This is a genomic window from Amycolatopsis sp. NPDC059021 (genome assembly GCF_042739895.1).
Lineage (GTDB): Bacteria > Actinomycetota > Actinomycetes > Mycobacteriales > Pseudonocardiaceae > Amycolatopsis.
In genome coordinates this window covers 566-57,237 of record NZ_JBHYIQ010000028.1, presented here as the reverse complement: position 1 = coordinate 57,237, position 56,672 = coordinate 566, and the positions used below count along the sequence as shown (strand labels likewise).

The following is a 56,672-nucleotide window of genomic DNA, read 5'->3' as shown; positions in this document are numbered from 1 at the left end:
CTCTTGACACAGAGTGGCCCTGTGTCAAGCTGGACACTGTGGGCGAGATCACCAGCTTCACCGACCGCGTCAAGGCGTCGCTGCGGGAAGCGCTGCTCGAAGCGGCCACCGAGCTGCTCGCGGAGCGCGGATACGCCGGGTTGCGGATGGCCGACGTCGCCGCTCGGTCCGGAGTGAGCAGGCAGACCGTCTACAACGAGTTCGGGAACAAGGCGGCATTGGTCCAGGCCGTCGCGCTACGCACGGCGTCGGAGTTCCTCGACGGCATCCGCCAGCGCGTCGAAGTGGCGGAGGACCTCCTCACGGCAATCCATCGCGCCGTCGTCTACACGATCGAGCACGCCAGGGAGAACCGCCTCGTCGCCGCGGCGCTCGGCACCGAAGCCGGCGAGGATCTGCTGCCGCTGCTCACCACCAAGGGCGAGCCGATCCTCACGGCGGCCGCGGAGCTGGCCGCCGGGCAGTACCTCGAATTCGAGCCGGAGCTGTCTCCCGCGTCGGCGGCGTTGCTCGCCGAGACGGTCGTGCGGCTCTCGTTGTCCCACCTGACGTTGTCCACGCATTCGGCGGCCGAAGCCGCGGACGCCGTCGTCGCCGTGCTCGAACCCGCCATCGCCCGGTTCACCGCCCAGGATTCCCATCCGTCCACAATGGAGTGACACGAAGGGGCCGTCATGACCGACACACTCGCCGAGCTTCGCACCGGATTCTCCTCGCTGCGCAAGGGCGGGCTGAACTGGGATTCGTTCCCGCTACGGCTGTTCGTCAAGGGGAACAAGAAGTTCTGGAATCCTGCCGACATCGATTTCGGCAGGGAACGGGAGGGCTGGGAATCCCTCAACGACGAGCAGCGCCGGTCGACGACCTATCTCGTCGCGCAGTTCATCGCCGGGGAAGAGGCCGTCACCGAGGACATCCAGCCGTTCATGCGGGCCATGTCCGCCACCGGCCGGTTCGGCGACGAGATGTACCTGACGCAATTCTGCTTCGAGGAAGCCAAACACACCGAGGTGTTCCGGCGCTGGATGGACGCGGTCGGGCTGACGCAGGATCTCCACCCGTACGTCGCGGAGAACCCGCACTACCGCAAGCTTTTCTACGAGGAGCTGCCGCAGTCGCTGCGGGCACTGGAGGAGGATCCGAGTCCTCTCAACCAGATCCGCGCGAGCGTCACGTACAACCACGTCATCGAGGGCAGCCTCGCGCTGACCGGGTACTACTCGTGGCAGCTGATCTGCACGCAGTACGACATCCTGCCGGGTATGCAGGAACTGGTGCGCCGCATCGGCGACGACGAGCGCCGCCACATGGCGTGGGGTACCTTCACCTGCCGCCGGCACGTCGCCGCCGACGATTCACTGTGGGACGCCGTGCAGCAGCGAATGGGCGAACTGCTGCCCCACGCGCTGAACATGATCCAATGGGTGCAGGACCAGTTCGAGGAAATCCCCTTCGACAATGATCCCGAGGAACTGATCCAGTACGCCGCCGACCGTGCGCAACGGCGGCTGGGCGCGATCGAGTCGGCGCGTGGAATGCCGGTCGAACAGATCGACGTCGACTATTCGCCCGAGCACCTGGAAGACACTTTCGGCGAGGAGGACGCGAAAGCCTTTGCCGAGGCGGCCGCGAACGCCGGCTGACGTGAGCTGAAGGGGACTTTCGTCGCATCCGACGCGAGGAAAGTCCCCTTCAGCTCCGTCCGTCCAGGTGAATTCTCCTCACCCGAAAGTGAAGACCGCCAGGAAAAGGGTGACCGTTCGGCGCTGCCACCCGGTCGTGGACTTACGCCGCGGGCACGGCCGTAGCAGCGTCGAAAAGCACACTGTTCATGCCTTGCCTAACGCGGACGGGGATACGGATGTCGGCATTGAGGACGATGGGCACGTTGGCGGCGGCGCTGCTCGCCGGTGCGGCGATCACGGCGGCACCGGCCACGGCGGACACCGACATAGTAGGCGGGCGGGTGGCCACGAAGGGCGAGTTCCCGTACCAGCTCAGTCTCCGCGATTCCTTCAGCGGCGACCATTTCTGCGGAGCGTCCATTCTGGACAAACACACCGCGCTCACCGCCGCGCACTGCGTGGCGGATTTCCATGGCGACGCGAGCAAGCTGTACGTCGTCGCGGGCAGCAACCAGCTCGACCGCGGCGGCGTCAAGTCCAGGGTCAAGAAGATCGTCACGCACAAGCAGTACGATCCGCAGCGGATCGTCAACGACATCGCGATCCTCAAGCTCTCGTCCGGCCTGCCGTTCGGTCCTGCCGTCGGCGCGGTGCCGCCGGCGACCTCGGATCCCTCGGCGGGCAGCCAGGTCACGCTGAGCGGCTGGGGCCTGACGAGTTTCCCCGGCACCATCCCGAACGCGCTGCAGACACTCAACATGCGCGTTCTCGGTCATTCGGCCTGCGCCCAGCAGAACCCGACCGACCTCCCGATCTCCGCGGGCAACGTGTGCACCATCAGCCCGAAGGGCAAGGGAGCGTGCAAGGGCGACTCCGGCGGGCCGTTGGTGGCGGGCGGCAAGCAGGTCGGCGTCGTGTCCTGGGGAGTTCCCTGCGCCAAAGGCTACCCCGACGTCTTCACCAGCGTGAGCGCCTACGGAAAGTGGATCCAGCAGAACCGCTGAACCCGGTCAACCCCACCGAAAACGTCCTGAACAGCGCGAATCGCGCTGTTCAGGGCCGTTGTCTTCGAGGCGACGTCGGGTACCCTCGGGCCGCGGATGGGTGGTGATCATGACCAGGGTGACGAACCGCGATCGGCTGCTGTGGTGCGCCGGAATCGCCGTACTGACCGCGCTCACCGCGTGGACGGTCGTCCGCGTATCGACGGAGCCCGCTCCGAGCACGAGCGCGGCGCCGATCGCCCCGGCCGCAGCGCCCGGTGGTGGCGCCGCGGCGCCGGGCCGGGTTTCTCCATCCCAGGAACCGGTTTCGGCCGTGGTGGTCAACAAATGTCCGGCGTCCGCGACGGCGTGTGTGGACGAAGGACTCCGGATCAGCTGGCTGCAGAAGGACGGCAAGATCACCTACGGTCCAGTGCCGGTGATGCCCGGCACGGACGGCCCGGACGATTCCGTGGCCACACCGAAGGGCGTCTTCCATGTCGAGTGGAAGGACGCCCACCACGTCAGCAACGAATTCCCCGAAGCCATGCCGAACGCGGTGTTCTTCGCTCCCGGCGGCATCGCTTTCCACGAGGGCAGCCTGATCGCCGCGTCGCACGGTTGCGTGCACCTGAGCCCGGAGGCCGCCGGCCGGTACTTCGACGCGCTCCCGGTCGGCGCCGAAGTGACTGTTTTCTAGGCGTGCTTGGTCTTCGCGACGTCTTCCAGGCCGAGAATGGAGACGGCCTGGCTGCGCATTTCGACCTTGCGGACCTTGCCGGTGACGGTCATCGGGAACTCGTCGACGACGTGCACGTACCGCGGGATCTTGTAATGCGCCAGCTTTCCCGCGCAGAACTCCCGCAGGCTCTCCGCCGTCAACGGCGCCGCACCCTCACGCATCCGTACCCACGCCATCAGTTCTTCGCCGTACTTGGCGTCCGGCACACCGATCACCTGCGCGTCCAGAACATCCGGATGCGTGTACAGGAATTCCTCGATCTCCCGCGGATACAAGTTTTCACCACCCCGGATCACCATGTCCTTGATCCGCCCCGTGATATTCACATAACCGTCATCATCCATCACGGCCAAATCCCCGGTATGCATCCACCGCGCCGCGTCGATCGCCTCCGCCGTCTTATCCGGCTGCTCCCAATACCCCAGCATCACCGAATACCCCCGCGTGCACAACTCACCCGGCTCGCCCCGCGGCACGGTCAACCCCGACTCCGGATCGACGACCTTGACCTCCAGATGCGGCCCCACCCGCCCCACCGTCGACACCCGGCGCTCGACCGAATCATCCGCCCGCGTCTGCGTCGACACCGGTGACGTCTCCGTCATCCCGTAACAAATCGACACCTCCGCCATGCCCATCCGCTCGATGACCTGCTTCATGACTTCGACCGGGCACGGCGACCCCGCCATGATCCCCGTCCGCAACGACGACAAATCGAAACTCTCGAAATCGGGGTCGGCGAGTTCCGCGATGAACATCGTCGGAACACCGTAAAGCGAGGTGCACTTTTCCGCCGACACGGCCGCCAGCGTGGCCTTCGGTTCGAACGCCGGGGCCGGAATCACCATGCACGCCCCGTGCGAGGTACACGCCAGATTCCCCATCACCATCCCGAAACAGTGATAAAAGGGAACAGGAATGCACACCCGGTCACGCTCGGTGTAACCACAGAGTTCGCCGACGAAGAAGCCGTTGTTCAAAATGTTGTGGTGACTCAGCGTCGCGCCCTTCGGGAACCCGGTCGTCCCCGACGTGTACTGGATGTTGATCGGATCATCCGCCGAAAGCCCGGCCTGCAACTCGGCCAGCCGAGCCGGATCACCCCGCCGCCCGGCGTCCATCAGCGACGTCCACTCGTCGCCACCGAGCAACACGACGTGGTCCAGCGCCGCGCACTTCGGCCGCACCTCGGCGATCATCGCGGCGTAGTCCGAGGTCTTGAACGACGCCGCGGCCACCAGCAGCCTCACCCCGGCCTGGTTCAGCACGAACTCCAGCTCGTGCGACCGGTACGCCGGGTTGATGTTCACCAGGATCGCGCCGATCTTGGCGGTGGCGTACTGGACACACGTCCACTCCCACCGGTTCGGCGACCAGATCCCCACCCGGTCGCCCTTGCCGATGCCGAGCGCCACCAGCCCGAGCGCGAGCGTGTCGACCTCGCCGGCCAGCTCCCGGTACGTCCACCGCCGCCCCGCCGCGCGGTCGACCAGCGCGTCCCGGTCGCCGAACGCCGCCACCGTACGATCGAAGTCTCCGCCGATCGTGTCCCCCAGCAACGGCACGTCGGAGACCCCCGAGGCATAGCTAGGCAAGGTGGCGGGCATGGGGACCTCCCAGACGTCGGCGGCTGCGGACCGCAGTCTAAGAACCCGGCGGTACCACTGCCAGCGGACCGGACTCCACCGGTAGCGAGTCCGCTACCCTCGGCTTGGGTCGACGTGGTGGAGGGATCGGTTCGTGCCGGAGGAATTCTCGCTGGGCATGTTCGAGGTGGACGTCGCCGTCCGCCGGGCCGGACTGCCTGCCAGCTGGGCGCCGTTCGACGTCCGTGGCGCCGTCCAGGCGGCCGGCGACGACGCCATCGCCACCTATGAGCGGTTGAACGCGGAGGCATGGGACGCGCTGCGTGCCCGTCGGCTCGCCGACCGGGACAAACTGGACGTCGACGTCGCCCACACGCTCCGCGCCTGGACACGGCCCGACGTGCTGATCATCGTGCGGGCGACCGAACTCGCCGACCGCCGCCGCGTCTACTACCGCGCGACCATCGCCGAAGGGCTCGGCGTCCTCTCCGAACAGGTCGGCGACAGCATCACCTTCCTGCAGATCCGCCCGGACCGTCTGGTCGACGCGATGGTCGGCACGCTTCCGCCCTACCGCCCCGTTCCGGTTCGCCCGCTGACCATCACGCGCCGCACGCGGCCCGCGTCGCGGAGCGAACGGGACTTCAGCGCCGAGGACTTCACCACCGAGCCCAACCGGGCAGAGCAGGAGGCATTGACCTCGTTCAGCCAATGGCCGCCGCATCGGCTCGGCAGCGTCGAGCTCCACGTGCGCAGCAGCCACTCGGTGCTCCACAACCAAGGCGCGGTCACGTTCTTCGACTCCGAGGGCGGCCGCTTCCTCGTTTTCACCGAACCGCTTTCCGGCGGCGAAACCCGGCTCAGATACGTCCCGTCCGACGGCTCGCACCTACGGCGCTGGCTGCACGACACCATCACCGAGGTCGCTCGCTAGCCCGCCATCGTTCGATGGTGCCGCCGAGATCAGGACGGTCCCGGCAAGCCCTCCGAACCACCCTCGTCCCCTGACCGGGGTAGTCCCTGCTCACGAAACCGCAGACGGCCCCGGCTGGTCACTAGTACAGTGCCAGTAGGCCACGCACGGTGGTCACGGAGGGTGCGGGAGGGGCACTATGGCCGGGATAACCTTCGGCGAGGAGGGCTCGGTACCGGGCACGAGCCAGGCCGCCGGCGACGCGGGCCAAAACCTTCTCAAGGGCATACTGAGCGCGCCGACGGACGCCGATGCTGCCAAGCGGATCTCGACCGGCGGGGCCGAGTTGAAGAAGATGGCCGAGAAGGGCAGCTTCGCGATCAACGAAGCCGGGCTCCAGGCCTACCTCAAAGCCTGCGACAAGTTCCTCGGCGGTTTCGACTACTGGCGAGGACAGCTCCAGCGCCTTACCCAGCCGGCCAAGATGGGCGGTAGCGAGTACGCGAAGAAGGTCGCGGATTTCAACGCGAAGGTCGCGGGCGGCGATGACCAGGCGCTACTGCCGAACCTCCAGCTCATGTACAAGGGCATCGAGGACGCCAAGGCGGCATTGCAGATCGCGCGGAAGAACTACCGCGAAACCGAGGAAGCCCACAACATCACCTTCGCCAAGATCACCAAGGAACTCGATCAGCAGTGAGCCGACGCGCCCTCACCAGCATCACGGCCCTGGCCGTCACAGTCGTCACGCTCACCGCGTGTTCCAGCCAGGTCGGTGGGCAAGCCAGCCCTTCGGCATCGTCGCCCGCCGCGACCAGGTCGACTCCCACCACAGCAGATCCGAATAATCCGTTCGCCGGTATGAACCCGTGCACGATGCTGGACCAGTTGCTGTCCGGGCAAGGGTTTCCCTCATCCGCTCCGTCGCTGGCGGACAAGAAACACGCGTGTGACACCACCAGGCCGGTCAGTGACCCCAAGGGGAGCGCATCGATCGGCCTGGGGCTTTACCCAGGCCAGAAGGTCAACGAGAACATCAACAATCCGGCAAAGGCCAAGCCGGGAACGATCAATACCAGCGGCCGGCCTGTGGTGCTCCAGCCGGAGCCACTCAACTCGCAGGGGCAGTGCCAGATCAACCTCCAGGTCGCCACCGATTCACGGATGGATGTTCTGGTGACGTCGGGTTTGGACACCGAACGTGCGTGCAAGATGGCCGGTGACCTCGCCGAGAAGGTCGATCCGTTGTTGCCGAAGGCGTGAGGGGAGCTCCGTCATGAACCAGCCGCACCGGGCGCAGCATCAGCAGTCGGCGGGCGATTTCTACGCCGAGACCCAGCGGAAATTGGCGGGAAACGCACGCCATCTGGGGTCCGAGGACTGGGACGAAGCGCAGGACGGGGTCGGGCAGCAGACCCAGGACATGGCCTCCGTGTATTCGGTCACCCAGGGGCACGCGCTGCTGCAGGGCCAGACAACGCGGGCGGATTATCCGACGCCCGAGCAGCACTACCCGGGCATGTCGCACGAGCAGTTGTACGGCATGGTCCATGAGAACCTGAACCTGGAACAGATCAACGAGTACAGCAATACCACCAACGAGTTCGGCAACTGGCTGGCCGATGTGTCCAACGCGTTCGCCGACGCGGGCAGCGGGGCGCAGACCCAGTGGCAGGGAGACGCCGCGTCGGGCGCGCACGGGTTCTTCCAGTCCACCGCGAGCCACGCCGAGCAGGCGAGCAACGCGGTACAGCTGACGTCGAACCGGTACTCCCAGCAGTCCTCGGCCGCGCACTACGCCAAGACGAACATGCCGGAGCCGACCGGGTTCAACCAGGACGCCGAGATGAACAAGGCGGTCCAGCAGTTCGTCACCGGTGACCACGCCGCGGCGACCGAGACGATGAGCGGGATCACCGCCAAGCAGCAGCAGGCCGACGAGGCGCACGGCCGGGCGGTGCAGGTCATGCAGAACCTGGACACGACCTACCACGAGACGGCCTCGACCCAGCCGACCTACACTCCGCCGCCGCAGCCGGGCAACGACAGCACGACAGCGAGCAGCGCGCACGCCACCGGATTCGGCGGCACGGGCACCACGAGTGGTGCCGGTCCGGCGACGGGCACACCCGGTGGGGGTCAGTTCACCGGTTCCTCGACGCCGTACACCCCCGGCGGTGGCGGCAGCAGCTACAGCCCGCCGCCGGGACTCACCACGGGCACGGGCAACCCCAACCTGCCGCCGGTCGGCGGGCCCGGCACCAGGCCCCCGGTGACCATGCCCCCCGGCACACGCCCCGGCGACTTCGGGCTCGCCGGTGCCCCGCCCGTCAACCCCGGCGGCAAAGGCGGGGACATCACGCGAAGCAAGCCGGGAACGGGATCCGGACGCGCGGGGAGCAACTTCGCGGGTTCCCGGGTGTCCGGCGGTGGTTACACCCCCGGCAAGGGAGCGCCGGGCGAGCAGGCCGCGGGCAAGGGCAGCGGAACCGGCTCGGGCAAGCCCGCCGGGGAACGTCTCGAGCGTGGCGCGACCGCCGCGGCCAACGCCGGCAAAGCGGGCAAGGCCGGAGCGCCGGGGGCCGCGGGCGCGCAAGGCGCCGGCAAGAAGAAGGAAGAGGACAAGGAACACAAGAACAAGATGCCGCTGCAGGACGACGAGGTGTTCGAGGTGAAGCCGGATCGCGGGCCCGACGGCGAGAAGATCGTCCCGCCGGTCATCGGCGGCTGACCCTTAGGGGGTTGCGCCGCTGGGGACCTCCTCACAGCGGCTCCGCCGGGCCTGCTGCCTCGATATCGTGGAAGACATGCGCTTCTACCTGGTCGACGCCTTCACCGACCGTGCCTTCGCGGGTAACCCCGCCGGGGTGGTCCTGCTCGACGCGCCCGCCGACCCCGCCTGGATGCAGACGGTGGCCGCGGAAATGAAGCACTCCGAGACGGCGTTCGTCGTCACAACCGGCGACGGGCCGAAGTCGCTGCGCTGGTTCACGCCGGCCGCCGAAGTCGATCTCTGCGGCCACGCCACCATCGCGGTGACGCACGTGCTCGGGGGCGAGCAGGTCTACGCGACCCGCGGCGGCGAGTTGCGCTGCCGGGCCGAGGACGGCTGGGTGAAGCTGGACTTCCCCGCCGACCCACCGCGGCCTGCCGGCGACGACCTGAGCGCGATCCTGCCCGGTGCCGAGATCGAGGAGACCGGGCGCGGGGCCGAGAACCTGTTCGCGGTGGTCAAGGACGCCGACGTCGTCCGCGACCTCACGCCGGACCTCACCGCGTTGAAGGCGACCTGGACCGGCAGGTTGCTGGTGACCGCGCCGGGCGACACCGAAGGCGCCGACTTCGTCAGCCGGTTCTTCGGGCCCGGTGTCGGGGTCGACGAGGATCCGGTCACCGGCTCGGCACACTGCATCCTGGCGCCGTACTGGTCGCGGCGGCTCGGCCGCGCCGAGCTGACCGGGCACCAGCTGTCCGAACGCGGCGGGGTCGTGCGGACGAAGCTCGACGGCGACCGCGTCGAGCTGGCCGGTCAGGCCGTCACCATCGTGAGCGGGGAGCTGCACGTCTGATGCGATTCATCCTCAACATCATCTGGGTCGTGCTCTGCGGCTTCTGGATGGCGCTCGGCTACCTCGTCGCCGGGGTCATCTGCTGCGTCCTGATCATCACGATCCCGTTCGGGCTCGCGTCGTTCCGGATCGCGCACTACGCGCTGTGGCCCTTCGGCCGGACCGTCGTCGATCGCCGCGACGCCGGTGCCGCGTCGTGCCTCGGCAACGTCATCTGGTTCGTCTTCGCCGGGTTGTGGCTGGCCATCGGGCACGTCCTCACCGGGATCGCGCTGTGCGTCACGATCATCGGCATCCCGCTGGGCATCGCGAACTTCAAGATGATCCCGGTTTCGCTGACCCCGCTGGGCAAGGAGATCGTGGACCTGCCCTAGTCCTCCGGCTCGAACGGCAGCTCGACGACCAGGCACGGCCCGCCGACGAACAATCCGCCGTCGACGCCGAGCGCCTTGCCGCCCGCGTAGAGGTACGGCCCGTCGATCTGGGCCGGGTGGATTCCCAGCTGGTCGGCGATCACGCTGTGCCCGTGCACGACCCGCTCCCCGCCGAGCTGGTCGAGCAGGCGCTGCGCGGCCTCCTCGCCGTCCGGGCCGCGGAAGGCGTAGCGCGTGGTCATCCGCCGCCACACGTCCCACCAGGCCTCCAGGTCACGGCCTTCGAGGATCTCGCGGACGCCGGCGTTGATGCCCTCGAGGTCCTCGCCCCATTCGAGGTACTCGAGCGTGTCCGAATGCAGCAGCAGGTGCTCACCGGCGAGTGCCCCCGCCGGACGGCTGGTCAGCCATGCGATGTGCTCGCCGGTGAGCCTGTCCTGGTCGTCGGCCAGCCCGCCGTTGATCTCCCAGCTGCGCGCGAAGCTGCGCGGCCCGAAGTCCGACGGCACCGGCTCGTCGCCGAAGTGGTACATCCCCAGCAGCAGGATCTCGTGGTTGCCCAGCAGCGTCTGGACAAGGCCACCCGCCTCGGCGGCCTCGGTTTCCAGGCGCATCACCAGGTCGATCGCGCCGACGCCGTCGGGGCCGCGATCGACGAAGTCGCCGAGGAACCACAGGTGGTCCTCCCCGCCCGCCCAGTTCTCGTCGTCGTCGAGGAGCCCTTCGGCTCTGAGGGCATCGGCCAGCGCGTCACGGTGGCCGTGCACGTCGCCCACCACATACGTGGACCGGTCCTTGCTCATCTCCCGACGATAAGCCCTGCTACCGGCAGCCGACGATCAGCCTTCGCCGAACGGGTCACGGGTCCGCCCGATCAGGTCGGCGACCGAGTCGATCACCAGGGTGGGCCGATACGGATAGCGTTCGGCCGACTCGTGGGTGGAGATGCCGGTGAGCACGAGGATGGTCTGCAGGCCGGCCTCGATCCCGGAATGCACGTCGGTGTCCATCCGGTCGCCGATCATCAGCGTCGACTCCGAATGCGCGCCGAGCCTGCGCAGGGCACTGCGCATCATCAGCGGGTTCGGCTTGCCGACATAGTACGGCGAGCGCCCGGTGGCCCTCTCGATCAGCGCGGCGACCGACCCGGTGGCGGGCATCGAACCCTCCAGGCTCGGGCCGGTGGCGTCCGGGTTGGTGGCGATGAACCGCGCTCCCCCCTCGATCAGCCGGATCGCGCGGGTGATCGCGCTGAAGCTGTACGTCCGGGTCTCGCCGAGCACAACGTAGTCCGGGTCACGCTCGGTGAGCACGTAGCCGACCTCGTGCAGCGCGGTGGTCAGCCCGGCCTCGCCGATCACGAACGCCGACCCGTTCGGGCGCTGCGCGGAAAGGAACTTCGCGGTGGCCAGCGCGGAGGTCCAGATAGACTCCTCCGGGATGTCCAGACCAGTGCGCAGCAGCCGGGCCCGCAGGTCACGCGGGGTGTAGATGGAGTTGTTGGTCAGCACGAGGAAGTCGATCCCGTTCGACCGGAGCTCCGCGAGGAACTCGTCGGCGCCGGGGACGAGGTGTTCCTCCCTGACCAGGACGCCGTCCATGTCGCTCAGGTAAGTCCACTGCCGATCGTTCATGCCCCGGATCCTACGGGCAAACCGGGGAGCCCTCCGGGCAATCCGCTCACGACGCGTGTGCGCCGTGCCGCCGAACGGGCTACAGTGGAAATAGCCGCCGAGTGCGAGGGGAGTCGCAGGATCGGCGAGCACAACGGGGGTTTGGGGGAGTACTAAAAGTCACGAACATCGTTTTCGTGCGAGCGGGGGAATCACATGTCTCTCAGCGCAATTCACCCTGCCCTTGGCATTGATGCACACAGGAGGGTGGGGACAAGTCATGACGGAAACAATCGACCGTCAGGCACAAACCGGGGAATTGGCGGGCCCGAACTGGGGGCTGACCAAATTCCTTGATCCACTGCGGATTCCGCCGGTGATCCGGCCGCATTCGTGGTGGCACCATGAAATGATCACCATTCCGATGGTCACCAAGACGCAGCGGCTGCATTCGCAGCTGCCGCCGTCGAAACTGTGGACCTACGCGGGCGAATTCCCGGGCCCGACAATCGAAGTGCGCAGCGGCAAGCGACTGCGGATTTCGTGGAACAACGACATCGAGGGAAAGATTCCGCTCGTCGCGGTACAGGGTCCGGCGGGCACCAATCCGTCGGACAGGCCGGGCCGGGAACTCGACCGCAAGGACTACAAGATCATCGACGGGGTCGCCGACCTGCCCGCGTGGACCGTGGTGCACCTGCACGGCGCCCGCACCAACGCGGGCAACGACGGCTGGGCGCACAACGCCAACCTCGCGGGCACTTCGCAACTGACCGAGCACGACAACGTCCAGCAGGCGATGCCGCTGTGGTATCACGACCACGCGATGGCCATCACCCGCTTCAATGTCCACACCGGACTCGCGGGCATGTACCTGGTCCGGGACGACGAGGAGGACGCGCTCGGCCTCCCGGGCGGCGATCACGAGATCCCGCTGATCATCGCCGACCGCAACCTCGATCGCGACCCGGCGACGGGCGCGCTCACCGGCCAGCTGCTGTACAAGGTGGGGGACGTGGGCGGCGGAATCCTGCTCCCGTTCACCGGCCCGTTCACGACGGTCAACGGCGTGATCTGGCCGCATCTGGACGTGGACGCCCGGTGGTACCGGTTCCGGCTGCTGAACGCGTCGAACGCGCGGTTCTACACGCTGAACCTGGTGGACGAGAAGGGCGTGCCGCAGAACGACGCGGTCCGCCTGATCGGAACCGATGGCGGGCTGCTGCCCGCACCGGCGCCGCTGCCCGCCAGGACCGGCCAGTACCCCGGTGGCCTCACCGTCGCCCCGGCCGAGCGGTTCGACCTGCTGATCGACTTCAGCAGGTTCAAGGGGCAGAAGCTCCGGCTGACCAACCTCGACCCGGACCTGGGCACCGTCGAACCGGACCTGATGGAGTTCCGGGTGGAGAACCGGAACCGGCACGATTCGTTCAGGCTGCCGGAAAAGGTGTCGAAGTCCTATGTCCGGCTGAAGCACGGCTCGACGCTGCCCGAGAAGCACGACCACGTGTGGATCGCGCTGCTGCTGAACAAGGACGGGCACCCGGAGATGTGGGATCTGGAGGAGCTGTCCACACCGGACCCCGGCGGGGACGGGATCATCCAGCTCCAGGACCCGACGGCCAGCCCGCCGAAGCTGCGGACGTTCCGCCGGATCGGGAAGCTGTTCGACGACACCACGGGCATCTTCCTCGAGCACGACGGCTGGGCGGTGTGGAACATCCTGCACGTGGCGGACGGCGGCCCGGCGCACCCGATCCACATTCACCTGACGGAGTTCCAGGCGCTGTTCCGGAAGCACTTCACCACGACGTTCTCCTCGCGCGACGAGCGGACGACCCGGCCGATCGGCAGCGTGAATCCGCAGACCGGGAAGCCCGACCCGATCGACGACCTCCCGCTGGAGAAGTACGAGGAAGGCTGGAAGGACACCTTCATCGTCAAGCCGGGTGAGTGGGTGAGCGTCGCGGGCGGCTTCGGTGGCGGTACCGGGGAGTTCATGTACCACTGCCACATCCTCGACCACGAGGACGAGGGCATGATGCGGCCGTTCGTGGTGCACCCGAAGGAGGTGGCGAAGTTCCACCACCACGGTGGCCACCACCACGGCTGAGGATCGCTCCGTGGGGGCCTCCCGGAGGGACCTCAAGTCCTTCAAGGAGGCCCCCACGGACCGCGGCGTCAGGTCCCGGCGGCCGGGTGGACGGCGACCGTGGCCGCCTTGACCGACAACGTGACCGGGGATCCCGGTTCGAGCGCGAGTTCCGCGACGGCGGCCGGGGTGAGGTCGGCGGTCAGGCCGTGCGCCCAGCCGTCGCCGCGGGCCCGCAGCCGCACCACCGGCCCGTGCGGCTCCAGCGCGGCGACCACGGCGTCGACGGTGTTGCGCGGGCTGCCGTGGTGCTCGCCGTCGTGCGGGTAGACCGCGACGGCGCTGGGCGCGAACACCGCGACCGCGGCCTCGCCTTCGACCGCGTCGCCGGCCGGTATGCCGGTGACGACGTGACCTTCCGGGGTCCGCAGCCCGTCCGCGACCGCGGTGCCGGCGACCAGGTTGAGCCCGGCGATCCGGGCGGTGAACGCCGAACGTGGCGCGGCCAGCACCTCGCGGGTCGGCCCGCGTTCGACGATCCGCCCGCCCGCGAGCACGGCGACGTGGTCGGCCAGCGCGAGCGCGTCCAGCGGGTCGTGCGTCACCAGCACCGTCGTCGGGCCGGTCCGCAGTACCCGGCGCAGCAGGCCGCGGATGGCGGGCGCCGAATCGACGTCGAGCGCGGCGAACGGCTCGTCGAGCAGCAGCAGATCCGGCTCGGCTGCCAGCGCCCGCGCGATCGCGACCCGCTGGGCCTGCCCGCCGGAAAGCTGTGCGGGCTTCCGGTCCGCGAGTTCCGCGGCGTCCACTTCGGACAGCCAGTTTCGCGCGATCTCTCGGGACCGCTGCTTTCCCACGCCCGCCGAACGCGGCGCGAAGGCGACATTGTCCAAAGCGGACAGATGAGGGAACAGCAACGCGTCCTGCGCGAGCAGGCCGATCTTCCGCCGGTGTGGTGCCAGGCTCACGTGGTCGCCGGCGAGCACCCGCCCGGCGAGGGTGATCCTCGCGCGCCGCGGGGTGATCAGCCCGGCGAGGCTGCCGAGCACGGTCGACTTGCCCGAGCCGTTCGGGCCGAGCAGGGCGAGCACATGGCCCTCGGGCACGGTGAAGTCCACGGCCAGCGCGAACTCGCCCCTCGTGAGCTCGAGCCCGGCCTCCAGCGTCATGACCGCACCCCTTCCAGCGCACGAGGCCGGGCGAGGGCGATGACGACGATCGCGACCACGATCAGCAGCAGGGCGAGCGCGACGGCGCTGTCGACGTCGACCTCGGCCTGCTGGTACACCTCCAGTGGCAGCGTGCGCGTGACGTCCTCGAGGCTGCCCGCGAACGTGATGGTCGCGCCGAACTCGCCCAGCGCCCTGGCGAAACTGAGCACGACGCCGGAGCCGAGCGCGGGCAGCAGCAACGGCAGGGTGACCCGGCGGAACACCGTCCACGGCCGGGCCCCGAGCGTCGCGGCGATCCGTTCGTAGCGGTCACCGGCGCCCCGCAGCGCGCCCTCCAGGCTGACCACCAGGAACGGCATCGCCACGAACGTCTGCGCGATGACGACCGCGGCGGTGGTGAACGGCACCTGCGCACCGGTCACCCAGCCGATCAGCTCGCCGAGAAAGCCCTTTCTGCCCAGCAGGTACAGCAAGGCCAGCCCGCCGACCACAGGCGGGAGCACCAGCGGCAGCAGCACGACCGAACGCAGGAACCGGATCCCCGGCACCCGCGAGCGCGCCAGCACCACGGCCAGCGGGACGCCGAGCAGCACACAGGCCACTGTGGACAGTGCGGCGGTGACCAGCGACAGCCGCAGCGCGTTCAGTGACGAGGGCTGGACCAGCAGCGACGGCAGCCGGGTCAGATCCGACCGCGTCAGCAGCCCCACCACCGGCAACACCACCAGCGCGAGCGCCACCACCGCCGGTACCCACAGCACCCCAGGGACCCGCGACACCGTTAAGGCCACCTTGCGGGCGTCCGACGCCCGTAAGGTGGCCTTAACGGCACGTCGGTCACGGAGCGCCAAAGCCGACCTTGCCCAGCTCGGCCTTCCCCTCCGGCCCGCGTACGAACTCGGCGAACTCCTTGGCCAGCGCGGCCTGCGGCGCGCCCTTGACGACGCCGATCGGATAGTTGTTGATCGCCCCGGCGGCCTCGGGGAAGTCGACCTTGTCCACCTTCGCCGCCGCCGACGTCGCGTCGGTGACGTAGACGAGCCCGGCGTCGGCGTCACCGGAGGACACCTTCGCCAGCACCTGTTTGACGTCCTGCTCCTCGCTCGCGGGCTTGAGCGCGACGCCGGTGCTCTGCTCGATCTTCTTCGTGGCCGCGCCACACGGCACCTGCGGAGCGCACACGACGACGGTCGTGCCGCCCTTGGCGAGATCGGCGAACGCCTTGATCCCCTTCGGATCGCCCTTGCCCACGGCGATGGTCAGCTTGTTCGTGGCGAACACCGCGGGCGAGCCGTCGATCACCCGCGCCTGGGTGGCCTTGTCCATATTGGCCTGGTCGGCGGAGGCGAAGACGTCGGCCTTCGCGCCGTTGGTGAGCTTCTGGACCAGCGCGGACGAACCCTCGAAGTCGAACTTCACGGTCACGCCGGGGTGCTTGGCCTCGAACTGCTTGCCGAGCACGCCGAAGGACTCGGTCAGCGAGGCCGCCGCGAACACCGTGAGCGTGCCGCCCGGCGCGGGTGCCGGGGCCTGGCTCCCGGGGTCGGAGCTGGCCTTGTCGGAACTGCTGCACGCGGTGGCGGCCAGTGCGACGACGACGGCGACCGCGACAACGGTGGGGGCGCCGGTGAGCTTCATCGGTTTCCTTCCGGGGTTTCGACCACGACGGTGGTGGCCTTGACGACGGCGACCGCGAGCACACCCGGGCGCAGCCCCAGCTCGCGGACGGCCTCGGTGCTCATCAGCGACACCACGCGATGCGCGCCGCACTGCAGTTCCACCTGCGACATCACCTTGTCGACGATGACCTCGGTGACCAGCCCGACGAAGCGGTTGCGCGCCGAGCGGCCGACGTCGGAGGGATCGTCGGGCCCGGACGCCTGAGCGCGCGCGAAGGCGGCGAGCTGGGCGCCGTCGACGACCTTCCGCCCGGCGGCGTCGTCGGTGGCGGTCAGCTGGCCGGCGCGTACCCAGCGGCGGACGGTGTCGTCGCTGACGCCGAGGAGTTTGGCTGCCTCGGACAGCCGGAATTGCGGCATGGCAGGGACATTAACGCCGCATCTGCGGAATAGCCATGGCGGGTGGGGAATTACGCGGGACGGGAATTGTCCAGGATGTCGGCACGTACCTCGTCGAGCATCGCGTTCTGAAAGCGTTCCACCACTTTCCGTTCCTCGGGTGAGAACCCGGCCAGGACCCGCTCCATCGCGTCCGCCGCCGACTCGAACAGCGGCGCGAACTTGGCCATGGCGTTCGGCACCACCTCGACGAGGACCTTGCGGCGGTCCTCCCGGTCCCGCACGCGCCGGACCAGCCCCGCCTTCTCCAGCCGGTCGATGACGCCGGTGACCGCACCGGTGGAAAGCCCGGTGAGCTCGGCGATCCGGCCGGCGGTCAGCGGGCCTTCGGCCTGGCTGACCAGGTCGAGCGCCTTGTGATCGCTGGACGCCAGGCCCATCTGGTCGGCGATCCTGGCGTGCCGGATGACGGCCAGCGTGCTGCCCTCCCGGCCCAGCTGCGCGAACCTGGCGAGTTCGTCGGCGGTGACGGGATACGTCTTTCCTGTGGTGCTCGACATCACGCAACCCTTTCACCGCTGTGCCGCGGGTCGTTCGGCCACTGAGCGGCTCACTTCATGAAACAGTCTAACGAGTCGGACTCGTCACAGACCCGAGTTAGGCTGGAGCCAATGACAGCAGTGGATCTCGGGTTTCCTCGCGTCCCCAGTACACGAGGTGCGTCCGGCGCGCCCACGAAACCCCGTCCCGACACGCCGGAACTCATCGACACGTTCGGCCGCGTCGCCACCGATCTCCGGGTGTCGCTGACCGACCGGTGCAATCTGCGCTGCACCTACTGCATGCCCGCCGAGGGGCTCGACTGGATGCCCGGCGAGCAGGTGCTGACCGACGACGAACTGCTGCGCCTGCTGCGGGTCGCCGTCGAGCGGCTCGGCGTCACCGACATCCGGCTCACCGGCGGGGAACCGCTGCTGCGGCCCGGCCTGGAAGACCTCGTCGCGCGAATCGCCGCCCTCGAGCCGCGGCCGCGATTGTCCATGACCACCAACGGAATCGGCCTCGCGAAGCGGGCCGCCGCGCTCGCCGCGTCCGGTTTGGACCGGATCAACGTCTCGCTCGACAGCGTCGACCCCGAGACGTTCGTCCGGATCACCCGGCGCGACCGGCTTTCCCACGTATTGGACGGTCTCGCCGCCGCCCGCGACGCCGGCCTGTCGCCGGTCAAGATCAACGCGGTGCTGATGCGCGGGCTCAATGAGCACGAAGCGGTGCCGCTGCTGCGGTTCAGCCTCGCCGAGGGCTATCACCTCCGGTTCATCGAGCAGATGCCGCTGGACGCCCAGCACGGCTGGAACCGGGGCGACATGATCACCGCCGAGGAGATCCTCGGCATGCTCCGCGCGGAGTTCGAGCTCTCGCCGTTCCCCACCGCGCGCGGCGGTGCCCCCGCCGAACGCTGGCTGGTCGACGGCGGCCCCGGCGACGTCGGGGTGATCGCGTCGGTCACCCGGCCATTCTGCTCCGCCTGCGAGCGCACCCGGCTGACCGCGGACGGCCAGGTCCGGTCCTGCCTGTTCAGCAACGACGAGACCGACCTACGCGCGCTCGTGCGCGCGGGCGCGCGCGACGAAGAGGTGGCCGACGCCTGGCGGCGCACGATGTGGGGCAAGCTCGCCGGGCACGAAATCAACGAGGCCGGGTTCGCGCAGCCGATCCGGCCGATGAGCGCGATCGGCGGTTGAGATGACTGAGACGACGGCTGAGGGCTCGCCGGTGTCGGTGCTCGTGCGCTACTTCGCCTCGGCGAGGGCCGCGGCGGGCGTGGAAGAGGAGAAGGTGCGGCTGCCCGGTGGCGCCACCGTGGCCGACGCCGTCCGGCAGTTGCGCGAACTGCACCCCGGCGCGCTCGGCCGCATCCTCGACGCGGCGAGCCTCCTGCTGAACGAGGTCGCCGTCCGGGACACGGGCCGCACCCTGTGTGACAGTGACCGGCTCGATGTACTCCCCCCGTTCGCGGGTGGCTGACACGCTTGTCATTCAGTGGACTGGCCTAGCGACCCCAAGATCGATAAGGTGCGCGGCTATTTCGTTCGCCACGCGCACGAATGGGCCAATCGCTCCGCGAAACACGTGATGCAGACCTCACGATCTGTGTTTTATCTCGACTAGGAAACGGGCAGATAACGGTGGCCTGAACAGGGAAAACAGCCGAATCGCACTGGGTTCCGTGCTGTTACTGTGACGTAGGTCACACCCCGAATAATTTCCGATCACGGCTCTCGTTACGTACCGTCGCTTTTCGGTTGGCCCCGACCGACCACGCAAGACCGGGAATCCGTAGCGCCTAGCCCTGTCCGACGGATCCCCGGACCCATACCCCGAGCGAAAGCATTCCGGACAGGGACGAGGGGACCGAGACGACGCGTCGTGCGGAGTCGAGGTCAGCCGGCCGGCAACGGACGGACAGGCCGAACCCAGGCCTGACCCTCAGCTCAGTCTCGTAGGCGCAGGAAACGAGAAGTACTCAAATGTCTTACCGAGGCAAGCACCGCAAGATGTCCGCCGCTACCCGCCACATCGCCCGCGTCGCTGTCGCGGGCATCGCGGTCGGCGCCCCCATCGCGATCGCCGCGACCCCCGCGTCGGCGACCAACTGGGACGCCATCGCGCAGTGCGAGAGCGGTGGCAACTGGAGCACCAACACCGGCAACGGCTTCTCCGGCGGTCTGCAGTTCACCCCGAGCACCTGGAAGGCCTACGGCGGCACCGGCAGCCCGCAGAACGCTTCGCGTGAGCAGCAGATCGCCGTGGCCGAGCGCGTCCTGCAGGGCCAGGGCATCGGCGCCTGGCCGGTCTGTGGCGCCAAGGGTGCCGGCGGCACGACCGCCAAGTCCGTGACCCCCAAGCAGAGCACCCCGCAGAAGGTCACCCCGAAGAAGAGCACCCCGGCGCCGGTCCAGTCCGCCGCCCCGGTGACCCAGGTGGCCAGCTCGAACCCGGCCGGTGACTACACCGTCGCCGCGGGCGACACGCTCTCCAAGATCGCCCAGCAGTTCAACGTCCAGGGCGGCTACCAGAAGCTGCAGGAACTGAACAAGCAGTACGTGCCGAACCCCGACTTCATCGTGGTCGGCCAGAAGCTCGCCACCAAGTGACCCGAGCCTGCTTGAAGGCTTGAGTCCGGCGGCTTCGCCGTACTTTGCCCAGGACCCCACCGCGAATTCCCCCGGCGGTGGGGTCCTGGCTGTTCCCGCGCGGTGCCCGCGGCCTTCTTCCGGCCGCGGGCACCTTCGCGTATCCACCTCCGGCACCGATGGCGCCGCGCCGAATCAAAAGCGCTTGGTGTTACATCCGAGGTTGTTGTGACTCAAGTGGCCATTGATGTCCTTGAGCCTTTCCGGCGTCCGGTCCGAGCGATAGCAAAGGTCCCTTGCTCCCCCGCGACGCCCCAGGAACGGCACAAAGCCGTCAAGGCCACCTCGCGGGCGTCGGAAGCCCATGAGGTGGCCTTGCCGGCGGACAGCGCCGCTCAGGGCGAATTGACCCACTCGTCGGTGCCGTCGGTGAAATGCTGGTGCTTCCAGATCGGCAACCGGGCCTTGAGCTCGTCCACCAGCGCCGAGCACGCGGCGAACGCCTGCCCCCGGTGTTCGGCCGCCACCGCGCACGCCAGCGCGACGTCGCCGATCGTCAGCGGCCCGACGCGATGGCTCACCGCCACCGCCCGCACCCCCGTCCAGCCCGCCGCGAGTTCCGCGACGACCGAGGCGAGGACGTCCGAGGCGCTCGGGTGGCCCTCGTAGACCAGATCCCGCACCGAACGGCCGCCGTCGTGGTCCCGGACCACCCCGCCGAAGGTCACCACGGCTCCCGCGGCGTCGTCCTCGACGAGCCGGGCGTGTTCCTCGACGGAAAGCGGCGTCTCGGTCACGATCGCCCGAGCCACCCGGACGGCGACGGTGCCCTTCGGCGCCGCGCGCGGGTGATCACCGCCTGCCAGCTGGTCCACGGCGTGGTCAAGGACGCCGTCGAGCACGCCGAGACCGTCCTTCACGCCGCCGCTGGACCCCGGCAGGTTCACCACCAGCGTCCGCCCCGCGACCCCGGCGACGCCGCGCGAAAGCACCGCGGTCGGCACCTTCGGCAGTCCGGCGGCCCGGATCGCGTCCGCGACGCCCGGCAGCTCGTAGTCCAGGACCCCTCGGGTCACGTCCGGGGTGCGGTCGGTCGGCGAGATCCCGGTGCCGCCCGTCGAGATGACGACCGCGACGCCGTCCGCCACGGCAGCCCGCAGCGCGACCCCGACCGGCTCGCCGTCCTCGACCACCACCGGCGCCGGAACGTCGTAGCCGCGATCGGTGAGCCAGCGGGCGATGACGGGGCCCGTCTTGTCCTCGTAGATCCCCTTCGCGGCGCGGTTCGAGGCCACGATGACGCGAGCAGTGCGAGAAGACGTCATGGCCGCTCCCAGATCCCGGTCTTGCCGCCGTCCTTGCGCAGCAACCGGACGTCGTCGAGCGTCGCGGCCGGGTCGACGGCCTTGATCATGTCGTGCAGGGTGAGCCCGGCGACGGCGACCGCGGTCAGCGCCTCCATCTCGACGCCGGTGCGGTCGGTGGTCTTCGCGGTCGCGCTGATGTGCACGGCGGCCTCGGCCAGCTCGAACTCCACCTTGACCCCGGACAACGCGATCTGGTGGCACAACGGGATCAGGTCGGGCACCTTCTTAGCGCCCATGATCCCGGCGATCCGCGCGGTCGCCAGCGCGTCGCCCTTGGGCAGGCCGTTCGAGGCCAGCAGGCCCAGCACCTCGGCCGTCGTGCGCACGGTCCCGGCGGCGAGCGCGGTGCGCGCCGTGGCCGTCTTGCCGGAGACGTCGACCATCCGGGCGGCTCCGGTCTCGTCGACATGGCTCAGTTCACTCACCTGCAGGAGGCTAGCGCCTCGCACTGACAGGGCCCGCGCAGCCAACCTGGATACCCCACTGTATCAGAGGGTCATTATCTGATAATCTGATTCCATGCGAGAGCTCACCGCCTCCGAGGCCTCCAGGTCGTTCTCCTCTGTACTCGACGACGCGGAGAACGGCGAAACGATCGTGGTCACGCGCAATGGACGCCGAGTGGCGCTCATCGTCCCCGCACCGCGCGCGAACGGTGCCGCGGTGTGCGCGGTGTTCCACCGCTGGGGTGGCAAGCTGAGCACGGACGACACCTTCGCGGACAACGTCGCCAAGGTTCGCGAAACGGCGTCCGCCGAGGGGGACAGCGACCCGTGGCACGATTGATTCTCGACACGGGCGTGCTCATCGAGGCAGCCCGGCAACGGCTGCCGTCCGATGCCATCGGTAGTGAGGACGACGTCGCCGTACCCGCTGTGGCGATCGCGGAGTACCGCGTCGGCCTGCTGCTCGACCCGAATCCGGCCCGCCGCGCGGCACACACGGCCTACCTGGACGAGATCCTGGCTGTCACACCGACCGTCGAGTACACCATCGAGATCGTTGATCACCACGCCGAACTCGTCGCGCACCTCCAACGCACCGGACAAAGCCGAGGTGCTCACGATCTGATGATCGCCGCGACGGCGCGCGCCACCGGCAGGGTGCTGGTGACCACCGACGCCCGCGCACGCTTCGACGAACTCCCCGATGTCGAGGTGCGGCTGCTCGAGCGCAGCCGGTGAATCCCGCGCAAGCCCAGGATTCACCGGCTGGGCACGACCTCAGGCGACCGGCAGTGCCCGCCGCTCGTCCAGCACCTGCTCACGCTGGCGCTGCTGCTCGGGTGACAGCTCGCTGAACGCGTTCCCGGTGTCGGCACCGCAGGCGGTGTCATGCGCCGGACGCTGCCCGTCCACCAGGAACCGGTTGACGGCGTTGTTGCCGCAGGCGTTCGGCGCGAATACGTACACGCCGTGCCCGCCCTGGTCGACGGTCACCATCCGGGCCCGGTCGCCCAGCGCGCGGCGGGTCTCCCGCGCCCCGACGAGCGGAGTCGCCGGATCACGCAGGTTCTGCACGACCAGGATGTTCGACGGACCGCGGTCGCCGATCTTCACCGGCGGTTCGAGCGGCTGCGACGGCCAGAACGCGCACGCCCAGATGTTGGCCGCCGCCGCGCCGAACATCGGGTACCGCTCCCGGTCGACGGCGACGTTGTGCTGATAGGTCTCCACCGAGCGCGGCCAGGCGTTGTCGTTGCAGGCCACGTGCAACTGCGCGGAAAGCACGTTCTCGAGGACCTCCGGCGGCGGCGCCGCGGCCTCGGCGGCCGGCGTGGCCCCGCGGGCCAGCGCCTGCCACTGCTGCGCCAGCTTCGGGAACGACGTGGTGTCGTACAGCGCGCCGAGCACCCCGGCGCGGAACGCGGAACCGTCGATGGCACCCACCGGAGTCTTGTCGAGCCGCTCGGCCAGCGCGAAGTAGTTCGCGGTCACCTGCTGCGGCGTCTTGCCGAGCCCGTAGCTGTCGTTGCGCGCGGCGGCCCATTTCGCGAAGTCCGGGAAGCGGTCCTGGAAACCCTGGCCGAACCGGCGCGAGCCGGTCACATCGAGGCCGCCGGGGCCGACGACGCTGTCGAGCACGATCCGGTCGGTCCGCTGCGGGAACAGCGTCGAAAACACCGAACCGAGGTAGCTGCCGTAGGAAATGCCGTAGTACGAGATCTTCTTCTCACCCAGCGCGGCCCGGATGGCGTCCATGTCGCGGGCGGTGTTCGCCGTGGTGATGTAGGGCAGGATCGACGCCGTCTTCGAGGTGGCGCACTTCTTCGCGACGCCCTCCACCGCCGTGGCGCGCTTCGCGACGTCGGCCGCGTCACGCGCATACGGCGGCACGTTGCTCTGCAGCGTCTTCAGGTCGCAGGTCACCGGCGTGCTGTGGCCGACACCCCGCGGATCGAAGCCGATCAGGTCGTAACTGTCGGCGACGCTGGCGGGCAGGCCGAGTTGCAGCAGCTGCAACGGCATGTTCAGGCCCGGCCCACCGGGGCCGCCGGGGTTCATCAGCAGGACTCCGCGGCGCTGCGCGGGTTTCGTACTGGCCAGGCGCGAAACGGCGACCTGGATCTTCTTCCCGTCCGGTTTCCGGTAGTCGAGCGGGACGTCGAGCGTGCCGCACTGGAACTGCGGCGGCGCGACGGCAGAGACGTCACTCGGGCACGGGCCCCACTTCACCGGCGGGCTTTCGGCCGCGGTGGCGGTACCGGGTACGACGATCGCGGTCGTGGCGACCGCGGCGGCCAGCAGGCCGAGTCCGCGCGAGACGGACGAACGCATCCCAAACCCCCTGATATCGACGACATCGTCGAGATCAGGCTAGGGACATCGCACCGCGGGGGCGTCCGCCTCCGGAGGTATCCGGCATCCCCCGCGGTGGTGAATTCCGTGTCAGGGTTTTCCCTATGCCCGTTCGGCGGCTTCCGCCCGCACGGCCTTCTTGATCGCGTCGGCGACCGCCGGGGCGACGGCGTTGTCGAACACGCTGGGCACGATGAACGACGCGTTGAGCTTGCCGTTGTCCACGACGTCGGCGATCGCGTCTGCCGCGGCCAGCAGCATGGTGTCGTCGATCTTGTGCGCGTGCGCGTCGAGCAGGCCGCGGAACACGCCGGGGAACGCCAGCACGTTGTTGATCTGGTTCGGGAAGTCGCTGCGGCCGGTGGCGACGACGGCGGCGTGCTTCTGCGCCTCCAGCGGGTCGACCTCCGGGTCCGGGTTGGCCAGCGCGAACACGACGGCGTCGTCGGCCATCGTGGCCACCTGCTGGGCGCCGAACAGGTTGGGCGCCGAGACGCCGATGAACACGTCGGCCCCGACGAGCGCCTCGTGCAGCGTGCCGGACGCGTGCTGCTTGTTCGTCTCCGCCGCTATCGAGGCCAGGTTGTCGTCGAGGTCGCCGCGGTCGGGGTGCACGATGCCGTTGATGTCGGCGGCGACGATGTCGGCCGGGTTCTTGCGCAGCAGCAGGCGGATGATCGCCGAGCCGGCCGCGCCGACGCCGCTGACCACGATCTTGCAGTCCTCGATGTTCTTGCCGACCACGCGCAGCGCGTTGCGCAGCGCGGCGACGACCACGATCGCGGTGCCGTGCTGGTCGTCGTGGAACACCGGGATGTCGAGCTGCTCGCGCAGCCGCGCCTCGATCTCGAAACAGCGCGGCGCGGCGATGTCCTCGAGGTTGATGCCCGCGTACACCGGCGCGATCGCCTTGACGATCTTGATGATCTCCTCGGTGTCCTGGGTGTCCAGGCAGACCGGCCAGGCGTCGACGTCGGCGAACTTCTTGAACAGCGCCGCCTTGCCCTCCATCACCGGCAGGGCCGCGGCCGGGCCGATGTTGCCGAGGCCGAGCACGGCGGAACCGTCGGTGACCACGGCGACGGTGTTGCGCTTGATGGTCAGCCGCCTGGCGTCCTCGGGGTTGTTCGCGATCGCCTGGCACACCCGCGCGACACCGGGGGTGTACGCACGGGAGAGGTCGTCACGGTTGCGGAGCGCGACCTTGGGCGTGACCTCGATCTTGCCGCCGAGGTGGATGAGGAAGGTCCGGTCGGAGACCTTGCGGACCCGCACGCCCGGCAGCGAGTCCAGGGTCTGCGTGATGTCCTGCGCGTGGTTCTCCGACAGCGCGTTGGCGCTGATGTCGACGACGATCGAGTCGGCGTGCGACTCGACGACGTCGAACGCCGTCAGGACGCCGCCGACACGCCCGACGGCGGTGGTCAGATCACCCGCGGCGGTGGACGACGCCGGGGCCTCGACCCGGACAGTGATCGAATACCCGGGACCGGGAACCGGCATGGCACTTACCCCCGCTGGGAAACTCCGAATGGGACGGTGGAAACCCTAGCCCCGTGATCGGCGCCACGCGGCCCCAGCTGGGTGACTGACCAGTAACAACGCTACTTGTTGATCTCCGTCCGCGGGTGCCGGTAGGGCACCTGCTCGAGCGGGAACGTGGTGTCACCGAACGGCGACAGCGCGCCCTGCCGGTCGGCGGCCAGCTCAGTCACCGGGTGCTCGCCGTTCTCCGCAGGCCACGTCGGGTCGATGCCCTTGCTCTTGCCCTGCTGACCCTTCGCCACAACGCCCTCCAAGAACTTGCTCGGCCGGTCCTCAGGTACACAGTCTGCCTGAGCGCGGCTCGGGGACCGGCACCAGCCCGGTATCCTGGTCGTCTATGCCCGCGACCTCTTTGGCGGACTGGCTGCGTGCGGAGTCCGACGACGCACTGACCGCGCTGCTCCGCTCGCGGCGTGATCTGTCGACCCCGCCCCCGTCCGACACCACCGTGCTCGCCACGCGCGCGGGCACCCCCGGCTCGATCGCGCGGGCCTGCGAAGACCTCGACACGTTCACCCTCGCCGTCCTGGACGCCTTCCTGCTCGCGGGCGCCGACGCCGGGCCGGTGCCGCTGAGCGCCATCGCGGACCTCGTCGGAGCCGACGTCCCCGAAGCCCTCGCACGGCTACGTGCCCGTGCGCTCGTGTGGGGGCCCGATGACGCGTTGCGCGTACCGCCGTCGATGCGGGACGCTCTCGGCCCCTTCCCCGCCGGCCTCGGCGCGTCGTCGCCCGCACTGGCGGAAGCCGATATCGAGACGTTGCTCGCGGACGTCGGCGCGGACGAGCGAGCACTCCTGACGACGTTGTCGGCGGGTCCGCCGATCGGCCGGACCCGCGACGCCGGCCTCGACATCCCCTTGGCACGCGCGGAAACCCCGGGCAGCGGCTCCTCGCGCGCGGGCTGCTGCTGCGGCGGGACGACCAGACCGTCGAGCTGCCCCGCGAACTCGGCGTGGCTCTTCGCGGCGGCGTGGTCTTCCCGGAGACCTCACTGTCCGAACCGGACCTGCCGGTCCATCCACATCAGACGTCCACAGTGGACAAGACGGCGGCCGGCGAGGCGATGGAGCTGCTCCGGCACACCGAGGCGTTGCTGACGTCGTGGGCCGCGCAGCCGCCGCCGGTGCTGAAATCCGGCGGTCTCGGCGTGCGTGAGCTGCGGAAACTCGCCAAGGATCTGGAGGTCGAGGAGGCTCACGCCACGCTGCTGGCCGAACTCGCCGTCGGTGCCGGGCTGGTGGCCGACAGCGAGGCGGCCACGCCGGAGTGGGTACCGACGACGCTCATGGACTCGTGGCTGGCCTCGCCGACGGCACAGCGCTGGATCACGCTGGCCCAGGCATGGCTGGAACTGCCGAGGCTGCCGGGACTCGCGGGCGGGCGGGACGCGAAGGACAAGCCGATCGCGCCGCTGTCGGAGGAACTGCGGCGCCCGCTCGCGCCGGTCGCGCGACGGCGTGTGCTCGCCGCGCTGGCAGAGCTGCCCGAGGGCGCCGGGGTGAAGAGCACCGACGAACTCGTCTCGGTACTGGCCTGGCGCGCCCCGCGCCGGGGCGGGCGGCTGCGCGACGAGACCGTGCGCTGGACGATGGCGGAGGCCACCGCACTGGGCCTCGTCGGCCTCGGCGCGCTGACCAGCGCGGCACGGGCCCTGCTCGACGAAGACCGTCCGCGCGCGGTGGAGAAGATCCTCGACGCGCTGCCCGCGCCGGTGGATCACGTGCTGGTCCAGGCGGATCTGACCGTCGTCGCGCCCGGACCGCTGGAGCCCGAACTGGCCGCCGAGATGGCCGCGGTCGCCGACGTCGAATCCGCCGGGCACGCGACGGTCTACCGGATCACCGAGTCGTCGGTGCGGCGCGCGCTCGACACCGGCCGCACCGCGGACGAACTGCACGCGCTGTTCCGCGCGAAGTCGGCGACCCCGGTGCCGCAGGGGCTGAGCTACCTCGTCGACGACGTCGCCCGGCGGCACGGCCGCCTGCGGGGCGGGGCCGCCGGGTCGTTCCTGCGCTGCGACGACGAAGCACTGCTCGCCGAGGTGCTGGCGAACCCGGTCGCCGCGGAATTCGACCTGCGGATGATCGCGCCGACCGTGCTGATCAGCCCGGTCCCGCTGGCCGAGGTCATCGACGGCCTGCGTGCCGCGGGCTTCGCACCCGCCGCCGAAGGCCCGGACGGCCGCGTCCTCGACCTCCGGCACGGCGGCAGGCGCCTGCCCGCCAAGGCCCGCGCCGCGCGGCGGGGCACCGGGGAGCAGGCCGTGCTGACCGATGAGCAGGCTGAACGGATCGTGTCGAACCTGCGCGCGGGCGACGCCGCCTCCGCACGTCGTCGCGGCGCCGCCGTGCGGGCCCCGGTCGGCGGCGGCGCGGACACCTCGGCGACGTTGGAGCTGTTGTCACGGGCGACGCTGGAGCGTCGCGAAGTCTGGATCGGCTTCGTCGACTCGCGGGGCACGGCGAGCCAGCGGGTCGTGCGGCCGATCCGCGTCGGCAGCGGGGTCCTGGAGGGGTCGGACAACGAGCGATATCCGTTGCACCGCATCACTTCGGCAGCACTGGTCGAGGAGTAATCAAAGGGCGCTGACCTGGGGTTTGATTCTTCTCGAATACCGCTGTCCCAGTCTTTCCCAGCAAGGGAGCCACCAGGCCCCGACACCTGTCGAAGCTGGGAAGAGCTGGATACATGAAGAAGCCCCTGAGATCAGTGGCGGTCATCGCCGCCACGATGGCCGCCGTGTCACTGGCCGGCCTGAGCCAAATCTCTGCCGCAGTGGCACAGACCGCTACCGCCCCCGCACTGGCCGCGAGCGCCGCCGTGGACGGCCAGATCACCCGCAGCGAGGTGATGACCCGCGCCCAGTACCAGCCTGACGCCGTTCTCGGCCGGGTCGCCCGGCCGAGCGTGGAAGGCCCGGCATGGCAGCCCCCACCCGCGATCGGGGCCGGAAAGTGCTTACAGGGCGCGGAGTCCGGCGAGGACGCGTTCCATGAACTCGCGCGACGACCGGTCGCCCAGCACCAGTTCGGTCTGGTGGATCAGCACCAGGCCGACGTCCGACATGTCGCCGACGAGCACCTTCACCACCCCGAGCGGCAGCCGCAGATGCGCCGCGATCTCCGCGACGGAGCGCGTGTCCAGGCACAGATCGCAGATCCGGCGGTGTTCGACGGACCGCACGCCGCGGTAGCGCCGCCCGTCTTCACTGGTGGAAACCAGCGCTTCGAGAGCGAGGTTGTGGTCGGAGTGGGTCCGCCCGCCGGTTCGCGTGTACGGACGCACGCGGGAGCCGGAGGAAACCACCGGCGCCTCGGCCGGCTGCGGGACCGCGACGAGCGGACCGGGCGCGGGCACCGGGGCGCCCTGCCAGCCGTCGGCCGGATCCCACAGGGGCTCCGCGGGAGCGGTAGCGGGAGCCGGAGCGGCGGAGTGCCTGCCCGCGGCCTCCCAGTCGGGGGCGTGCACGGGTTCGGCCACCGGGCGCGGTTCGACCTCGAGGGTGCCCGACGCCCACCCGCGGGTGTCCGGGTCGGCGTGCCTCGCCTGCTCGGGCCGCGACCGCGGCGATGGTGGTGGCGGGGGCGGCTGGCGTTTCGGCACGACACGCATCGCCAGCGTGCTCATGTCGAAGCGGCTCGGTGAGTCGATGCCTTCCCGCTCGGTGCCCCGGTGCAGCGACTCCCAGCCGCTGGTGTCCGGGTCTTCGAATCCGGTGATCCTCATCGCACGCTACCCACGTACGCCGCCCTGCAGCTGCGCGCGCAGTTCCGGGGTGATCTGCTGGCCGACCCGCTCCACGAGCAAGGTCATCTCGTAGGCCACCGTGCCGATGTCGCACGTCGGCGCGGCGAGCACCGCCAGCGACGAACCGTCCGCGACGGACATCAGGAACAGGTAGCCCCGCTCCATCTCGACCACGGTCTGGTTCACGCCACCGGCCTCGAAGCAACGCGCCGCGCCCTGGGTGAGACTGATCAACCCGGAGGCCACCGCGGAGAGCTGCTCGGCGCGTTCCTGCGGGAGTCCCTCGGACGGCGCGAGGAGCAGGCCGTCGGCCGATACCAGCACGGCATGCGCGGCGCCGGGTACCCGGCGCACGAAATCCGTGATGAGCCAGCCGAAAGTGCCCTGCTGCTGGCCGGAAGCCGTCACTGCCCCTCCAAGCTGTTGTCGCGGTCGCCTGTGCCCATCACGAGCGAAGCGCCCGCGGACACGTGCCGAAGACGCTTGCTCCCAGCGTATTCGGCCCGCCAAGAGTGTCGAGTCCGTCATTATGGACGTCTTCGGCACGGTACGTGCGCGACTGGACGCGGATTGCGCCGACACATGCCGAACCACGCATCCGTGGGTCACTCCATGGTGGTAACGACAACCGTGCCGCGACGGCCTGTCCGTGCAGGTCAACCGCGTTACCGATCGCCTGATCGGGCAGTTCCGGCCCCGACCGTACCGAAGGGAAAGGCACTTTCCATCGTCCGGTCGGCGGCACCACTCCCCGAAGCGGGTGAAGCACGCCGAGTTCACCCCAACGGCCGCATCCGCCTCTCCCATTTCCGCCCTTATCCCGCCCGCAGCGCCGTATCGTGTGCGATCGCGTGCTGCACGACCGAGATCAACACCTGCTTGGCCGATTCCCGCTCCCGTGCGTCACAGGCCATGATCGGCACCGACGGCGCGATGGTGAGCGCGTGCCGGACGTCCTCGATCTGGTGATGCAGCAAGCGGTCGAAGCAGTTGATCGCGACCACGTACGGCAGCTTCCGGTTCTCGAAGAAGTCGATCGAGGGGAACGCGTCGGCGAGCCGCCGCGTGTCCACCAGCACGACCGCCCCGATGGCGCCCACCGCGAGGTCGTCCCACATGAACCAGAACCGGTGCTGGCCCGGCGTGCCGAACACGTACAGCACCAGGTCCGAGTCCAGCGAGATCCGGCCGAAGTCCATGGCGACCGTCGTGGTCGTCTTGTTCGGGGTGGCCGTGACGTCGTCGTGCCCGACGCTCGCCTCGGTCATCATGGCCTCGGTGGTCAACGGGTCGATCTCCGAGATCGCCCCGACCAGTGTCGTCTTCCCCGAACCGAATCCGCCGGCCACCACGATCTTGGCCGACGACGTCGGACCGGTCACCTGCGGCGCATTCGCGTCGGAGTCAAATTCTCCGAAGCCCACTGAGCACCCTTTCCATGAACTCGATACTCGGGCGGTCGCCGACGGCCGCGCCGCTGGTGTGCACCAGCACCAGGCCTAGACCCGCCACGTCACCAATCAGGACCCGGACGACGCCGAGTGGCAGCCGCAGCAGCGCCGCCACCTCCGCGACCGAGCGGGTGTCGAGGCACAGGTCGCAGATCGACCGGTGTTCGGGCACGCGCACGCGGTCGAGCAGGCGCCCGTGTTCACTGGTCGAGACCAGTGCTTCGATGGCCAGGTCGTACGTCGGCCGGGTCCGGCCCCTGGTCCGGAAATACGGCCGGACAAGGCCGGAGGACTGGGTTTCCTCGTACTGCTCGTCGACGTACTCGTTCTGTGCCTGCTGCGGCAGCGCGGCGGCCAGTTCCTCGGAATTCGGGCCCTGCGACATGTCCCGGCTCGCGCTGTACGCCGCCAGTTCCCCGGTGGTGTACAGCGGCCCGCTCACGCCGCCGAACAGCTCGGAACTCGGACCGCCGAACAGCCGCTCGCGACTTCCCGGCACGTGCAGGTCGGGATCGTTCGCCGCGTAGTTGTCAGACGGCCGGAGCGGTTCCTCGGCGGCCAGCTCGGACTCGCCGGCCCCGCCGCTGCGCCGCGCCCGCCATTCGCGGTCGACCCGCTCCCGGAACGACTTCCAGTCCTCCCGGCTTTCCTCACCGCCGCGCTCCGCCCAGTTGCCCGAGAAGTCGTCACCGAGCCGGCCATCGCCCCTCAAGCGTCCGTCATCCACGACATTCTCCTCGGTTCCCCGGCCGTCAGCGCCTCGCCGCGCCCTGCAGTTGCGCTCGCATCTCCGGTGTCAGCTGCTGTCCGACCCGCTCGACGAGCAGCGTCATTTCGTAGACGACCAGACCGATGTCGCTCTCCGGTGAACCCAGCACCGCCAGGCAGGAACCATCCGACACCGACATGAGGAACAGGAAGCCGTTCGCCATCTCGACGACCGTCTGCGCGACGGCCCCGCCCTCGAACACCTTCGCCGCGCCGCGCGCGAGGCTGGTCAGCCCCGAGGCGACGGCCGCGAGCTGGTCGGCCCTGTCCTTCGGCAGTCCCCGCGAGGCCGCCAGCAGCAGACCGTCCGCGGACACCACGACGGCATGGGCCGCCCCCGGCACCCGGTGCACGAAATCCGTGATCAGCCAGGCGAAACTGCCGGCACTGCCCGCCTTGCCCGTCTGACCGCTCGGCTGTGCCGAACCGCCACCCGGCTGCATCGCACCCGCCCGTGTCACCTTGACTCCTCACTGCTGTCCTCGGCCGAACCCGGCACGCCACTCGCCCGATCCTTCAATGCGTGCCTACCCGATGTGTATCCACGTTGGAAGCTTGCCATCCTGCTCCGCGCCGCTGTCGCCGAGCGGGTGATCGCGCCCGCCCCCGGCAGGCCGACGGTCGTGTCGGCCAGCGAAACCGCCGGTTCGGCCGGCGCGGCGGGCTCGATCGACCCGGGGACGAGATAGGCGTTCGGGATGCGCTTGGGCAGCCCGGCCGGGGTGATCTCCTCGCCCTTCGATTCGAGCAGCGACTGTGCCGCGTTCCAGCCTTCGTCGGACGCGCTGTGCCACCCGTCGGCCGGCGGCAGGAGCGGTTCGCTCGCCTGGCTCGGCTCCTCCTCGCTCGGGCTCGGTTCTTCCTGTACGGCAACCGGGTCGGCCGCGGGTTCGGGAGCGTCGGCTCCGGACGAGGCGCCGAGTTCGTCGGCGGCCCCGTTCTCGTCGCTCTCACTGAACCAGCGTGACAGCACCGACTGATAGATGGGCAGCCGCCGGGTGGGTACATCGTCTTCGAGGGCGGCGGCGTCGTCGGTCTCGGGCAGATTGTCGGCGGGCTTCCGCTCCTCCGGCGCGACGTAGGTCGGCTCGCGCTTCGGCAAAACCAGCGGCGAGAACCGCGTCTCGGCCATGCTCGCGCCTTCGCCGTTCGCGGGCCCGGCGAGATCGTCCGCGGTGGGCCACGCCGGAGTCTCCTCCGCCGACGGCCCGGAACTCGTGAACGGACCCGCCGCGTTCGTGAACGGGCCCGCCGCGTTCGTGAACGGCCCGGCCGCGCTGTTCCCCGCGACGAGGTCGTCGAGGCTGATCGGCTGGTCCAGCGGCACGAGGCCACCACTCGGCGTCGCCGCGGGTTCCGGGGCCGAGGCCGGTGGGGCCTGCGGCGTCGCGGACCTCGACGGCGGGGGCGGGGTGATCTCGGTGGGCCGTTCGACCGGCGGAATGCCCGGCAACGACGTCTCGGACCGGTTGGCGGGCGGCGGGGTGTGCCGCGGCGGGGCCTGCCGGATCTGCGTGAGCAGTTCGGCGGGCACCACGACGCGGGCGATCACGCCGCCCTCGATGTCCTCGTTCTCGCGCAGCCGGACCTCGATGCCGTGGCGCTGCGCCAGCCGCGCGACCACGTACAGGCCCATCCGGCGGGTCACCGAGACGTCCAGGTCCGGCGGGTCGGCCAGGCGCTGGTTGATCTCGGCGAGCCGGTCCTCGGCCATCCCGACGCCGTGGTCGGTGACCTGGATGGCGAGCGCCTTCTTCCGGGTGACCACGGCCCGCACGATGACCTTCGTCTCCGGCTCGGAGAAGTAGGTCGCGTTGTCCAGCAGCTCGGCGAGCACGTGCACGAGGTCGTGGATCGCCAGCCCCTGCACCGCGACGTCGGGCACGATGCCGACCTCGATGCGGGCGTACTGCTCGATCTCCGACACCGCGGCGCCGATGACGTCGGCGGCTGGCACCGGCTTGGGCACCGACTTCGCCAGCCCGGCACCGGAAAGCACCAGCAGCGACTCACCGTTGCGGCGCAGCCGGGTCGCGAGGTGGTCGAGCTCGAACAGGCTGGCCAAGTGGTCCGGGTCCTGCTCGTCGGCCTCGAGCCGGTCGATCACGCCGAGCTGGCGTTCCACCAGCCGCTGCGAACGCCGGGAGAGGTTCACGAAGATGCCGTTGACGTTCTCCCGCAGCAGCGCCTGTTCGGCGGCCATCTTGACGGCCTGCTCGTGGACGACGTCGAAGGAGCGCGCCACCTCGCCGATCTCGTCGCGCGAAGTGACCGGCACCGGATCGACGGCCTTCTTCGAGGCGTTGATCGGGTCGGGATCGTCGAGGATCGCCTGCACGGTGGCGGGCAGCCGGGTGTAGGCGACGTCGAGCGCGTTCTTCCGCAGGATCCGCAGCGGGCGCAGCATCAGCCGCGCGACCAGCAGCATCAGCACCAGCGCCGCGATGAGCGCGGCGAGCACGATCGCGCTGTTGACCCAGGCCGAGGTGATCGCCTGGCTGGCCAGGTCGTCGGCGCGGGTCCGCAGCTGGGCGAGCAGGTTGCTCTCCACCGCGCGGAGCTTCTCGGCGGCGACGCGGCTGTCCTTGTCGAGCAGCGCGCCGTCGATGTTCGGCGCCTGGCCCTGCTGGGCGAAGGCGAACGCGGCGGTCTGGATCCGGCGCCGGTCGTCGACCTCGGGGCCGGAGACGGTGTCGGAGTAGAGCTGCCGCTGGTCTTCGGTGGAGTTCGCGAGGAACGACGCGATGGCGGCGTCACCGGACGCCGCGGCGGCGCGGGTCTGGTCCAGCAGGTCGCCGGGGAAGGCGTTGCGGAACGCCGCGACCTCGAGGGCGGCGTCGGCGCGCGAGATGAACTCCTTGGCCTCACTGACCGCCTGCGTGCTCGAACCGAGCCGGAGCACGTCGCGGTCGGTGACCGCGGTGGTGACCTCGCGGCCCAGCTGGATCAGCGAGTCGAGGATCGAGGTGTAGGTGTTGAACACCATCAGATCGGAGAAGGAGGATGTGCTGATCGCCGCGCGCAGCGGGCGCAGCGCGTCGAGCCGCTGGAGCCCCCGCGAGTACCGGTCGCTGGTGTCCTGGTCGTCGGTGTTCAGCGAGCTGGCCGAGGTCCGCAGGTCGTCGACGACGCGGTCGACCCGGGAGACCTGCGCGTCGAGGCCGGTCTGGCGGAGCGCGTCGCCGGATGCCAGGCGGGTGACCGCGAGCGCGCGTTCGCTCTGCAGTTCGTGCACCACCGTGGTGATCTTGACGGCGAAGGCGACCTGATCGGCGGTGCGCTGGAACTGGCTCGCCTGCTTGGCGTCGTCGACGACCCGCAGCGCGCCGAGCACCAGTGCGGTCAGGGTGGGGATGATGAGGATGGCGGCGAGCTTCGAGCGCAGCCGCCAGTTGCGCATACCGGTGAAGATCCCGGTTCGCCGGGACGGATTCGCTTCCGGATCCGCCCCGTGAGTCTGCGCAGGGGTCCCTCCTACCCCCGCGGTGTCTACGTTCGGCACCGCCGCACCACCATTGTCGTCCGGGCCGGTAAAGCCCTGTTCGTTCCGACGCCCCGAAGTTCCCGGGCGCCCCGTGTTGTCTTCGACCACTTCTAACCGCACACTCCCGGCCACCGGAACACCGTCCCGGTCGCGGGATTCCAGCGCGTGAGGCTACCCGAATGGGGGAATAGATCGATATCCCCACCAGTTCCTGGTGCTGCCTCTCGCCGAGAAGACGACAATGCAGTGGCTGAACCCCGCTCCCTCGAGCGGCATCGGTTCAGTTCGAGCATCGGTTACCGGTCCCTGCACTGGTTCTCATTCGATCCGACGGCCTAACCCACCAGCGCGGCGGCTCTGCTCGGCCAGGCTGAAGGTACTGCCCACCGCCGAGTAGAACACCGTGGACACCGCGGATCGACTTGATCGGCCATCCAGGCACTCTCTCTCACTACATTGGTGGTCAGCACATCACCGTAGGTGCAGAGGGTAGCGAACGACCGGGCAAGATGTAACCCTCCCGAAAGCGGGGAGGACGAGCCTGACAATCGGACAGCGAACCGGACATCGCTGAATGTGATCATGACGCTATACGCAGGGTTAACGGCTACTGCATGTGGCGCAAGAGCTCTCCGCAAGAAGCCGAACGGGTGAGCTATACCACTTTGGTTTTCTTCGAAATAGACCCATTGTGAGCAAGCGGTCACGTTCTCTACAGTGGCCGCGTGTCTTCCCCGTGGGTTGGCACGCCTCTTCATTCACCTTGGTTCGACCACCGAGAACTCCTCCCAGGGGGCATGCCTTGCTCGGACCCGGCACAGGCAGCAGCGGCCGTCGCGGGCCACGTCCCGCGCTCGGCGCGGCGCTCACTGTGGCGATGACGGTCTCCCTGAGCGGCTGCGGCATGCTCGGCGGCTCGGACAGCACCTCCTCCACCGGGCCCGGTGGCCTCGAGAAGACGGTCATCAAGGTCGCGATCATGTCGACCATCGACACCGCCCCCTTCCGCCTGGCCCAGGACGCCGGCTACTTCAAGAACGAAGGGCTCACCGTCGAAGCCACCGAAGCCCCCACCGGGCAGGTGGCCCTGACCAAGCTCATCGGCGGCGAAGCCGACATCAGCTACTCCAGCTACACCCCCTTCTTCGCCGCCAAGAGCAAGGACACCGCCGACATCCGCCTGGTCGCCGACGCCTCCTCGGCCGCGCCCAAGAGCACCGCCGTCGTCGCGCTGCCCACCTCCCAGGTCAAGAGCGTCCCCGACCTCGCGGGCAAGAAGATCGGCATCACCGCCCCCAACACCATGTCCGACACTCTCACCAAATCGGTCATGAAGGACCACGGCGTCGACTTCTCCACCGTCAAGTGGGTCCCGGTGCTTCTGCCCAACGTGGCCGCGTCGCTGAAGAACGGCGACATCGACGCCGCGTTCCTCACCGAGCCCTTCATCACCCAGTCCGCCAAGGCGGTCGGCTCCGTCCCCGTCGCCGACACCGGCACCGGGTCCACCCAGGACTTCCCCACCGCCGGCTACGGCGCGCTCGGCAAGTTCACCACCGAGAACCCCAGGACCGTCGCCGCCTTCCAGCGCGCCATGCTCAAGGCCACCCGCGATGCGGCCGACCGCGCCAAGATCGAACCCCTGATGGTGAAGTACGCCAAGGTCGACCCGGACACCGCCGCCCGCACCACGCTCCTCACCTTTCAGTCCACATTGGACGCACGGCGGCTGCAGCGCGTCCCCGACCTCATGCTCCAGATGGGCGCCATCACCACCAAGGTCGACGCCGCCGCCATGATCGTCCCCCAGGTGAACGGCTGACCCATGCCAGGAAGACTCCCCACGAACATCCGAGAAAGCGGTTTCTTTCCGACGAAAGGTCTGAACCACTCCGGGGCCGGTGAGCTTTTGATCACGAGAGCGGCACAATCCGACCACGCGGTGTCTAATGTCGACGCCGCCGAGGCGGCGCGGGTACTCGCCCTCGCGGACCGAAACTCGCCGGGTATGTCCATTTTCGGGGACCCGGAGAGCACGCGTCGCCCGCGACGCGGCATGCTAAGGACGACCGGAGAATCTGCCAGCCGATCGAAAAACGAAACGCTTACCGTGGTGTGCACAAGATCGACGGTGTACACAAGAGCGACCAGAACACAGACCCACGTCCGACTCGGGATGCCCTCGGGGTGCTCGCAGGAGCAGGTGAACGGCCGAACGTGCAGCGCTACATACCCATCCACACCGTGACATCTGCAAGGAGCTGACCTTGTTCACATCCGCCACCACCGGCGTACCCCTGCGGCGCCGCACTATCCACTTTGCGCTGGCGGCCCTCGTCGCGACCACCGTGAGCGGCTGCGGCCTGCTCGGTGGCTCGGACGGCTCGACGTCGGGGGGAAGTTCGGGCGGGCTGGAGAAGTCCTCCATCAAGGTTTCCGTCATGTCGGTCATCGACACCACGCCGCTGCGGCTCGCCGTGGACAATGGCTACTTCAAGGCCGAGGGGCTCGAGGTCCAGCCCATCGAGGTGCCGGACGGGCAGACCTCGCTCACCAAGCTGATCAGCGGCGAAGCGGACATCGCGTTTTCCAGCTACCAGCCGTTCTTCAGCGCGAAAGCCAAGAACACCGGGGACATCCGGCTGGTCGCGGACGCGGTGTCGGCCAGCCCCAAGAGCAACGAGATCATCACGGGGGCGAACTCCTCGGTGAAGGGCATCGCCGACCTGGCGGGCAAGAAGGTCGCGATCACCGCCAAGAACACCGCCTCCGATCTGCTCACCCGCTCGGTGCTCAAGGACCACGGCGTCGACCCGAACAAGGTCAACTGGGTCCAGATGGGGATGGCGAACGTGGCGGCCGCGCTGAAGAACGGCGACATCGACGCCGGCTACCTCGCCGAGCCGTTCCTGACCCAGGCCGGGAAGACGGCGGGTGCCGTCCCGCTCGCCGACGCCGCGAGTGGCGCGACGCAGGACTTCCCGCTGGCGGGCTACGGCGCGCTCGGCAAGTTCGTCACGGACAGCCCGAAGACGCTGGCGGCCTTCCAGCGCGCCATGCAGAAGGCGACGAGGGACGCGGCCGACCGCGCGAAGATCGAGCCGCTGGCGGTCAAGTACGCCAAGGTCGACCAGGACACCGCCGCGCTGCTCACGCTGCCGACCTTCGTGTCCACTTTGGACGCCCGGCGCCTGCAGCGGGTCCCGGACCTGATGCAGCAGATGGGCGCGATCCCCGCGAAGATCGACGCCGCGCCGATGATCGCCCCGCAGGTTTCCAACTGACGTGACACGTTTTCTCCGCGGTCTCGCCGGTCTGGCCGGCTTCTTCCTGCTCTGGGAAGCGGCCTGCCGGACCGGCCTGATCGACCAGACCTTCCTTCCCGCGCCCAGCAAGGTGCTCGCCACCATCGTGCAGCTGCTCGGCGACGTGTCGTTCCTCCGCGACGTCATCGCGACCGTGCTCGCGTGGGCGATCGCGCTGCTGATCGCGGTCGCGATCGCGGTGCCGGCGGGCCTGCTGCTCGGCAGTGTCCCCGGACTGCGCGCGGCCACCGCGTCGGTGGTCGAATTCCTCCGGCCGATCCCCGCGGTCGCGCTGATCCCGTTGGTACTGCTGGTGATCGGCAGCGGCCCGGAGTCCAAGATCACGCTCGGCGTGTACGCCTCCTTGTGGCCCATCATGTTCAACACGATCTACGCGCTCGGCGAGATCGACCCGGTGCTGATGGAAACGGCCAGGGCGTACGGCACCGGCCGCGTCCGGTCGCTGACCTCGGTCGCGCTGCCGCACACCGCGCCGTTCGTGTTCACCGGTATCCGGCTGTCCGCGACGATCGCGCTGATCGCGATCGTGAGCACCGAGTTCCTCGCCGGGACGAAACTCGGCATCGGGAACTTCATCCTCCAGGCCAGCACCGGCAGCACCCGCTTCGACCTGGTGCTGGCGGGCACCGTGGTCGCCGGCGTGCTCGGCTTCCTCATCAACGAAGGACTCGACCAGCTCGGCAAGCGGCTTTTCCGGTGGAGCACCGTGGATCGGGGGGCGACGGCATGAGTCTCACGTTGTCCGGGCGGGTCGGCAACCGTGTCGGCCGTGGTGTTTCGGTACTGCTCCGGAACTGGCTGGTCTTCATCGCGCTCGTCCTGCTGTGGGAGCTGGTGACGCGGCTGCTCCCGAGTCCGTTCTTCCCGCCGCCGAGCCAGATCGTCACGACGGCGGTGAAGCTGTGGTTCACCGGGCCCGCCTCGCAGGTGTTCCTGACGGACGCGGTGTACGACAACGTGTTCCCGAGCCTCGGCCGGACACTCGGCGGCTGGGCGGGCGCGGGCCTGCTCGGCATCGCGCTCGGCACGGCCATCGGCCGCTCGCGAACCGCGATCGACTACTTCGGCCCGTTGTTCGCGTTCTTCCGTTCCGTGCCACCGCCCGCGCTGATCCCGGTGTTCGCGATCCTTTTCGGACTGGGACCCGGGATGCAGACCGGCTCGATCGTCTTCGGCGCGATCTGGCCGGTACTGCTCAACACCGTCGACGGCGTCCGGTCGGTCGATCAGGTCAAAGTGGACACCGCGCGGTCGATGCGGACACCGCGGGGCTACTGGATCGCCTCGGTGGTCCTGCCCGCCGCGGCACCGAAGATCTTCGCGGGACTGCGGGTCAGCCTGTCGATCTCGTTGCTGCTGATGGTGGTCTCGGAGCTGGTCGGCTCGTCGTTCGGTATCGGGCATTCGCTGCTGACCGCCCAGCAGTCGTTCGACTTCCCGCTCATGTGGTCGTGGCTGGTCCTGCTCGGACTGCTCGGCTACGGCTTCAACGCGGCGTTCCTCGCGGTGGAACGCCGGGTACTCGCCTGGCAGCCCACTCGCACATAGGTCTATTGAGGACAGTCAATGTCAACCATGCTCGAGGTCTCCGGCCTCAACCACCAGTACGGCGGCGGCGCGGGCGCGCACATCGCCGTCAGCAACCTGTCCTTCACGGTCGAATCGGGGCAGCTGGCCAGCATCGTCGGGCCGTCCGGCTGCGGGAAGTCGACACTGCTGCGCTGCGTCGCGGGCCTCATCGCGCCGACCTCCGGCGAGGTCACCCTGCACGGTGACCGGGTCTCGGGCGTTCCCGACGATCTCGCCGTGGTTTTCCAGGACTACAGCCGGTCGCTGTTCCCCTGGCTCTCGGTGGCCAAGAACGTCGAGTTTCCCTTGCGGTGGCGGCCGATGAGCAAGGCCGACCGGCGTGCGGCGGCGCAGGAGGCACTGGAGCAGGTCGGTCTCGCCGGGGTCGGGAAGAAGTACCCGTGGCAGCTTTCGGGCGGGATGCAGCAGCGGGTGTCGATCGCGCGGGCGCTCGCGCGACGTCCTGCGCTGCTGCTGATGGACGAGCCGTTCGCCTCGGTGGACGCGCAGACGCGGTTCGAGCTGGAGGACCTGACCCGGCGGGTGCAGCGCGAGCAGGGTTCGACGGTGCTCGTCGTGACCCACGACATCGACGAGAGCGTCTACCTGTCCGACCGGGTCCTGGTGCTGTCGAAGTCCCCCGCGTCGATCGTCGCGGACCTGACGGTCGACCTGCCCGCGGAACGGGATCAGATCACCACCCGCGAATCGGCGGAGTTCGTCAGCCTGCGCGGCGAGGTCGCCCGCCTGCTGCACGGCGGCGCCCCCGAAGCCGCCACCGCGATGTCGGACGCCGCCGAATGGGACCTCGCCAACTCCCACACCGTCACCCCCGACAACGCACACCACCGCCCCTGACCCGCGAGTCCCCCACTCGGGTGCCCGAGTTCCACACTCACGCACCCGAGTTCCCTATTCGGGCCGCGTCTGCGGTTGTCCACAACAGGGTCGGCTATCCACAGATTCACCAAACCCCCGCTCCCCGCCCCCGGATCGCGATACGCTGGTTGCAGGGGTGCCCCCGGGAGGGTGGGGGACTGCCCCGGCGTTAATAGAGGGCCGTGGGGTTCGGATCCACGTGCACGTGCACCAGGGTGGGCCGCGAGTCGTTGAACGCCGCGGTCAAGGCCGGCGCGAGCGCGGCGCCCTCGGTGACGGTGACGGCGTGGACGCCCATGCCGGTAGCCAGCGCGGCGAAATCGATCCCGCCCAGGCCCGTGCCGGGCAGTTTCGCACCGTCCGCGGTCTGGCCGAGAATGCGCACGGCGGCGTACTGCGCGTTGTCCAGGATGACGAACGTGACCGGGACGTTCTGCCGCGCGGCCGTCCAGAGCGCCTGGACGCAGTACATGCTGGAGCCGTCGCCCAGCACGGCCACGACCTTCCGGTCCGGCCGTGCCATCGCGGCGCCGATGGCAGCGGGCAGGCTGTAGCCGAGCGTGCCGCTCGTCCCGGTGAGGAACCCGGTGTCGGTCGACGTGATCGGCAGGTAGTCGTGCAGGATGTTGCGGTGACTCGGGGTCTCCTCAACGACGATCCCGTTGCCCGGCAACACTTCCGACAGTGTCGCGTAGGCGTACTCCGCCGTGATCGGTGTCGTCATCGCGGGCTTTTCGGGACGTACCAACGGTTTCGGCGCGACACGGTCCCCCGCGCTGACGTGCTCCGCCAACGCGCGAATCCCGAGCTTCAGCGTCGTGCGGATGCCGGTCCCTTCGGCCGCGCGAGCGAGGACCTGCTCGTCGTCGCTGAGCAGGTACAACGGCGGTAGCGCGTCCTCCGCCTCGCCGCGGTAGACGTGATACAGGAACGCCGGAGCGCCGGCCACCAGCACGAGGTCGTGCCCGGCCAGCGTACGCGCGGCGAGAATGCGTTCGGGCTGCAGGAAACCGAGGAACAGCGGGTGATCCTCGGGGAACGAGCAGCGGCCCGACATCGGCGCGACCCACACCCCCGCGCCGAGCCGTTCGGCCAGCGCGACCAGGTCCGGGACCGCGCCGTCGTGGTCGACGGCGGCACCCGCCACGATCGCCGGGCGCTCACTGGCGTCGAGCGCGTTCGCGAGGTCCTGGATCGCGTCCGGATCCGGGCCGTAACCGGGTATCCGGGGACGTTGCGGAGTCGGCTTGCCGGTTTCGGCATCCCAGTCGTCCGCGGGGACGGAGACGAACACCGGCCCCTGCGGCGCCTGCGTCGCGACGTGATACGCGTGCGCGATCGCGGCCGGGACGTCCTCGGCTCGCGCGGGCTCGCAGCTCCACTTCACGTACGGCTTGGGGAAGTTCGTCGCCTCGACCGCACCGAGGTATGGCTCGTCCGGCAGCAACGACCGCAGCTGCTGGCCCGCGAGGATGATCAACGGTGTCCGGTTGCGGTACGCGGTGAACACGTGCCCGAGCGCGTGCCCGACGCCGCCCGCCGAATGCAGGTTGACCAGCACCGGCTGCCTCGACGCCTGCGAGTACCCGTCCGCCATCGCCACGACCCCGGCCTCCTGCAGGCCGAGGACGTAGGTGAAGTCGTCCGGCCAGCCGGTGAGGAACGGGATCTCCGTCGTCCCCGGATTGCCGAAGATCGTGGTCAGCCCCAGTTCGCGGAGCAGTTCCCTGGTGGCCGCGCGGACCGTACGTGTTCCCATGCCGACACGTTAACTCGTACGAGTGACACCCGACACAGGGTCGACCATCCCCGCCCGCAACTCTGTCTCCACCGGAACCGCTGCCAAGACCTACCTCACCTGACCGAGAAATCGCTCGATTTCCCCGCGGTGTTTACGACGGTACACAGTTACCCTGGCTGCCATGCTTCCGGACGATGACAGTGGGATCCTCGACGTCACAACAGCTCCTGGCCGAGAGCGTGCGGGACGATGCTCGATCTCAACAATTATCCGATAGTGCACACAAACGGGCCTCGAACTTGAATGATCGTTCCCATGGCATGATAAATTCGCACGGTAACCTCCCGGTCGCGGAAATGATGTCCTAGGGTCGTTCGTCGGAAGCGAAGCGGTACAGGGGAGGAACCGATGAGCTTCACGCCAGTCCCCCGATCGGAGCAGGCCCAGGGTGACTATCGGAGCAACCACAAGGACGCGGTCGCCGACGAGAATCTCCGCGCGAACGTGCCCGGCGCCCGCTCCCAGGCCAGCCCGGTAGCGACCAGCACCAGCGGCGGCGCGGGCTACAAGATCGACCCCGAAGGCCTCGCGGCCCAGATCCGCGTCTTCGAAGGGCTCCGCAAGCAAAGCGCCAAGTGCTGGGACGTCCTCAGCGACGCCGCGCGGAGGGTGACACCGCCCTCCGCCGACGATCCCGCGAACGCTCAGGCCATGGCCACTCGAAGCTCACTGCTGGCGGCCGCTGAACAGAACAAGGCGATGGCGGCCTACGCTCAGCGGCTGATCGATTCGATGCGCAAGGCCAACGGGACTTACCAACAGCGCGACCAGGATGTCGGCGGGATCTTCAGCCAGGCCCACGACGGAGGAGCGAAGGTGAACCCACTTTTCCAGGAGTTCCCTGGCCGATGAGCAGCAACCGTCCGCGCGCCTACCTCGTCATCGCCGTCTCCGCAGCAGCTGTTGTTTCGTCCTGCAGCACCGAGGTTCCCGGGCAGGCAGGCCCACCGGCTTCGCCGAGCAGCAGGACGGACTCGACCGCCGGTGCGCCGGCCGGTAAGCGGGCTCCGAAGGTCACCCGGCCGTTGGATGCGGCAAAGTACATAGCCGATCCCTGCGCGAGCCTCACCCAGGCGCAGCAAGGAGAATTCCGGGTCCTCGAACCCGGAGAGCGAACCGACATCAACGGGGATCCGAACTGTCGTTGGCAACTCAAGCCGGATGGCGCCACAAGCGTCGGAGTGACTTATGCCGTCAAGGTCACTAATGGCTTGAGCAATCTTTACGCACTCGACAGCACGGGCTGGTGGAAAAACGGCTACTTCACACCGACGACCGTCAGTGACTATCCTGCGGCCTACAATGAGATAGCCGACCATCGAACACAAGGAGATTGTATTCTTTCGGTCGCAATCTCGGATTCGCTGTTCTTCAGCACAGCTGTCCGATCACGCGCCGGCGATGACTCTTGTCTCGCCGCCAAGAACGCTGCCGCTGCCGTACTGGACACCATAAAAAAGGGGGCATGAGGTAGGCATGATGACTGGTCAAGAGATCTACGAAAATTTCGCCAGCGCCCCCGGAACCTCTGGGCTCGAGGCGGCGAAGGAGCAACTCAAGACCGCTTTCCGGGTCTACGAGACGCTTGGCCAGGAATTTCAGCAATCCGCAGCCCGGCTGGAAGAGTACTGGCAGGGTGACGCGGCAGGCGCGGCGGCGCGCGGAGCCGGGCCACTGGTCGTCGCACACGATCAGGCCGCCATGAAAATGCAGACCGCGGATGGACTGCTGGACAACCAGATTTCGAGCTTTCACCGCACCAAGAACACCGTCAAGCCGGTTCCCGACGTACCGCAGGATCCCGCCACGTTCGACGAGGCGGGCTGGGGCAAGCAGGCGGGCATCCTGTTCCAGACGCAGCAGGCGAATGACGCGGCTGCCCACAACGTCCAGGTCATGAACCAGTGGACGCAGACGTCGAGCCACAACGGCGGTTCGATGCCGACGGACTACGGAAAAATCGATCCCGGCGTGTTCAGTGTGTCCGAGGACAAGGGGACACAGAGCACCATTACGCCGGTCCGCGGTTTCGACGGTACCGATCGTACCCGCGGCAAGAGCCGACAGACATCCGAGAAGACCGACACCATTGGCGGACGCCCTACCCAGAGCCAGAACACGCAGCACCGGAACCAGCCGGTCACACCGACTCGGTCCACAGTGGACAATCGGCGGGAAGCAGGCCGGCAGCCCGGAAGCGGGGCCGGCGAGGGCACCACGCCGGGCAGCTACCAGCCGCCGAAGTCGGCGCCTGGTGGCTTGCCCGTTCAGCCTCCCGCAGCCGCGAACACGTCCGGCGGAGGAGCGAACTACGTGGGCCCCCAGCCATTCGGGCCGGGAACGCCGGGCACGCCGGGCACGCCTGAGACCGGGTTCGGGCGACGCGGCGGCATGGGCGGTGAGGTCGGCCGAGGCGCGGGAGCGGGCAGGAGCACGGGTGGTGGCCCGGGTTCCGGCATGGGCAAGGCGCTCGGCGAAGGCAAGGGCGTCGGAGCGATGCGTGGCGGCGCGGCCGAGCCGGGTATGCGGGGCGCGGCGCCCAACGCGCGTGGCAGCACAGGCATGGCTCCCGGAGTTGTGCAGGGCGGTAAGGGCAAAGACGACGGGGACAAGGAACACCAGCGCAAGTATGTCGTCGAGGACGACGTCGCCTTCCAGCTCACGGACCACGAAGGCGAAAAGGCGGTCGATCCCCGCACCGGCCTGCCACCGACTCCGCCGGTCCTCGGTCAGTGATGGTCTGGTTCGCGGATCCGGAACGTTTCGCGGCCGATCAGCTCGCGGCCTTGGTGACCGAGGCGACAGGCGGAGACCTGCACACGGTTCTCGCGCCACAGGCGGTCTGGCTCGACGACGTCGAGCGGGCCAGGGCGAAGCGGGCACTGGAGGACTTAGCGGCTCAGTACGCTGGTGAACCGGTCAACGGCAATGAGCCGGCGTTCACCGACGTCGCCGAGTTGCTCACCCGGCCACCCGAGGCCCGGTTCGGCTGGTTCAGTGACCTGGTCAGCAGCACGCGCCTGCGGGTGCTCGTCGCGGGGTCACGCTGGTTTTCGCTGGTCGCGGTGGGCGAGGGTGACGACATCTTCGTGCGTACCTTCGACGAGGAGCGGCTCGCGGTCGCGCTCGCGAGCATCCTTCCCGCCGGCGCCGGCCGGGCGGGAAGGGCGCCGATCAGCGTGCTGGCGTCCGAGTACCGCGAGGCCGCTCACGACACCGCGGCGCTGCCGCGAGCGGAAGTCCGCCGCGCGCAACGATTCGCGGAGCTGGAGCCGTCGATGATCGCCGAACTGTACGTGGAGGCCCGAAGACCCGACGGCCACCACACGATCAGTGAACCGCTGCGCGTGTACGACACCGAGCAGGGCCGCTGGCTGTTCACCACTTCCCCCGAGTACGGCGACGAACGCCTGACGCTGGCCCCGGCGACCACCATGGACGTCGTCGCCGCACTCGACGCGCTCAGAAACAGCATGGACTGATCAGAGCAGGTTCTTCTGCACCTTCCCCATCGCATTGCGCGGCAAGGCTTCCAGCACTCGCACTTCACGCGGTCGCTTGTGGACGGACAGCGTTCCCGCGACGAAATCCGAAACAGCGGCACCATCACCCACGTCACCGACGACGTACGCGACGATGCGCTGCCCGAGGTCGTCGTCGGGAACGCCGACCACCGCTGCTTCGCGCACACCGGGGTGGGCCAGCAGCGCCTGTTCCACTTCCCCCGCGCCGATGCGGTAGCCGCCCGATTTGATCAGGTCGACCGATTCCCGGCCCACGATCCGGTGGAACCCGCCGGCATCGACGACGGCGATGTCGCCGGTGCGGAACCAGCCGTCCTCGGTGAACGACTCCGCGGTTTTGGCCGGTAGTCCCAGATATCCGTCGAAGAGCGTCGGACCCGTCACCTGAAGCTGTCCGAGGCTCTCACCGTCGTGCGGGACAGGGGCACCCCGGTCGTCGCGCAGTCGCGTTTGGACAGTGGACAACGGCGAGCCGACCCAGCCCGGCCGCCGCTCACCGTCGTACCGCGTGCTGAGGGTGATCAGCGTTTCGCTCATCCCGTAACGCTCGATCGGCGCGGCCCCGGTGAGCCCCGACAGCTTCTCGAAAACGGGAAGAGGGAGCGGCGCGCTCCCCGACACGAGCAATCGCGCGGAACCCAGCGCACGCGCGGCGGACGGCTCCGCGCACACGCGGGACCACACGGTCGGGACACCGAAGTACAGCGAGCCTCGCGCTTCCGCGTACGCCGCGGGCTTCGGCCGCACGGTGTGCCTGAGCGGCGAGCCGACGCGCAGCGCGCCGAGGACGCCCAGCACCAGCCCGTGGACGTGGAACAGCGGCAGACCGTGCACCAAGGTGTCTTCGGCGGTCCAAGCCCACATTTCGCTCAGCGCGTCCAGGCACGCGGCGATGGCCGCGCGCGAGAGCACGACGCCCTTCGGAGCGCCCGTCGTACCCGACGTGTAGACGATCAGCGCCGCGCTTTCGGCGTCAGGTTCCGGATAACTCGTCGCGGACCGCGCGGAGACGTCGATCGGCACGACCAGAAGTCCGACGTCCTCCGGAGCGTCGCCCAGCCAGAGCCGCACGCCGGAGTCGGTCAGGACGTGGCGTCGTTCGGCCGGTCCCGAGTCCGGCGGGACCGGGACGGCGGTTACGCCGGCGGTCAGGCAGCCCACGACGGCGACGATCGTCTCGAGGCTCGCGGTCGCGTTGACGGCGACCCGGTCGGCACCGGCGATCCGGTCCGCGACCGCGGCCGCGGCGGCACGCAGTTCGCCGAGCGACATCGAAGCGTCGCCGACCCTGACGAACGCGCCGTCGACGGGAGCGTCCGCCGACAACGCGGTCAACAGGGGCGACTGGTTGTGGTCCTTCACGGAATTTCCGTCCTCACTCGGGCAGCGGTTTGTTGCGGGTCTCGGGGACCAGCAGGAGCAGGAAAAGGCCGGCGACGAACACGACGGCGGTGGACGCCAGCGGCACGGCGAGCGACCCCAGCTGACGGATCGCGACGCCGAGCACGAACGTGCCGACCGCGGCGAACCAGCGGGAGATCGTGGTGGTGAAGGCGAACGCGGTGGCACGGAACAACGTCGGGTACTGCTCGGGCAACCATACGGTGAAGACCGCGAAGTTCGCCCCGCCGAGTCCGAGAATCGGCAGGAACACGAAGAGCAGCGGCAGATTTCCCAGCGGGTAGGCGATTCCGTAGGTGCCGATGATGCCGGCCACCATCAGCACGAAGAACAACGCGAGCGCGCCCCGGCGGCCGAGTTTGTCGGCGAGCCACGGCGTGCCGATGCAGCCGATGACCGTGAAGATCGCCGAGATCGCGGCCGCGAGGCTCGCCAGCTGAGACCCGTTGCTCACGCCGGTCTCCTTGGCGAGCGCGGTCACCGCTGTCGGCACATAGGTGGCCGTGGCCCACAGGCCGATCACACAGGCCCCGAGCAGCAGCAGATTGCCGATGGTCCGCCGCCGGTATCCGCTGCTCATGATGTTCCGCAGCGGAGCGAGCAAGGACGTGCGCCGGGCCGTTTCGGCTTGTGCCGCCCACTTTTCCGGCTCCTTCGTGTTCCGCCGGATGAACAGGACGAGCAGCGCGGGCACGATGCCGAGCAGGAACAGGCCACGCCAGCCGAGCTGCTGCCCGAACGCCAGGTAGATCACGGCCGTCAGCAACTGGCCGACGTAGTTGGCCGAATGCAGCACCCCGCCGAGCTTGACGCGGAGCCGCTCGGGCACGGCCTCGGCCACCAGCGTCGCGGCCATCGCCCATTCGCCACCGATCCCGACCGCGCACAGGAACCGGAACGCCATCCACGCCCAGACGTTCGTGGAGAACCCGGCCAGCGCGGTGAACACCGAGAAGAGCAGGATGCTGCCGATCATCGCCGGCCGCCGTCCGAAGCGGTCCGCGATCGGGCCCCAGATGAAGGAACAGCCCCAGCCCGCCAGGAACAGCGCGCCGCTGAGCTGGCCGTAGAAACCGATGTTCGCGACGTCCGGGGTGATGCCGGACGGGGGCAGCAGCTCGGTCAGCGTGGGCGCGAGCACCAGGCCGAACATCGCGAGCGTGAAGCCGTCCATCGCCCAGCCGCCGAAGGATCCCCAGAAAGCGTTGCGCTGGGCGCGATTCATCCGGGCGGGCGGGCCCGGATCGGCCGGGCGTCCGCCGGGGCTGTCGTCGGCGGATTCCTTGATCGTCGTCATGACCACCTCACTGTGGTCCACATTGCGGACCGATGCACTACTATGTGGACCGGTAGCGTATGAACCAGCTCACCGAAGGTCAAGGGGTGTCCGAGTTGAACAGCGTGCTCACGGCGTTACGGGTATTCGAGGCGGTCGCCGCGGCTCAGCCCGCGGGATTGAGCGAACTCGCGCGACGGCTCGAAGTCCCCAAGAGCACGGTGCAGCGATGCCTCAAGACACTCGCCGAGGCGGGCTGGGTCCGGCCCGCGCCCAGCGGCGACGGCCGGTGGGTGATCACCGGGAAGGCGTTCAGCATCGGCAGCGCGGTCAGCTCGGGGCCCCGGCTGCGCGAGATCGCACTGCCCGTCCTCAGCCGGCTGCAGGAGGACACCCGGGAGACCATCCACCTGACCGTCCCCGACGACAACGAGATGGTGCTGATCGAGCGGCTGGACAGCCCGCATCAGCTCCGCGCGTTTCTCCAGCTGGGTACGCGTCTGCCCCTGCACGCGGCCTCGAACGGCAAGGCGTACCTGGCTTCACTCGATGACGCCGCCGTCGAATCCTTCCTGCACAGCGAACTTCGTCAGGTCAACGACCACACCGTCACCGACCCCGGCGCCATCCGCCGGGAAGTCGCGGAGATCCGGCAGCGCGGCTACGCCGTCACCAACGAAGAACTCCACGAGGGCATCGCCGCGGTCGCCGTCGCGCTCAGGACGGCGGACGGCGAGACCTGCGGTTGTTTCAGCATTTCCGGCCCCACGACGAGGCTGACGCCCGATCTCTACGCGACGTATGGCGAGAAGGCCATCGCCGCCAAAGCGGAGATCGAGCGGTTCCTGTCCTTCTGAGGCGTCCTCAGCCCTTGACCAGCTCGGCCCATTCGCGCACGCGGTCAGTGTCCACTTCGGACGTCCAGCCGCCGGGACGCACCGCGCTGCCGACATGGAAGCCGCGCACCCCACCGGCTCGCAGCAAATGGACGTGCTGCGTCCGGAGGCCGCCGCCGACGAGCAACGCGGGGCCTTCGCGGCGGGTGAGCTGCTGGAGCACGGAAAGACCGAAGCTCACGCCGTTCGGGTGTCCGGCGGTGAGCACGGTGTCGCAGCCGAGATCGGCGAGCCACTCGTAGGCACGCAACGGATCGCGCGAGCTGTCGATCGCGCGGTGGAACGTCCACGGCAGACCGTCCAGCTCCTTCGCCAGGACCCGGCAGGCCTCGACGTCGATCTCGCTGTCCGAGTTCAGGAAGCCGAAGACGAACTCGCGCGCGCCGGCCTCGACGAGCCGGACGGCGTCGGCACGCAAACCGTCGAGATCGATGGCGGCGAAGGAACCGTTGTCGCGCAACATGACCCGTACGGGAAGGTCGGTGGCCCCGAGAACGTCACGGACCGTCGTCACCGACGGCGTGAGGCCGTCCTGCGCCATCTCCGTCACCAGTTCGAGGCGGTCCGCCCCGCCCGCCTGCGCACGCTCCGCGTCGTTCGCGTCGAGCGCGATCACTTCCAGCAGGCCGGTTTCCGAGCTCATGGGTCGTCCGTTCGTCTAAGCCGTAGGAGGAGTGTCGTCCCCTCGCGCGTGGCGCCCTCGCCGGAATCCGCCTTGAAGGCTCGACATCCGCTCGCGCACCGCTTCTGGGGAAAGCGAGAGTATCGGCTTCTGTGGCAGCGGTTTCTCCGGGGTTTGCCCGGACTCGGCCGTGGGCAGGATCGGCCAGGTGTCCTCCGCGCCGTCCTCCTGCTCGAGTTCGGCGGGCGTCGGCCATTCGTGCCCGGCGGCGGGTTCCGCATCGGGAGCGGGTCCGGGCTCCGGCGCGGGCGGCGGTGTTTCCGGGTCGTACGGCGGAAACTGCGGCTCAGTGGGCTCGTCGATCGAGACCTCGGCCGACGCGGGCGACAGTTCGGCGGGCCCCGGCGACGGCTCGGCGGCGGGTTCCGCGGACGTCAGCGCGTGCCGGGGTTCCGGCGTTTCCGGCCGCGGTGGCTCGGCGGCGGGCACAGGTTCGGCGACCGGCATCGGTTCCGCCGCCCGCGGCGGCTTCTCCGGCGCGCTCGCGGCGTCGAACCACTTCGAGAGGACGTCGCGGTAGGCGGGCATCCGTTCGGTCGGGACGTCGTGATCCAGCGGCGATTCCTCGTCGGCGGACGGCCACTCCGGCGTGGTCTCGACCACTGGCGCGCGGCGGGGCGGCCCCGGCTCGGGCGCCTGGCCGAACGGCACCTCCTCCTCTTCGGCCTCTTGCGGCGCCTCGGGTTCCGGCGGGGTCAGCGGAGCCAACGGCGCCAGCAGCTCGGGCACGGGTTCGGCGGGCGGCTCGATGACCGGTGGCGGCGGTTCCGGCAGCGGCGGTGCCTCGACGATCAGCGCGGCGGGCACGACCACCACCGCGACGATTCCCTTGTCCTCACCCGCTCGCAGCGACACGTCGATGTGGTGGCGCGCGGCCAGGGTCGCGACGACGAACAGCCCCATCCGGCGCGACACCTCGACGTCGACGTCCGGCGGTTCGGCGAGCCGGGCGTTGGTCCGGTCGATCTCCGCCTGCGGCATCCCGGCACCGCGGTCGGTGATCTCGATCCGCCAGTCGCCGGCAGCGGTCCGCGTGCTCGACACGGTCACCGTGGTGTTCTGCCCGGAGTAGCGGGTCGCGTTCTCCAGCAGCTCGGACACCACGTGCACGAGGTCGTTGACGGCCTCGCCGCGCACCGCGAGCTGGGGCGCCGCGCCGAGTTCGACGCGACGGTAGTCCTCCACTTCGGACAGCGCGGCGCCGATGATCTCGTCGCCGACCACCGGGCCGGCGTCGTCCCGCAGGAAGTCGGTGCCCGACAGGACCAGCAGGTTCTCGCTGTTGCGCCGCATCCGGGTGGCGAGGTGGTCGAGCTCGAAGAGCCCGGCGAGCGTGGTCGGGTCCTCCTCGCGCGCTTCCATCCTGTCCAAAACGGACAGTTGCCGTTCGACGAGGTCCTGGCTGCGCTGCGACAGGTTCACGAACATCGCGTTGACGTTCTCGCGCAGCAGCGCCTGCTCCCCCGCGAGCCGGACGGCCTCGCCGTGCACGGCGTCGAACGCCCGCGCCACCTGGCCGACCTCCTCGCGGGTGAACACCGGCACCGGCGCCACCGCCAGCCGGTGCCGCAGGTTCTCCGGCGCGGGTTCGGGATCGGTGAGCAGTCCTTGGACCGCCGCGGGCAGCCGGTGTTCGGCGACCTCCAGCGCGGTGCGGCGCAGGATCCGCAGTGGCCGCAACAGCGAACGCGCGATGACCACCGAAAGCACCCCGGCGACGATCAGGACGCCGAGCACGATGCCGCCGTCCCAGATCGCCGCCGTCCTGGCCTGCGCGGCGAGCGCGTCGGTGCGCTGCTGCAACTGGACCAGCAGCGACTGCTGCACCCGGAACGCCAGGTTGACCGTGTGCGTGGCCGAGGCGTCCCACTGGTCCGGGTCGAGCCCGCCCAGCCCCTGACCGTTCGCGGCGCGGGTGATGACCGATTCGACCATGTTGTTGCCGATGTCGACGACCAGGCCGATCACGGTGTCGTCGTACATCCGCTGTTGCTCCGGCGTCGCGAACGTGCGGTAGTCGGAGCGCGCGGCGGCGAGTTCCGCCTCGGCGCCCAGCAACGCGCGGGTGCGTTCGCGGTCGAGGTTGCCCGCCGCGAGCGCTTCGGCCATGACCGCCCGCTTGACCGACATCTGGTCCTTGATCCGCGCCAGCGCGTTGCCGGCGAGCCGCAGCTTGCCGAGTTCGGGATCGGAGACGTCCGCGGCGGCCGCGTCGCTGATGTCGAGGAGCCCGGAGACGACTCCGCTGTACGAGCGCAGCACGGCGTCCGCCGGATACGCGGAGTGTTCGGCCGAGTACCGGATGCCGCCGAGCACGCGAAGCCGGTCGGACATCTCCTGCAGGCTGCCCGCGGCCGAGCGGCTGAGCCGGGGCTTGCTGTCGGCCAGCGTCCGTTCGAAGGTCCCGATCGCCTGATCGACGCGCTGCCGCTGGGCGGCGAGATCGGCCGTGTTCCCCGGCCGGTTGGACGCGACGTAACGGACCGTCAGATCGCGTTCCCGTTGCAACTGCTGCACGACGTCGGCGACGGTGTTGTCGACGCCGCCCCGCGTGGCGAACTCGGCGAGCTGGGTGGCGTCACGAAGATCACTGTTGATACGCAGGCCGACGAGTGTGACCACCGCCACTCCTGGCAGGAACAGGAGGACGAGCAGTTTGGTGGGCAGCCGCCAGTTCCGCAGTCGCCAGCCGCCCCCGGCCTGCGCCACCTGGGCATGCGGATCCGCCGCGTCGCCGCCCTTGCGGGGACGCTGGTCGCGACGGGTCACCTGGCTTCCTTTTCCACCACGGGACCTCACCCGTGGCCGACATCGAGAGACGACTGCTCGAACTTACTGGACAGTAGATCGTTCCGAGAAAGTCCGAAAGCCGCTCTGGTGGGCTACGGCCCCGTCCGCGATCGTATGGGTGACAGACCCTAAGCTCCAGCACTCCGGGCAGATTCTCTCGGTAGGTGAGAGTGGATGATCATGCGCAGAATGGCTCTTTCGCTGGTGGCGGTACTGGCGACGGCCGGCTGCGGCGTGTTCGGCTCCACCGGCACGAACAGCCCGGCACCGCTGGAACGGACCACGCTGCGGGTCGGCGTCGGCAGCGCGATCGACACCGCGCCGCTGCGGATCGCCGTCGCGGACGGGAAGTTCGGTCAGGCCGGGCTGCACGTCGAACTCGTCGACGTCGGCGCGGACGACGCGTTGCCGAAGCTGTCCTCCGGCGAGCTCGACGTCGCGTTCGCCAGTGACGTCTCGGTGTTCCGCGCCGCCGCCGGTGGCGCTTCGCTGCAATTGCAGGGCGAGGCCTATACCTCCGGTCCCACCACGATGGCACTGGTCACGCTGCCCGATTCCGACTACACCGTGCCGACCGCGAAGAAGTCGCCGAAGATCGCGGTGAACATGCTCGACGACGTCGGTGCCCTGATCGCGAAATCGGTGCTGGGCACCGCGGGCGCCGACGTCGCCAAGGTGCAGCTCAAGCAGATCCCGTTCGACCAGATGCCGCAGGCCTTGCAGGCCGGCAACGTCGACGCGGCCTGGATGGTGGAGCCCTACATCACCCGCGCGGAGAAGGAACTCGGCGCGCACATCCTCGCCGACGGCGACCGCGGCGCGACCCTCGCGTTCCCGATGTCGGCGTACGCGTCCTCGGGAATCTTCGCGCAGACGAACCCTCGTACGCTCGCGACGTTCCGCAAGGTACTCGGCCAGGCGCAGGCCGACGCGTCCGATCCCGCCCACGTCCGCGAAGCACTGCCGCGGTTTTCCACCATCGACCCGACCACGGCCGCGCTCATCTCGCTCGGCAGCTATCCGGTGGCGCTCAACGGCATCCGGCTGCAGCGCGTCGCCGATCTGCTGCACAACTCGGGCGCGCTCGCGAACCGCCTGGACGTCCAGGCGTTGTTGCCTCGCCAAGACGGCTAGATGTTCTGGCCCGCTGGGCGCAGGCAGACGGTGCGGGCGGGCGGGCCCGCGTAGACGAGGGCGTCTTCCTCGGCGTCGCAACTGCTCTCGGTGCCGGAGCCGAAATGCACGGTCGCGCGGGCCTTCGCGGCCGGGTCGGTGCAGCTGACCTTGCTGATGTGCACGTCGTCGTCGAGTTCGCTCAGGCATTCGCCGGAGGACACGTTGAGCGCCAGGCACAACGTCTTCGAAGCGCTCTTGCTCCGGGACGCGCCGTAGATCTGGAACCGCAGGTAGTCCCCGCCGCGGCAGGTGGACGCCCCGTTGACGACGTTGTCGACCTTGTACGTCGCGCGCTGCTCCGAGCAGGCGACACCATGATAGGCCTGCTGCCCGCGGGACTCGTCGGTCAGGTAGACGCAGCTGCCCGCGACCGGCGACGAGGACAGCCTGGCCAGCGCCGCGACGCCGAACGCGGCACCCGACCCGATGCCGAGCGCGACGACAAGGCCCACGCCGATCAGGACCTTCGTCCGCGTGCTGGTCGCCCGGGGCACCTGGGCCGCCATGGGCGCGGTTCCAGGCACGGCCGGGTACTCCGGTGGCTGGAACGGATTGTCGTCGGGCGTCGGTGTCGTCAACGGTCTCCCTCCCTGTGCGCTCATCCTCCCACCAGCGGGCCACTGGCGGGAGCGCGGCTCATGGAACGTATAAAGGGTGGTGTGACTGATGGCCCATTGATCGTCCAGTCCGACAAGACCGTGCTGCTCGAAGTCGACCACGCGATGGCCGACGACGCGCGGATCGCCATCGCGCCCTTCGCCGAGCTCGAACGGGCGCCCGAACACGTGCACACCTACCGGATCACGCCGCTCGCGCTGTGGAACGCCCGCGCGGCGGGCCACGACGCCGAACAGGTCGTCGACGCGCTGACGACGTATTCGCGCTTCCCGGTGCCCCAGCCGCTGCTCATCGACATCGTCGACACGATGGGCCGCTTCGGGCGGCTGCAGATCGCCAACCACCCCGCGCACGGGCTGGTGATGACGACCACCGACCGCGCGGTGCTCGAGGAAGTCGCGCGGAACAAGAAGATCAGCCCGATGCTGGGCGCGCGGATCGACCAGGACACCGTCGTCGTGCACCCGTCCGAACGCGGACGGCTCAAGCAGATGCTGCTCAAGGTCGGCTGGCCCGCCGAAGACGTCGCGGGCTACGTCGACGGCGAGGCGCATCCGATCGCGCTCGACGAAACCGGCTGGGAACTGCGTGACTACCAGCGCCGGGCGGCGGAGGCGTTCTGGGCGGGCGGCTCCGGTGTCGTCGTGCTGCCGTGTGGCGCGGGGAAGACGCTGGTCGGCGCGGCCGCGATGGCGAAGGCGCAGGCGACGACGCTGATCCTGGTGACCAACACGGTCGCCGGACGGCAGTGGAAACGGGAGCTGGTCGCGCGGACGTCGCTGACCGAGGACGAGATCGGCGAGTACTCCGGGGAGAAGAAGGAGATCCGGCCGGTCACGATCGCGACGTACCAGGTGATCACGCGCAAGACCAAGGGCGAGTACAAGCACCTGGAGCTGTTCGATTCGCGGGACTGGGGCCTCGTGGTCTACGACGAGGTGCACCTGCTGCCCGCGCCGGTGTTCCGGATGACGGCGGACCTGCAGTCGCGGCGACGGCTGGGGCTGACGGCGACACTGGTGCGCGAGGACGGTCGCGAGGGTGACGTCTTCTCGTTGATCGGGCCGAAGCGGTACGACGTCCCATGGCGCGACATCGAGGCGCAGGGCTGGATCGCGCCCGCCGAATGCACCGAGGTGCGCGTGACGCTCACGGACGCCGAGCGTTTGGCTTACGCCACCGCGGAAACCGAGGAACGCTACAAGCTCGCCGCCACGGCCGGTACGAAGACGCCGGTGATCAAGTCCATTGTGGACCGTCATGCCGGCGAGCCGACACTGGTGATCGGGGCGTACCTGGACCAGCTGGAGATGCTGGGCGACGAACTCGACGCGCCGGTGATCCAGGGCGCCACGAAGAACCGCGAGCGCGAGGAGCTTTTCGACGCCTTCCGCCGCGGGGAGCTGCGTACTCTGGTGGTGTCGAAGGTCGCGAACTTCTCGATCGACCTGCCCGAGGCGTCGGTGGCGATCCAGATCTCGGGGACCTTCGGATCGCGCCAGGAGGAAGCGCAGCGGCTGGGCCGGTTGCTGCGTCCCAAGGGCGACGGACGGCAGGCGCATTTCTATTCCGTGGTCGCGCGGGACACCGTCGATACGGAGTACGCGGCGCATCGGCAGCGTTTCCTGGCGGAGCAGGGGTACGCGTATCGGATCGTGGACGCGGACGATCTGCTCCGGCCGCTGTAGCGGTTCTCGTTCTTCGTCGTTCCGTGAAGGCCTCCTTCACAGCGTTGAGCGCTGTGAAGG

Annotated in this window: 53 protein-coding genes and 1 pseudogene; 29 read left to right on the top strand and 25 right to left on the bottom strand. The window is 69.1% G+C overall.

The features are described from left to right. Positions 1–47 precede the first annotated feature (47 nt). From ACFWX1_RS18765 to ACFWX1_RS18750, 4 genes are all read left to right on the top strand, one after another. The gene (locus ACFWX1_RS18765; RefSeq protein ID WP_378388939.1) at positions 48–659 is read left to right on the top strand and encodes a TetR family transcriptional regulator; all 612 of its coding nucleotides are present in this window, start codon (positions 48–50) and stop codon (positions 657–659) included. 15 nt (positions 660–674) lie between these two features. Next, entirely contained in the window at positions 675–1,643 is a 969-nt protein-coding gene (locus tag ACFWX1_RS18760; RefSeq protein ID WP_378388860.1) for a R2-like ligand-binding oxidase, read from the top strand. A 218-nt stretch (positions 1,644–1,861) separates the two neighbouring features. After that, positions 1,862–2,629 carry a serine protease gene (locus ACFWX1_RS18755; RefSeq protein WP_378388858.1) on the top strand — a complete coding sequence of 256 codons (768 nt, stop codon included), beginning with the start codon at positions 1,862–1,864 and terminating at the stop codon, positions 2,627–2,629. Positions 2,630–2,738: 109 nt separating this feature from the next. Continuing rightward, positions 2,739–3,308 carry a L,D-transpeptidase gene (locus ACFWX1_RS18750; protein ID WP_378388856.1) on the top strand — a complete coding sequence of 190 codons (570 nt, stop codon included), beginning with the start codon at positions 2,739–2,741 and terminating at the stop codon, positions 3,306–3,308. On the opposite strand, the gene ACFWX1_RS18745 is transcribed toward ACFWX1_RS18750, so the two are convergent. Then, positions 3,305–4,957 (bottom strand): AMP-binding protein, encoded by a 1,653-nt coding sequence (locus tag ACFWX1_RS18745; protein WP_378388854.1) that lies wholly within the window; start codon positions 4,955–4,957, stop codon positions 3,305–3,307. The two genes, ACFWX1_RS18750 and ACFWX1_RS18745, sit on opposite strands and share 4 nt — an antisense overlap. A gap of 133 nt (positions 4,958–5,090) precedes the next feature. Between ACFWX1_RS18745 and ACFWX1_RS18740 the strand changes: the two genes are divergently transcribed. From ACFWX1_RS18740 to ACFWX1_RS18715, 6 genes are all read left to right on the top strand, one after another. After that, a complete protein-coding gene (locus ACFWX1_RS18740) occupies positions 5,091–5,870 on the top strand; it encodes an ESX secretion-associated protein EspG (RefSeq protein WP_378388853.1) in 780 nt (259 codons plus the stop codon). A gap of 178 nt (positions 5,871–6,048) precedes the next feature. Further along, the gene (locus ACFWX1_RS18735; RefSeq protein WP_378388852.1) at positions 6,049–6,549 is read left to right on the top strand and encodes a hypothetical protein; all 501 of its coding nucleotides are present in this window, start codon (positions 6,049–6,051) and stop codon (positions 6,547–6,549) included. After that, positions 6,546–7,112 (top strand): DUF3558 family protein, encoded by a 567-nt coding sequence (locus ACFWX1_RS18730; protein WP_378388850.1) that lies wholly within the window; start codon positions 6,546–6,548, stop codon positions 7,110–7,112. The genes ACFWX1_RS18735 and ACFWX1_RS18730 overlap by 4 nt, the downstream gene beginning before the upstream one ends. Positions 7,113–7,125: 13 nt before the next feature. After that, entirely contained in the window at positions 7,126–8,580 is a 1,455-nt protein-coding gene (locus ACFWX1_RS18725; RefSeq protein WP_378388848.1) for a hypothetical protein, read from the top strand. Between the two features lie 76 nt (positions 8,581–8,656). Further along, complete coding sequence (locus tag ACFWX1_RS18720) at positions 8,657–9,418, top strand: PhzF family phenazine biosynthesis protein (protein ID WP_378388846.1); 762 nt, start codon at positions 8,657–8,659, stop codon at positions 9,416–9,418. Then, positions 9,418–9,792, top strand: a complete 375-nt coding sequence (locus ACFWX1_RS18715) for a YccF domain-containing protein (RefSeq protein WP_378388844.1) — start codon at positions 9,418–9,420, stop codon at positions 9,790–9,792. The genes ACFWX1_RS18720 and ACFWX1_RS18715 overlap by 1 nt, the downstream gene beginning before the upstream one ends. On the opposite strand, the gene ACFWX1_RS18710 is transcribed toward ACFWX1_RS18715, so the two are convergent. Both ACFWX1_RS18710 and ACFWX1_RS18705 read right to left on the bottom strand, forming a co-directional pair. Continuing rightward, complete coding sequence (locus ACFWX1_RS18710) at positions 9,789–10,595, bottom strand: metallophosphoesterase (protein WP_378388843.1); 807 nt, start codon at positions 10,593–10,595, stop codon at positions 9,789–9,791. The genes ACFWX1_RS18715 and ACFWX1_RS18710 overlap by 4 nt on opposite strands. Before the next feature lie 36 nt (positions 10,596–10,631). After that, positions 10,632–11,426, bottom strand: coding sequence for an HAD-IIA family hydrolase (locus tag ACFWX1_RS18705; protein WP_378388841.1), 795 nt, complete (start codon positions 11,424–11,426; stop codon positions 10,632–10,634). Positions 11,427–11,685: 259 nt separating this feature from the next. Here ACFWX1_RS18705 and ACFWX1_RS18700 point away from each other — a divergent pair, with 259 nt between their 5' ends. Beyond that, positions 11,686–13,518: a multicopper oxidase family protein gene (locus tag ACFWX1_RS18700; RefSeq protein WP_378388839.1), complete on the top strand. Its 1,833-nt coding sequence runs from the start codon at positions 11,686–11,688 to the stop codon at positions 13,516–13,518. A gap of 68 nt (positions 13,519–13,586) precedes the next feature. On the opposite strand, the gene ACFWX1_RS18695 is transcribed toward ACFWX1_RS18700, so the two are convergent. The 5 genes from ACFWX1_RS18695 to ACFWX1_RS18675 form a co-directional block, all read right to left on the bottom strand. Then, positions 13,587–14,666, bottom strand: coding sequence for a sulfate/molybdate ABC transporter ATP-binding protein (locus ACFWX1_RS18695; protein ID WP_378388837.1), 1,080 nt, complete (start codon positions 14,664–14,666; stop codon positions 13,587–13,589). Then, positions 14,663–15,430 (bottom strand): ABC transporter permease, encoded by a 768-nt coding sequence (locus ACFWX1_RS18690; RefSeq protein ID WP_378388937.1) that lies wholly within the window; start codon positions 15,428–15,430, stop codon positions 14,663–14,665. Before ACFWX1_RS18690 ends, ACFWX1_RS18695 begins: the two co-directional genes overlap by 4 nt. Before the next feature lie 76 nt (positions 15,431–15,506). Next, positions 15,507–16,307 (bottom strand): molybdate ABC transporter substrate-binding protein, encoded by an 801-nt coding sequence (gene modA / locus ACFWX1_RS18685; RefSeq protein ID WP_378388835.1) that lies wholly within the window; start codon positions 16,305–16,307, stop codon positions 15,507–15,509. Continuing rightward, positions 16,304–16,708 (bottom strand): molybdopterin-binding protein, encoded by a 405-nt coding sequence (locus tag ACFWX1_RS18680; protein ID WP_378388833.1) that lies wholly within the window; start codon positions 16,706–16,708, stop codon positions 16,304–16,306. The genes modA and ACFWX1_RS18680 overlap by 4 nt, the downstream gene beginning before the upstream one ends. A gap of 50 nt (positions 16,709–16,758) precedes the next feature. Beyond that, complete coding sequence (locus ACFWX1_RS18675; RefSeq protein ID WP_378388831.1) at positions 16,759–17,247, bottom strand: MarR family winged helix-turn-helix transcriptional regulator; 489 nt, start codon at positions 17,245–17,247, stop codon at positions 16,759–16,761. A 111-nt stretch (positions 17,248–17,358) separates the two neighbouring features. Here ACFWX1_RS18675 and moaA point away from each other — a divergent pair, with 111 nt between their 5' ends. The 3 genes from moaA (at position 17,359) to ACFWX1_RS18660 (ending at position 19,845) form a co-directional block, all read left to right on the top strand. Next, on the top strand, positions 17,359–18,432 hold the full coding sequence (moaA, locus tag ACFWX1_RS18670) for a GTP 3',8-cyclase MoaA (protein ID WP_378388829.1): 1,074 nt from the start codon (positions 17,359–17,361) through the stop codon (positions 18,430–18,432). Position 18,433: 1 nt separating this feature from the next. Continuing rightward, entirely contained in the window at positions 18,434–18,715 is a 282-nt protein-coding gene (locus ACFWX1_RS18665) for a MoaD/ThiS family protein (RefSeq protein WP_378388827.1), read from the top strand. Positions 18,716–19,218: 503 nt separating this feature from the next. Next, positions 19,219–19,845 (top strand): transglycosylase family protein, encoded by a 627-nt coding sequence (locus ACFWX1_RS18660; protein WP_378388825.1) that lies wholly within the window; start codon positions 19,219–19,221, stop codon positions 19,843–19,845. A gap of 374 nt (positions 19,846–20,219) precedes the next feature. On the opposite strand, the gene ACFWX1_RS18655 is transcribed toward ACFWX1_RS18660, so the two are convergent. After that, positions 20,220–21,149 (bottom strand): molybdenum cofactor biosynthesis protein MoaE, encoded by a 930-nt coding sequence (locus tag ACFWX1_RS18655; RefSeq protein WP_378388823.1) that lies wholly within the window; start codon positions 21,147–21,149, stop codon positions 20,220–20,222. Further along, positions 21,146–21,616, bottom strand: coding sequence for a cyclic pyranopterin monophosphate synthase MoaC (gene moaC / locus ACFWX1_RS18650; protein ID WP_378388821.1), 471 nt, complete (start codon positions 21,614–21,616; stop codon positions 21,146–21,148). The genes ACFWX1_RS18655 and moaC overlap by 4 nt, the downstream gene beginning before the upstream one ends. A gap of 94 nt (positions 21,617–21,710) precedes the next feature. On the opposite strand from moaC, the gene ACFWX1_RS18645 reads away from it, so the two are divergent. After that, the gene (locus ACFWX1_RS18645) at positions 21,711–21,977 is read left to right on the top strand and encodes a type II toxin-antitoxin system Phd/YefM family antitoxin (protein WP_378388819.1); all 267 of its coding nucleotides are present in this window, start codon (positions 21,711–21,713) and stop codon (positions 21,975–21,977) included. Beyond that, entirely contained in the window at positions 21,965–22,375 is a 411-nt protein-coding gene (locus tag ACFWX1_RS18640) for a PIN domain-containing protein (RefSeq protein ID WP_378388817.1), read from the top strand. The genes ACFWX1_RS18645 and ACFWX1_RS18640 overlap by 13 nt, the downstream gene beginning before the upstream one ends. A gap of 39 nt (positions 22,376–22,414) precedes the next feature. On the opposite strand, the gene ACFWX1_RS18635 is transcribed toward ACFWX1_RS18640, so the two are convergent. The 3 genes from ACFWX1_RS18635 to ACFWX1_RS18625 form a co-directional block, all read right to left on the bottom strand. Continuing rightward, positions 22,415–23,968 (bottom strand): alpha/beta hydrolase, encoded by a 1,554-nt coding sequence (locus ACFWX1_RS18635; RefSeq protein ID WP_378388815.1) that lies wholly within the window; start codon positions 23,966–23,968, stop codon positions 22,415–22,417. Between the two features lie 123 nt (positions 23,969–24,091). Continuing rightward, positions 24,092–25,492 (bottom strand): NAD-dependent malic enzyme, encoded by a 1,401-nt coding sequence (locus ACFWX1_RS18630; protein ID WP_378388813.1) that lies wholly within the window; start codon positions 25,490–25,492, stop codon positions 24,092–24,094. A 101-nt stretch (positions 25,493–25,593) separates the two neighbouring features. After that, a complete protein-coding gene (locus tag ACFWX1_RS18625) occupies positions 25,594–25,776 on the bottom strand; it encodes a hypothetical protein (protein WP_378388811.1) in 183 nt (60 codons plus the stop codon). Between the two features lie 95 nt (positions 25,777–25,871). Here ACFWX1_RS18625 and ACFWX1_RS18620 point away from each other — a divergent pair. Further along, positions 25,872–28,111: pseudogene (locus ACFWX1_RS18620) on the top strand (helicase-associated domain-containing protein). 383 nt (positions 28,112–28,494) lie between these two features. On the opposite strand, the gene ACFWX1_RS18615 reads toward ACFWX1_RS18620, so the two are convergent. From ACFWX1_RS18615 to ACFWX1_RS18590, 6 genes are all read right to left on the bottom strand, one after another. After that, complete coding sequence (locus ACFWX1_RS18615; RefSeq protein ID WP_378388809.1) at positions 28,495–29,262, bottom strand: DUF742 domain-containing protein; 768 nt, start codon at positions 29,260–29,262, stop codon at positions 28,495–28,497. Between the two features lie 6 nt (positions 29,263–29,268). Further along, positions 29,269–29,691 (bottom strand): roadblock/LC7 domain-containing protein, encoded by a 423-nt coding sequence (locus tag ACFWX1_RS18610; RefSeq protein ID WP_378328706.1) that lies wholly within the window; start codon positions 29,689–29,691, stop codon positions 29,269–29,271. A gap of 407 nt (positions 29,692–30,098) precedes the next feature. Then, positions 30,099–30,707, bottom strand: coding sequence for an ATP/GTP-binding protein (locus ACFWX1_RS18605; RefSeq protein WP_378328707.1), 609 nt, complete (start codon positions 30,705–30,707; stop codon positions 30,099–30,101). After that, positions 30,688–31,461 carry a DUF742 domain-containing protein gene (locus ACFWX1_RS18600; protein WP_378388807.1) on the bottom strand — a complete coding sequence of 258 codons (774 nt, stop codon included), beginning with the start codon at positions 31,459–31,461 and terminating at the stop codon, positions 30,688–30,690. The genes ACFWX1_RS18605 and ACFWX1_RS18600 overlap by 20 nt, the downstream gene beginning before the upstream one ends. Positions 31,462–31,486: 25 nt before the next feature. After that, positions 31,487–31,945, bottom strand: coding sequence for a roadblock/LC7 domain-containing protein (locus tag ACFWX1_RS18595; protein ID WP_378388935.1), 459 nt, complete (start codon positions 31,943–31,945; stop codon positions 31,487–31,489). A gap of 14 nt (positions 31,946–31,959) precedes the next feature. After that, entirely contained in the window at positions 31,960–34,902 is a 2,943-nt protein-coding gene (locus tag ACFWX1_RS18590; RefSeq protein ID WP_378388805.1) for a nitrate- and nitrite sensing domain-containing protein, read from the bottom strand. A gap of 961 nt (positions 34,903–35,863) precedes the next feature. Between ACFWX1_RS18590 and ACFWX1_RS18585 the strand changes: the two genes are divergently transcribed. The 5 genes from ACFWX1_RS18585 (at position 35,864) to ACFWX1_RS18565 (ending at position 40,739) form a co-directional block, all read left to right on the top strand. Then, positions 35,864–36,808, top strand: a complete 945-nt coding sequence (locus tag ACFWX1_RS18585; protein ID WP_378388803.1) for an ABC transporter substrate-binding protein — start codon at positions 35,864–35,866, stop codon at positions 36,806–36,808. A 445-nt stretch (positions 36,809–37,253) separates the two neighbouring features. Further along, positions 37,254–38,270 (top strand): ABC transporter substrate-binding protein, encoded by a 1,017-nt coding sequence (locus ACFWX1_RS18580; RefSeq protein WP_378388801.1) that lies wholly within the window; start codon positions 37,254–37,256, stop codon positions 38,268–38,270. A gap of 1 nt (position 38,271) precedes the next feature. Then, complete coding sequence (locus ACFWX1_RS18575; protein ID WP_378388799.1) at positions 38,272–39,042, top strand: ABC transporter permease; 771 nt, start codon at positions 38,272–38,274, stop codon at positions 39,040–39,042. Beyond that, positions 39,039–39,860, top strand: coding sequence for an ABC transporter permease (locus ACFWX1_RS18570; RefSeq protein ID WP_378388797.1), 822 nt, complete (start codon positions 39,039–39,041; stop codon positions 39,858–39,860). The genes ACFWX1_RS18575 and ACFWX1_RS18570 overlap by 4 nt, the downstream gene beginning before the upstream one ends. Positions 39,861–39,878: 18 nt before the next feature. Next, positions 39,879–40,739: an ABC transporter ATP-binding protein gene (locus ACFWX1_RS18565; protein WP_378388795.1), complete on the top strand. Its 861-nt coding sequence runs from the start codon at positions 39,879–39,881 to the stop codon at positions 40,737–40,739. Positions 40,740–40,929: 190 nt separating this feature from the next. Here ACFWX1_RS18565 and mdlC read toward each other — a convergent pair whose 3' ends face one another. Next, the gene (gene mdlC / locus ACFWX1_RS18560; protein WP_378388793.1) at positions 40,930–42,519 is read right to left on the bottom strand and encodes a benzoylformate decarboxylase; all 1,590 of its coding nucleotides are present in this window, start codon (positions 42,517–42,519) and stop codon (positions 40,930–40,932) included. A 390-nt stretch (positions 42,520–42,909) separates the two neighbouring features. Between mdlC and ACFWX1_RS18555 the strand changes: the two genes are divergently transcribed. From ACFWX1_RS18555 to ACFWX1_RS18540, 4 genes are read left to right on the top strand one after another with little or no spacing between them, the layout of a single operon-like run. Continuing rightward, on the top strand, positions 42,910–43,413 hold the full coding sequence (locus ACFWX1_RS18555) for a hypothetical protein (protein WP_378388791.1): 504 nt from the start codon (positions 42,910–42,912) through the stop codon (positions 43,411–43,413). After that, complete coding sequence (locus tag ACFWX1_RS18550; RefSeq protein ID WP_378388789.1) at positions 43,410–44,030, top strand: DUF3558 domain-containing protein; 621 nt, start codon at positions 43,410–43,412, stop codon at positions 44,028–44,030. Before ACFWX1_RS18555 ends, ACFWX1_RS18550 begins: the two co-directional genes overlap by 4 nt. Before the next feature lie 7 nt (positions 44,031–44,037). After that, positions 44,038–45,297, top strand: coding sequence for a hypothetical protein (locus ACFWX1_RS18545; protein WP_378388787.1), 1,260 nt, complete (start codon positions 44,038–44,040; stop codon positions 45,295–45,297). Beyond that, positions 45,297–46,043 (top strand): ESX secretion-associated protein EspG, encoded by a 747-nt coding sequence (locus ACFWX1_RS18540; RefSeq protein ID WP_378388933.1) that lies wholly within the window; start codon positions 45,297–45,299, stop codon positions 46,041–46,043. Before ACFWX1_RS18545 ends, ACFWX1_RS18540 begins: the two co-directional genes overlap by 1 nt. Here ACFWX1_RS18540 and ACFWX1_RS18535 read toward each other — a convergent pair whose 3' ends face one another. Together ACFWX1_RS18535 and ACFWX1_RS18530 are read right to left on the bottom strand one after the other, a co-directional pair. Beyond that, positions 46,044–47,447 carry an acyl-CoA synthetase gene (locus tag ACFWX1_RS18535; protein WP_378388785.1) on the bottom strand — a complete coding sequence of 468 codons (1,404 nt, stop codon included), beginning with the start codon at positions 47,445–47,447 and terminating at the stop codon, positions 46,044–46,046. 13 nt (positions 47,448–47,460) lie between these two features. Continuing rightward, positions 47,461–48,783 (bottom strand): MFS transporter, encoded by a 1,323-nt coding sequence (locus tag ACFWX1_RS18530; RefSeq protein WP_378388783.1) that lies wholly within the window; start codon positions 48,781–48,783, stop codon positions 47,461–47,463. Positions 48,784–48,869: 86 nt separating this feature from the next. Between ACFWX1_RS18530 and ACFWX1_RS18525 the strand changes: the two genes are divergently transcribed. Further along, positions 48,870–49,619, top strand: a complete 750-nt coding sequence (locus tag ACFWX1_RS18525) for an IclR family transcriptional regulator (RefSeq protein WP_378388781.1) — start codon at positions 48,870–48,872, stop codon at positions 49,617–49,619. A 7-nt stretch (positions 49,620–49,626) separates the two neighbouring features. Here the strand turns inward: ACFWX1_RS18525 and ACFWX1_RS18520 are convergent, their stop codons facing one another. After that, positions 49,627–50,301 (bottom strand): copper homeostasis protein CutC, encoded by a 675-nt coding sequence (locus tag ACFWX1_RS18520; RefSeq protein ID WP_378388779.1) that lies wholly within the window; start codon positions 50,299–50,301, stop codon positions 49,627–49,629. Positions 50,302–50,316: 15 nt separating this feature from the next. Next, complete coding sequence (locus tag ACFWX1_RS18515; protein ID WP_378388777.1) at positions 50,317–53,109, bottom strand: nitrate- and nitrite sensing domain-containing protein; 2,793 nt, start codon at positions 53,107–53,109, stop codon at positions 50,317–50,319. Between the two features lie 195 nt (positions 53,110–53,304). On the opposite strand from ACFWX1_RS18515, the gene ACFWX1_RS18510 reads away from it, so the two are divergent. After that, on the top strand, positions 53,305–54,264 hold the full coding sequence (locus tag ACFWX1_RS18510) for an ABC transporter substrate-binding protein (protein ID WP_378388775.1): 960 nt from the start codon (positions 53,305–53,307) through the stop codon (positions 54,262–54,264). Here ACFWX1_RS18510 and ACFWX1_RS18505 read toward each other — a convergent pair. Continuing rightward, positions 54,261–54,884 carry a hypothetical protein gene (locus ACFWX1_RS18505; protein ID WP_378388773.1) on the bottom strand — a complete coding sequence of 208 codons (624 nt, stop codon included), beginning with the start codon at positions 54,882–54,884 and terminating at the stop codon, positions 54,261–54,263. The two genes, ACFWX1_RS18510 and ACFWX1_RS18505, sit on opposite strands and share 4 nt — an antisense overlap. Before the next feature lie 81 nt (positions 54,885–54,965). On the opposite strand from ACFWX1_RS18505, the gene ACFWX1_RS18500 reads away from it, so the two are divergent. Then, complete coding sequence (locus tag ACFWX1_RS18500; protein ID WP_378388771.1) at positions 54,966–56,612, top strand: DNA repair helicase XPB; 1,647 nt, start codon at positions 54,966–54,968, stop codon at positions 56,610–56,612. The last annotated feature ends 60 nt before the right edge of the window (positions 56,613–56,672 follow it).

Bases quoted from the DNA above. Each gene is read 5' to 3' on its own strand.
- ACFWX1_RS18760 (WP_378388860.1), top strand. From the start codon at position 675: ATGACCGACACACTCGCCGAGCTTCGCACCGGATTCTCCTCGCTGCGC.
- ACFWX1_RS18755 (WP_378388858.1), top strand. From the start codon at position 1,862: ATGTCGGCATTGAGGACGATGGGCACGTTGGCGGCGGCGCTGCTCGCC.
- ACFWX1_RS18750 (WP_378388856.1), top strand. From the start codon at position 2,739: ATGACCAGGGTGACGAACCGCGATCGGCTGCTGTGGTGCGCCGGAATC.
- ACFWX1_RS18745 (WP_378388854.1), bottom strand. From the start codon at position 4,957: ATGCCCGCCACCTTGCCTAGCTATGCCTCGGGGGTCTCCGACGTGCCG.
- ACFWX1_RS18735 (WP_378388852.1), top strand. From the start codon at position 6,049: ATGGCCGGGATAACCTTCGGCGAGGAGGGCTCGGTACCGGGCACGAGC.
- ACFWX1_RS18725 (WP_378388848.1), top strand. From the start codon at position 7,126: ATGAACCAGCCGCACCGGGCGCAGCATCAGCAGTCGGCGGGCGATTTC.
- ACFWX1_RS18720 (WP_378388846.1), top strand. From the start codon at position 8,657: ATGCGCTTCTACCTGGTCGACGCCTTCACCGACCGTGCCTTCGCGGGT.
- ACFWX1_RS18715 (WP_378388844.1), top strand. From the start codon at position 9,418: ATGCGATTCATCCTCAACATCATCTGGGTCGTGCTCTGCGGCTTCTGG.
- ACFWX1_RS18710 (WP_378388843.1), bottom strand. From the start codon at position 10,595: ATGAGCAAGGACCGGTCCACGTATGTGGTGGGCGACGTGCACGGCCAC.
- ACFWX1_RS18705 (WP_378388841.1), bottom strand. From the start codon at position 11,426: ATGAACGATCGGCAGTGGACTTACCTGAGCGACATGGACGGCGTCCTG.
- ACFWX1_RS18700 (WP_378388839.1), top strand. From the start codon at position 11,686: ATGACGGAAACAATCGACCGTCAGGCACAAACCGGGGAATTGGCGGGC.
- ACFWX1_RS18695 (WP_378388837.1), bottom strand. From the start codon at position 14,666: ATGACGCTGGAGGCCGGGCTCGAGCTCACGAGGGGCGAGTTCGCGCTG.
- modA (WP_378388835.1), bottom strand. From the start codon at position 16,307: ATGAAGCTCACCGGCGCCCCCACCGTTGTCGCGGTCGCCGTCGTCGTC.
- ACFWX1_RS18680 (WP_378388833.1), bottom strand. From the start codon at position 16,708: ATGCCGCAATTCCGGCTGTCCGAGGCAGCCAAACTCCTCGGCGTCAGC.
- ACFWX1_RS18675 (WP_378388831.1), bottom strand. From the start codon at position 17,247: ATGTCGAGCACCACAGGAAAGACGTATCCCGTCACCGCCGACGAACTC.
- moaA (WP_378388829.1), top strand. From the start codon at position 17,359: ATGACAGCAGTGGATCTCGGGTTTCCTCGCGTCCCCAGTACACGAGGT.
- ACFWX1_RS18665 (WP_378388827.1), top strand. From the start codon at position 18,434: ATGACTGAGACGACGGCTGAGGGCTCGCCGGTGTCGGTGCTCGTGCGC.
- ACFWX1_RS18660 (WP_378388825.1), top strand. From the start codon at position 19,219: ATGTCTTACCGAGGCAAGCACCGCAAGATGTCCGCCGCTACCCGCCAC.
- ACFWX1_RS18655 (WP_378388823.1), bottom strand. From the start codon at position 21,149: ATGACGTCTTCTCGCACTGCTCGCGTCATCGTGGCCTCGAACCGCGCC.
- ACFWX1_RS18645 (WP_378388819.1), top strand. From the start codon at position 21,711: ATGCGAGAGCTCACCGCCTCCGAGGCCTCCAGGTCGTTCTCCTCTGTA.
- ACFWX1_RS18635 (WP_378388815.1), bottom strand. From the start codon at position 23,968: ATGCGTTCGTCCGTCTCGCGCGGACTCGGCCTGCTGGCCGCCGCGGTC.
- ACFWX1_RS18630 (WP_378388813.1), bottom strand. From the start codon at position 25,492: ATGCCGGTTCCCGGTCCCGGGTATTCGATCACTGTCCGGGTCGAGGCC.
- ACFWX1_RS18615 (WP_378388809.1), bottom strand. From the start codon at position 29,262: ATGAGGATCACCGGATTCGAAGACCCGGACACCAGCGGCTGGGAGTCG.
- ACFWX1_RS18595 (WP_378388935.1), bottom strand. From the start codon at position 31,945: ATGCAGCCGGGTGGCGGTTCGGCACAGCCGAGCGGTCAGACGGGCAAG.
- ACFWX1_RS18590 (WP_378388805.1), bottom strand. From the start codon at position 34,902: ATGCGCAACTGGCGGCTGCGCTCGAAGCTCGCCGCCATCCTCATCATC.
- ACFWX1_RS18585 (WP_378388803.1), top strand. From the start codon at position 35,864: ATGACGGTCTCCCTGAGCGGCTGCGGCATGCTCGGCGGCTCGGACAGC.
- ACFWX1_RS18570 (WP_378388797.1), top strand. From the start codon at position 39,039: ATGAGTCTCACGTTGTCCGGGCGGGTCGGCAACCGTGTCGGCCGTGGT.
- ACFWX1_RS18565 (WP_378388795.1), top strand. From the start codon at position 39,879: ATGTCAACCATGCTCGAGGTCTCCGGCCTCAACCACCAGTACGGCGGC.
- mdlC (WP_378388793.1), bottom strand. From the start codon at position 42,519: ATGGGAACACGTACGGTCCGCGCGGCCACCAGGGAACTGCTCCGCGAA.
- ACFWX1_RS18555 (WP_378388791.1), top strand. From the start codon at position 42,910: ATGAGCTTCACGCCAGTCCCCCGATCGGAGCAGGCCCAGGGTGACTAT.
- ACFWX1_RS18550 (WP_378388789.1), top strand. From the start codon at position 43,410: ATGAGCAGCAACCGTCCGCGCGCCTACCTCGTCATCGCCGTCTCCGCA.
- ACFWX1_RS18545 (WP_378388787.1), top strand. From the start codon at position 44,038: ATGATGACTGGTCAAGAGATCTACGAAAATTTCGCCAGCGCCCCCGGA.
- ACFWX1_RS18540 (WP_378388933.1), top strand. From the start codon at position 45,297: ATGGTCTGGTTCGCGGATCCGGAACGTTTCGCGGCCGATCAGCTCGCG.
- ACFWX1_RS18530 (WP_378388783.1), bottom strand. From the start codon at position 48,783: ATGACGACGATCAAGGAATCCGCCGACGACAGCCCCGGCGGACGCCCG.
- ACFWX1_RS18520 (WP_378388779.1), bottom strand. From the start codon at position 50,301: ATGAGCTCGGAAACCGGCCTGCTGGAAGTGATCGCGCTCGACGCGAAC.
- ACFWX1_RS18510 (WP_378388775.1), top strand. From the start codon at position 53,305: ATGATCATGCGCAGAATGGCTCTTTCGCTGGTGGCGGTACTGGCGACG.